The sequence below is a fragment of the Ruegeria sp. BF6 genome, assembly GCF_056538665.1.
This window is the reverse complement of sequence record NZ_JBQFTN010000005.1, coordinates 113,468-169,426: the sequence shown is the minus strand read 5'-3', so window position 1 is coordinate 169,426 and position 55,959 is coordinate 113,468. Positions and strand designations below refer to the sequence as shown.

General features: G+C 59.9%; 45 protein-coding genes (1 of these 45 running past the window's edge). 31 read left to right on the top strand and 14 right to left on the bottom strand.

From position 1 onward, the window contains the following. The first annotated feature begins 500 nt into the window (after window positions 1-500). The 12 genes from ACR0IM_RS14685 (at window position 501) to ACR0IM_RS14630 (ending at window position 18,030) form a co-directional block, all read left to right on the top strand. Window positions 501-1,490: a BMP family protein gene (locus ACR0IM_RS14685; protein ID WP_480682368.1), complete on the top strand. Its 990-nt coding sequence runs from the start codon at window positions 501-503 to the stop codon at window positions 1,488-1,490. A 39-nt stretch (window positions 1,491-1,529) separates the two neighbouring features. Further along, window positions 1,530-3,041: an ABC transporter ATP-binding protein gene (locus ACR0IM_RS14680; protein ID WP_480682367.1), complete on the top strand. Its 1,512-nt coding sequence runs from the start codon at window positions 1,530-1,532 to the stop codon at window positions 3,039-3,041. Then, complete coding sequence (locus ACR0IM_RS14675; protein WP_480682366.1) at window positions 3,038-4,111, top strand: ABC transporter permease; 1,074 nt, start codon at window positions 3,038-3,040, stop codon at window positions 4,109-4,111. Before ACR0IM_RS14680 ends, ACR0IM_RS14675 begins: the two co-directional genes overlap by 4 nt. Next, window positions 4,111-5,052 (top strand): ABC transporter permease, encoded by a 942-nt coding sequence (locus ACR0IM_RS14670; RefSeq protein WP_480682376.1) that lies wholly within the window; start codon window positions 4,111-4,113, stop codon window positions 5,050-5,052. The genes ACR0IM_RS14675 and ACR0IM_RS14670 overlap by 1 nt, the downstream gene beginning before the upstream one ends. Window positions 5,053-5,060: 8 nt before the next feature. Further along, window positions 5,061-6,344: an amidohydrolase family protein gene (locus ACR0IM_RS14665; RefSeq protein WP_480682365.1), complete on the top strand. Its 1,284-nt coding sequence runs from the start codon at window positions 5,061-5,063 to the stop codon at window positions 6,342-6,344. 160 nt (window positions 6,345-6,504) lie between these two features. Beyond that, on the top strand, window positions 6,505-8,085 hold the full coding sequence (locus tag ACR0IM_RS14660; RefSeq protein ID WP_480682364.1) for an ABC transporter substrate-binding protein: 1,581 nt from the start codon (window positions 6,505-6,507) through the stop codon (window positions 8,083-8,085). Window positions 8,086-8,187: 102 nt separating this feature from the next. Further along, entirely contained in the window at window positions 8,188-9,753 is a 1,566-nt protein-coding gene (locus ACR0IM_RS14655) for an ABC transporter substrate-binding protein (RefSeq protein WP_480641885.1), read from the top strand. A gap of 83 nt (window positions 9,754-9,836) precedes the next feature. Continuing rightward, window positions 9,837-10,814: an ABC transporter permease gene (locus tag ACR0IM_RS14650; protein WP_480596557.1), complete on the top strand. Its 978-nt coding sequence runs from the start codon at window positions 9,837-9,839 to the stop codon at window positions 10,812-10,814. Further along, window positions 10,811-11,761, top strand: a complete 951-nt coding sequence (locus ACR0IM_RS14645) for an ABC transporter permease (protein WP_480596559.1) — start codon at window positions 10,811-10,813, stop codon at window positions 11,759-11,761. The genes ACR0IM_RS14650 and ACR0IM_RS14645 overlap by 4 nt, the downstream gene beginning before the upstream one ends. Window positions 11,762-11,765: 4 nt before the next feature. Then, window positions 11,766-13,475 (top strand): ABC transporter ATP-binding protein, encoded by a 1,710-nt coding sequence (locus ACR0IM_RS14640; protein ID WP_480682363.1) that lies wholly within the window; start codon window positions 11,766-11,768, stop codon window positions 13,473-13,475. A 111-nt stretch (window positions 13,476-13,586) separates the two neighbouring features. Then, window positions 13,587-16,856 carry an adenylate/guanylate cyclase domain-containing protein gene (locus ACR0IM_RS14635; RefSeq protein ID WP_480682362.1) on the top strand — a complete coding sequence of 1,090 codons (3,270 nt, stop codon included), beginning with the start codon at window positions 13,587-13,589 and terminating at the stop codon, window positions 16,854-16,856. A gap of 10 nt (window positions 16,857-16,866) precedes the next feature. After that, on the top strand, window positions 16,867-18,030 hold the full coding sequence (locus ACR0IM_RS14630) for a hypothetical protein (protein ID WP_480682361.1): 1,164 nt from the start codon (window positions 16,867-16,869) through the stop codon (window positions 18,028-18,030). On the opposite strand, the gene ACR0IM_RS14625 is transcribed toward ACR0IM_RS14630, so the two are convergent. Further along, window positions 18,027-21,617, bottom strand: coding sequence for a flavoprotein (locus tag ACR0IM_RS14625; RefSeq protein WP_480682360.1), 3,591 nt, complete (start codon window positions 21,615-21,617; stop codon window positions 18,027-18,029). The two genes, ACR0IM_RS14630 and ACR0IM_RS14625, sit on opposite strands and share 4 nt — an antisense overlap. 585 nt (window positions 21,618-22,202) lie before the next feature. On the opposite strand from ACR0IM_RS14625, the gene ACR0IM_RS14620 reads away from it, so the two are divergent. From ACR0IM_RS14620 to amaB, 3 genes are all read left to right on the top strand, one after another. After that, a complete protein-coding gene (locus ACR0IM_RS14620) occupies window positions 22,203-22,493 on the top strand; it encodes a hypothetical protein (RefSeq protein WP_480641890.1) in 291 nt (96 codons plus the stop codon). 119 nt (window positions 22,494-22,612) lie between these two features. Then, the gene (locus ACR0IM_RS14615; RefSeq protein WP_480682358.1) at window positions 22,613-23,719 is read left to right on the top strand and encodes a saccharopine dehydrogenase family protein; all 1,107 of its coding nucleotides are present in this window, start codon (window positions 22,613-22,615) and stop codon (window positions 23,717-23,719) included. An 18-nt stretch (window positions 23,720-23,737) separates the two neighbouring features. Then, the gene (gene amaB / locus ACR0IM_RS14610; RefSeq protein ID WP_480682375.1) at window positions 23,738-25,234 is read left to right on the top strand and encodes an L-piperidine-6-carboxylate dehydrogenase; all 1,497 of its coding nucleotides are present in this window, start codon (window positions 23,738-23,740) and stop codon (window positions 25,232-25,234) included. 36 nt (window positions 25,235-25,270) lie between these two features. On the opposite strand, the gene ACR0IM_RS14605 is transcribed toward amaB, so the two are convergent. Beyond that, window positions 25,271-26,848, bottom strand: coding sequence for a DUF5928 domain-containing protein (locus ACR0IM_RS14605; RefSeq protein ID WP_480682357.1), 1,578 nt, complete (start codon window positions 26,846-26,848; stop codon window positions 25,271-25,273). A gap of 141 nt (window positions 26,849-26,989) precedes the next feature. On the opposite strand from ACR0IM_RS14605, the gene ACR0IM_RS14600 reads away from it, so the two are divergent. Then, window positions 26,990-27,808: a sulfotransferase family protein gene (locus ACR0IM_RS14600; protein WP_480682355.1), complete on the top strand. Its 819-nt coding sequence runs from the start codon at window positions 26,990-26,992 to the stop codon at window positions 27,806-27,808. 196 nt (window positions 27,809-28,004) lie between these two features. Here ACR0IM_RS14600 and ilvD read toward each other — a convergent pair whose 3' ends face one another. After that, window positions 28,005-29,837 (bottom strand): dihydroxy-acid dehydratase, encoded by a 1,833-nt coding sequence (gene ilvD, locus ACR0IM_RS14595; protein WP_480682354.1) that lies wholly within the window; start codon window positions 29,835-29,837, stop codon window positions 28,005-28,007. A 107-nt stretch (window positions 29,838-29,944) separates the two neighbouring features. Between ilvD and ACR0IM_RS14590 the strand changes: the two genes are divergently transcribed. The 4 genes from ACR0IM_RS14590 to ACR0IM_RS14575 all read left to right on the top strand — a co-directional run bounded on the left by ACR0IM_RS14590 (window position 29,945) and on the right by ACR0IM_RS14575 (window position 32,846). Further along, window positions 29,945-30,508, top strand: a complete 564-nt coding sequence (locus ACR0IM_RS14590; protein ID WP_480594387.1) for a helix-turn-helix domain-containing protein — start codon at window positions 29,945-29,947, stop codon at window positions 30,506-30,508. A 56-nt stretch (window positions 30,509-30,564) separates the two neighbouring features. Then, window positions 30,565-30,726 (top strand): CBU_0592 family membrane protein, encoded by a 162-nt coding sequence (locus ACR0IM_RS14585; protein ID WP_480641895.1) that lies wholly within the window; start codon window positions 30,565-30,567, stop codon window positions 30,724-30,726. Window positions 30,727-30,807: 81 nt separating this feature from the next. Next, window positions 30,808-31,662, top strand: a complete 855-nt coding sequence (gene sseA, locus ACR0IM_RS14580; protein ID WP_480594389.1) for a 3-mercaptopyruvate sulfurtransferase — start codon at window positions 30,808-30,810, stop codon at window positions 31,660-31,662. Next, the gene (locus ACR0IM_RS14575) at window positions 31,662-32,846 is read left to right on the top strand and encodes an amino acid aminotransferase (RefSeq protein ID WP_480641896.1); all 1,185 of its coding nucleotides are present in this window, start codon (window positions 31,662-31,664) and stop codon (window positions 32,844-32,846) included. The genes sseA and ACR0IM_RS14575 overlap by 1 nt, the downstream gene beginning before the upstream one ends. A 541-nt stretch (window positions 32,847-33,387) precedes the next feature. Here ACR0IM_RS14575 and amt read toward each other — a convergent pair. Continuing rightward, on the bottom strand, window positions 33,388-34,698 hold the full coding sequence (gene amt / locus ACR0IM_RS14570) for an ammonium transporter (RefSeq protein ID WP_480594391.1): 1,311 nt from the start codon (window positions 34,696-34,698) through the stop codon (window positions 33,388-33,390). Between the two features lie 33 nt (window positions 34,699-34,731). After that, window positions 34,732-35,070 (bottom strand): P-II family nitrogen regulator, encoded by a 339-nt coding sequence (locus tag ACR0IM_RS14565; protein WP_058273036.1) that lies wholly within the window; start codon window positions 35,068-35,070, stop codon window positions 34,732-34,734. Between the two features lie 257 nt (window positions 35,071-35,327). Here ACR0IM_RS14565 and ACR0IM_RS14560 point away from each other — a divergent pair, with 257 nt between their 5' ends. After that, window positions 35,328-37,517 (top strand): transglycosylase domain-containing protein, encoded by a 2,190-nt coding sequence (locus ACR0IM_RS14560; protein WP_480682353.1) that lies wholly within the window; start codon window positions 35,328-35,330, stop codon window positions 37,515-37,517. 56 nt (window positions 37,518-37,573) lie between these two features. Here ACR0IM_RS14560 and leuB read toward each other — a convergent pair whose 3' ends face one another. From leuB to leuC, 7 genes are all read right to left on the bottom strand, one after another. Further along, window positions 37,574-38,677, bottom strand: a complete 1,104-nt coding sequence (gene leuB, locus ACR0IM_RS14555) for a 3-isopropylmalate dehydrogenase (RefSeq protein WP_480594393.1) — start codon at window positions 38,675-38,677, stop codon at window positions 37,574-37,576. A 121-nt stretch (window positions 38,678-38,798) separates the two neighbouring features. Next, window positions 38,799-39,692, bottom strand: a complete 894-nt coding sequence (locus tag ACR0IM_RS14550) for a LysR family transcriptional regulator (RefSeq protein WP_480641900.1) — start codon at window positions 39,690-39,692, stop codon at window positions 38,799-38,801. A gap of 980 nt (window positions 39,693-40,672) precedes the next feature. Then, a complete protein-coding gene (locus ACR0IM_RS14545) occupies window positions 40,673-41,701 on the bottom strand; it encodes an endonuclease/exonuclease/phosphatase family protein (RefSeq protein ID WP_480682352.1) in 1,029 nt (342 codons plus the stop codon). Then, window positions 41,698-42,528: a hypothetical protein gene (locus ACR0IM_RS14540; RefSeq protein WP_480594396.1), complete on the bottom strand. Its 831-nt coding sequence runs from the start codon at window positions 42,526-42,528 to the stop codon at window positions 41,698-41,700. The genes ACR0IM_RS14545 and ACR0IM_RS14540 overlap by 4 nt, the downstream gene beginning before the upstream one ends. Before the next feature lie 359 nt (window positions 42,529-42,887). Beyond that, the gene (gene leuD, locus ACR0IM_RS14535) at window positions 42,888-43,493 is read right to left on the bottom strand and encodes a 3-isopropylmalate dehydratase small subunit (RefSeq protein ID WP_480641902.1); all 606 of its coding nucleotides are present in this window, start codon (window positions 43,491-43,493) and stop codon (window positions 42,888-42,890) included. A gap of 42 nt (window positions 43,494-43,535) precedes the next feature. Further along, on the bottom strand, window positions 43,536-44,081 hold the full coding sequence (locus ACR0IM_RS14530) for an HdeD family acid-resistance protein (protein ID WP_480641903.1): 546 nt from the start codon (window positions 44,079-44,081) through the stop codon (window positions 43,536-43,538). Between the two features lie 37 nt (window positions 44,082-44,118). Then, the gene (gene leuC / locus ACR0IM_RS14525) at window positions 44,119-45,522 is read right to left on the bottom strand and encodes a 3-isopropylmalate dehydratase large subunit (protein ID WP_480682351.1); all 1,404 of its coding nucleotides are present in this window, start codon (window positions 45,520-45,522) and stop codon (window positions 44,119-44,121) included. Between the two features lie 240 nt (window positions 45,523-45,762). Here leuC and ACR0IM_RS14520 point away from each other — a divergent pair, with 240 nt between their 5' ends. The 4 genes from ACR0IM_RS14520 to ACR0IM_RS14505 all read left to right on the top strand — a co-directional run bounded on the left by ACR0IM_RS14520 (window position 45,763) and on the right by ACR0IM_RS14505 (window position 48,641). Then, window positions 45,763-47,115 carry a mechanosensitive ion channel family protein gene (locus tag ACR0IM_RS14520; RefSeq protein WP_480641904.1) on the top strand — a complete coding sequence of 451 codons (1,353 nt, stop codon included), beginning with the start codon at window positions 45,763-45,765 and terminating at the stop codon, window positions 47,113-47,115. Window positions 47,116-47,279: 164 nt separating this feature from the next. Continuing rightward, window positions 47,280-47,639 (top strand): ribosome silencing factor, encoded by a 360-nt coding sequence (gene rsfS, locus ACR0IM_RS14515; RefSeq protein WP_170327847.1) that lies wholly within the window; start codon window positions 47,280-47,282, stop codon window positions 47,637-47,639. A 44-nt stretch (window positions 47,640-47,683) separates the two neighbouring features. Continuing rightward, entirely contained in the window at window positions 47,684-48,154 is a 471-nt protein-coding gene (gene rlmH / locus ACR0IM_RS14510) for a 23S rRNA (pseudouridine(1915)-N(3))-methyltransferase RlmH (RefSeq protein WP_480682350.1), read from the top strand. A 1-nt stretch (window position 48,155) separates the two neighbouring features. Further along, window positions 48,156-48,641, top strand: coding sequence for a flavodoxin family protein (locus tag ACR0IM_RS14505; protein WP_480682349.1), 486 nt, complete (start codon window positions 48,156-48,158; stop codon window positions 48,639-48,641). A gap of 3 nt (window positions 48,642-48,644) precedes the next feature. Here ACR0IM_RS14505 and ACR0IM_RS14500 read toward each other — a convergent pair whose 3' ends face one another. Both ACR0IM_RS14500 and ACR0IM_RS14495 read right to left on the bottom strand, forming a co-directional pair. Next, the gene (locus ACR0IM_RS14500) at window positions 48,645-48,992 is read right to left on the bottom strand and encodes a hypothetical protein (protein WP_480594479.1); all 348 of its coding nucleotides are present in this window, start codon (window positions 48,990-48,992) and stop codon (window positions 48,645-48,647) included. A gap of 35 nt (window positions 48,993-49,027) precedes the next feature. After that, entirely contained in the window at window positions 49,028-49,738 is a 711-nt protein-coding gene (locus ACR0IM_RS14495; protein ID WP_480594403.1) for a DUF599 domain-containing protein, read from the bottom strand. A gap of 81 nt (window positions 49,739-49,819) precedes the next feature. Between ACR0IM_RS14495 and ACR0IM_RS14490 the strand changes: the two genes are divergently transcribed. The 6 genes from ACR0IM_RS14490 to ACR0IM_RS14465 form a co-directional block, all read left to right on the top strand. After that, window positions 49,820-51,268, top strand: a complete 1,449-nt coding sequence (locus ACR0IM_RS14490; protein WP_480594404.1) for an FAD-linked oxidase C-terminal domain-containing protein — start codon at window positions 49,820-49,822, stop codon at window positions 51,266-51,268. Window positions 51,269-51,293: 25 nt separating this feature from the next. Continuing rightward, window positions 51,294-52,394 (top strand): FAD-binding protein, encoded by a 1,101-nt coding sequence (locus ACR0IM_RS14485; protein ID WP_480641907.1) that lies wholly within the window; start codon window positions 51,294-51,296, stop codon window positions 52,392-52,394. A 4-nt stretch (window positions 52,395-52,398) separates the two neighbouring features. Next, window positions 52,399-53,715: a glycolate oxidase subunit GlcF gene (glcF, locus tag ACR0IM_RS14480; RefSeq protein ID WP_480682348.1), complete on the top strand. Its 1,317-nt coding sequence runs from the start codon at window positions 52,399-52,401 to the stop codon at window positions 53,713-53,715. Window positions 53,716-53,833: 118 nt separating this feature from the next. Continuing rightward, window positions 53,834-54,625, top strand: a complete 792-nt coding sequence (locus ACR0IM_RS14475; protein WP_480682346.1) for a trypsin-like serine peptidase — start codon at window positions 53,834-53,836, stop codon at window positions 54,623-54,625. Then, window positions 54,622-55,437, top strand: a complete 816-nt coding sequence (locus ACR0IM_RS14470) for a trypsin-like serine peptidase (protein ID WP_480682345.1) — start codon at window positions 54,622-54,624, stop codon at window positions 55,435-55,437. The genes ACR0IM_RS14475 and ACR0IM_RS14470 overlap by 4 nt, the downstream gene beginning before the upstream one ends. A gap of 122 nt (window positions 55,438-55,559) precedes the next feature. Further along, a protein-coding gene (locus ACR0IM_RS14465) for an Hsp20 family protein (protein WP_170405897.1) crosses the window boundary here: on the top strand, window positions 55,560-55,959 show its 5' portion. Its footprint extends 68 nt past the window's final position; the window shows 400 of its 468 coding nt (coding positions 1-400); its start codon is at window positions 55,560-55,562; its stop codon lies beyond the right edge, outside the window.

Genomic DNA, 55,959 nt, shown 5'->3' with positions numbered 1-55,959 from the left:
TAAATTTATCCTGACTCTATAGAGCAACTGCTAATGCATCAAAGAAGCAATCAAACGGCGCCCCGGATAAACCCGCGACGAAACGTATTTAAGATGTAAAAGGAGTTTTGGGTTAAAAACCCCAAGTGTTTGCACATTTGTTGCGCAGTTGCATCATTCGCTTGCGGGCATAAAACAACCGTCAACCTCACGACAACCAAAAGTTGAAACGCGCTACACAATTCCGTCGCCCAAACCGCAGGGCAGCAGGTAGCCGGGCACAGGACTCCTGCGTCAAAAAAGGCACGGCGTCTTTACCTATCAGGTGCCCGGGCTGCGTATCGGATTTCGTATCAGATGAAGGTTAACCTCGATCACCCGAACATGCGGAAATCGGTAAGTCCGTTTGCCTATTAAACGCTCGAAGAAGTTTTGATTTGTCCGGGGTTCTCGTGGGCGAGGACGAAAAAATTGACTGAACAGTAAAAAAATGCTGCCATCTCGCCACACAGGAGAGAGATATGACCAAAAAAACATTAACGCGCAGAGTGCTGCTGGCCGCGGTCGCGGCGGCATCAACGTTGTATTCCACCGGACTGGCGGCGGCAGAAACAGTCAAGGTGGCGGCGATTTACACGCTGCCTGTGGAACAGCAATGGATCAGCCGTATCCACAAGGCCCTGAATACCGCGGCCGAGCGGGGCGACATCGAATACGTGTTCTCGGAAAACGTAGCGAACACCGATTATGAACGCGTGATGCGCGAATATGCCGAACAAGGTGCACAGCTGATCGTGGGCGAGGTGTTCGGCCTGGAACGCGCCGCGCGCAAAGTGGCCAAGGATTATCCCGATACGGCCTTTCTGATGGGCTCGTCCTTTGGCCCGGTGGCGCCCAACTTTTCGGTTTTCGACAACTGGATTCACGAACCCTCGTACCTGACCGGCATGGTGGCCGGGGCGGCCACTGAATCGAACGTGATCGGCATGGTCGGCGGCTATGCCATCCCCGAGGTTAACCGGCTGATGAACGCGTTCATGGATGGCGCGCGCGAGGTGAACCCGGATGTCACATTCCTCGTGACCTTTATCGATAGCTGGTATGACCCGCCCAAGGCCAAGGAAAGTGCCATCGCGATGATGGATGCGGGGGCGGACATCATGTACGCGGAACGCTTTGGCGTTTCGGATGCAGCAGTTGAACGTGGCGTGAAGGCCGTGGGCAATGTCATCGACACATCGGGCGACTACCCTGGCACGATTATGGCCTCGGCCCTGTGGCACATGGAACCGACCATCGACAAGGCCATCGACAATGTCGCCAACGGTTCGTTCGAGGCTGCGGATTACGGCCAGTACAGCTTTATGGGCTATGGCGGCGGTTCGATGGTTCTGGATGAAGAGCTGGTTCCGCCTGAGGTGATTGAAGCGGTGAACGCGCGTCAGGCCGAGATTCTGGACGGGCTGTTCCGCGTGAACGTCAACGATGACCGCCCGGTCTCGGACAACTGATCGTATTCGGGCCGGTCCCTGCGCCGGCCCGCTTTCCCAATGACCACAGTTTTAAAGCTCAACGGGTTGAGCAAACATTTCGGCCCGGTAATCGCCAATGATGATGTCAGCCTGACCCTGAACCGGGGCGAGGTTCTGGCATTGCTGGGCGAAAATGGCGCGGGCAAAACCACGCTGATGAATATGCTGTTTGGGCATTATCTGCCCGATTCAGGCTCGATCGAAGTGGCGGACAAAACCGGTGCATTGCAGCCGCTGCCGCTGGGCCATCCGCAGGTGGCGCTGGCTGCGGGCGTGGGCATGGTGCACCAGCATTTCACGCTGGCCGAGAATATCTCGGCACTGGACAACATCACCTTGGGGGCTGAACCCCTGTTTGCCCTGCGTCGCAACCGGCGCGCAGCGCGGCGCAGGGTTGAAGAGATCATCGCCCAAAGCGGTCTGACCGCGCCGTTGGATACACAGGTTGGACGGCTGTCGGTGGGGGAGCGTCAGCGGGTTGAAATCCTCAAGGCGCTCTATCGGCAGGCGCGGATTCTGGTGTTGGACGAACCCACCGCCGTTCTGACCCCGCAAGAGGCCGACACGCTGTTCAAAAATATCCGTAAGATGACAGCCGAGGGGCTGTCGGTCATCTTCATCAGCCACAAGCTGCGCGAGGTTCTGGCCTTTTCCGATCGCATCGCCGTTCTGCGCCATGGCCGGAAAGTGGGTGAGATGGCGACGTCCGAGGCCGATGAAAAATCCATCGCCCGGATGATGGTTGGGGCGGATACACCGGAACTGGCGGGCGCTGCAATGGCGCCGGGCGCACCGGTCCTGACCCTGTCGGGCGTGTCGGTCGCGGGCCGGTCCAAGCGCGATACGCTCAGCGGCGTTGATCTGACAGTGCACGCGCATGAAATCCTCGGGATCGCGGGGGTATCGGGCAACGGGCAGAGCGGGCTGGCCAATGTGATTTCAGGCCTGACACGCCCAAATCAGGGTCTAATACGGGTCAATGAGGTCAAAATCGACGCCCCCAGCCCTGCCGCGATGGTGCGAGCGGGCGTTGGTCGCATTCCGGAAGATCGCCATCACGAAGGCATCGTCGGTGCCATGAGCGTGGCTGAGAACATGATCATCGAACGGCTGGACGATGCAGACGTGCAGTCGCGCGGCCTTCTGCGGCGCGAGGCCATTGCAGAAAACGCCGATCGTCTGACCAAAGCGTATGACGTACGCGGACCGGGCGTTGAAGCCCCTGCGCGGCTTCTGTCAGGCGGCAATATCCAGAAACTCATTCTGGCGCGCGTGTTTGACCGCGCGCCGAACCTGATCCTTGCCAACCAACCGACCCGCGGCCTGGACATGGGAGCGGCAGCAGAGGTTGGACGTCGCCTGCTTGAGGCGCGCGAACGGGGCGCGGGTGTGGTGTTGATTTCCGAGGACCTCGACGAAATTCTGGGCCTTGCCGATCGGATCGTTGTGATCCGCGATGGTGAATTGCACGAGGCCCCCAGCCGTGATCGCGAACAGATCGGGCTGATGATGGCAGGAGAACCGGCATGATCCGCATCGAACCAAGGCAATCCCAGTCGCGGGCCTTTACGCTGGGCGTTCCGATCCTGTCCGCTGTCATTGCTCTGGGCTTTGCTGCCATTCCCCTTCTGGCTGCCGGGGCCAACCCGATTGCAGCTTACGCCGAGATGTTTCGTGGCGTGTTTGGCTCTGTTTTCGCCTTTTCCGAGGTCCTGACCCGTGCCACGCCGCTGATTTTCACCGGTCTTGCCGCTGCTTTGGCGTTCCGCGCCAAGCTGTGGAATATCGGTGCTGAGGGGCAGCTCTATCTGGGTGCGATGGCTGCCGTTGCAATCGGCTCGGGGGTGTTGGACGTTTCGGGCATCCTGTTGCTACCCCTGATCGTCTTGCTCGGCGCGGCGGCAGGAGCAGCGGGGATGGTTGCGCCGACCTATCTGAAAACCCGCTTCGGCGCAGATGAGGTGGTGACCACGCTGTTGCTGAACTTCATCATCCTGATCTTTGTGCAGATGATGCTGGAAGGCCCGCTGCAGGACCCGATGAGCCTCGGCTGGCCGCAATCGGCCCCGGTTCTGGATCAGGGAATGCTGCCACCCTTGATGGATCGGATGCGGGTGCATTCCGGGCTGATTGTGGCTCTAATTCTGGCCGGATTGGCGCAATTCATGCTGGCACGCTCGGTTTGGGGGTTCCGGTTACGGGCAGTTGGTGAGAACGCCGACGCTGCGCGCCATGCCGGGATCAACGTGAACCGCTCGCTGTTTGGCGTGGCCATCCTGTCGGGTGGACTGGCCGGCTTGGCCGGCGTCAGCGAGGTTGCGGGTTTGAAAGGTTATCTGACCGCCGATCTGTCGCCCGGCTTTGGTTACACCGGCATTGTGGTGGCGATGCTTGCGGGTCTGTCGCCGGTGGGCGTAGTGATCGCGGCGCTGTTCATTGCGTCCGTCTTCGTGGGCGCCGACAGCATGAGCCGCGCCATGGGCGTATCCTCTTTCCTGGCCGATCTGGTGGTGTCCGTTTCCCTGCTCTGCGTGCTGGTCGGTGGATTCTTTGCCCGCTACCGGATCGTTCGGGCCAGCGCCACGAGGGCGGCGTCATGATGGATATCGTCAACATCCTGCTGTCCGAGAGCTTCTGGGCCGCCTCCCTGCGCATCGCCACACCGCTGATCTTTGGTGTTCTGGGCGCGCTGATCTGCGAACGGGCGGGCGTGCTGAACCTCGGGATCGAGGGGATCTTCGTGGTCGGCGCCATGTGTGGCTGGATGGCGGTCTGGCTGGGCGCGGGCCTGTGGGGCGGGGTACTGGTTGCCGCTTTGGCCGGGGCGTTCTTTGGGCTGCTTCACGCGATCCTGACCGTGCCACTGGGGCTTTCCCAGCATGTCTCGGGGCTGGGGATCACGCTGTTTGCCACGTCGGTCAGTTACTACACCTATCGTACGGCGCTGCCGAACGTGTCTTCTCCGCCCCGGATCGAACCGTTTCAACCCTTGGACCTGCCAGTGTTGTCCGATTTGCCTTTTTTAGGGTCTGTTTTATTCCAGCAAACGGCCCTGACATGGTTGGCGCTGCTGATGGTGGCAGTGGTCTGGTATGTAATGAACCGCACCGCTTTGGGCGTGGCGATCAAGGCCGTCGGAGACAACCCTGACAGCGTCGACGCACAGGGCTTGTCCGTCTACGGGTTGCGGATCGGGGCGATTGTCGCGGGCTCGTCCCTGATGGCGCTGGGTGGGGCCTTCCTGACCATGAGCGCCTTTGACGCCTTTTTCTTCGGCATGGTCAACGGGCGCGGCTGGGTCTGTATCGCTTTGGTGATCTTTGCCAGCTGGCGTCCGGGTAAAGCGTTGCTGGGCGCGTTGTTGTTTGGCGCCTTCGACGCGTTGCAAGTGCGTCTGCAGACCGAAATGGGCGCGCTGGTGCCCGGTCAGGTGTTCCTGATGGCGCCCTATATCCTGTCGATCATCGCGCTTGTTGTCGCTGCGCGGTCGGCGGATTATCCGCGTGCATTGCTCACCCCTTGGTTCAAAGGCCAACGATAGGAGCCTCCATGTTCGATCTGATCGTTAAGAATGCCACACTGCCCGATGGCCAGACCGGGGTGGATATCGCCTGTGCGGATGGCAGGATCGCCGCCATCGAGCCCGGGATCACCGTCGAAGCGGGTGAAGTGATCGACGCGGAAAGACAACTGGTCTCGCCACCTTTTGTTGATCCGCATTTCCATATGGATGCGACCCTTTCGCTGGGTACGCCGCGGATGAACGTTTCGGGCACCCTGCTGGAAGGGATTGCGCTGTGGGGAGAGCTTAAGCCGATCCAGTCGGTCGATGACATCGTCACCCGCGCGCTGCGCTATTGCGAATTGGCCGTGGCCAAAGGGATCGGCGCGATCCGCAGCCACGTGGACACCTGCGACGATGAGCTGAAGGGCGTGCAGGCCCTGTTGCAGGTGCGCGAACAGGTGAAGGGTTACCTTGACCTGCAACTGGTCGCTTTTCCGCAGGACGGCGTGTTGCGTGATCCGACAGCGATGCAGAACACCATCCGCGCACTGGATATGGGAGTGGATGTGGTTGGCGGTATCCCGCATTTCGAACGCACCATGGCCGACGGGGCCGAATCCGTGCGTCTGCTGTGTGAAATCGCTGCAGAGAGGGGGCTGATGGTCGATATGCATTGCGACGAAAGCGATGACCCGCTGAGCCGCCACATCGAGACTTTGGCCTATGAAACCCAACGTTTGGGTCTGAATGGCAGGGTCGCAGGGTCGCATCTGACCTCTATGCACTCAATGGACAACTACTATGTCTCCAAGCTGATCCCGTTGATGGTCGAGGCCGGGGTGCACGCGATTCCGAACCCTTTGATCAACATCATGCTGCAGGGGCGTCACGACACCTACCCCAAACGCCGCGGCCAGACCCGTGTGCGCGAGTTGCGCGATGCCGGGATCACGGTGGGCTTTGGCTCGGATTGCGTCATGGACCCGTGGTATTCACTGGGCAAGGCCGACATGCTGGACGTGGCCTTCATGGGGCTGCATGTGGGACAATTGTCCAGCCGTGCCGACATGGCGTGGTGTTTCGATGCAGTCACCGAAAACTCGGCCCGGATTATGGGGTTGGAGGGGTATGGTGTGGCCAAGGGCTGTGTCGCCAATTTCGTTCTGCTACAGGCGACCGACCGGATCGAGGCGATCCGGCTGCGCGCTCATCGGTTGGCCGTGGTGCGCAAAGGACGCGTGATTTCACGATCAAATCCGGTCACATGTGACCTGAATCTGCCCACGGGGCAAAAAACAATGGACGAGGCGCGGGTGCCGTTTGCCTGATTCTTGTCGGGCGCCCCGGGTTTCCCTTGGGTCGCCGGGTTTATGTTCAATCTATTGTTGCAACGATCAAAATGATCTGGATGATCGGTTGCACCACGGTCGCAAAAAGCGGCTGGCCGTCGCAATGACGGCGCTAACAAAAAAAACCGGGGAGACCAAAATGATCCTAAGAAACCTAATGATTGCTGCCAGCGCCACCGCGTTGATGGCGGTGGGCGCGTCGGCTGATACCCTACGCTGGGCGCGGGCGGGCGACTCGCTGACGCTGGACCCTCATGCGCAGAACGAAGGCCCGACGTCGGCGTTGGCGCACCAGATTATGGAAACGCTGGTGATGCGCGACCATTCCGGCGCGCTGGTACCGTCGCTGGCCACCGAATGGGCACCGTCCGAAGAAAACCCGAATATCTGGGTGTTCAAGCTGCGCGAAGGCGTGACCTTCCATGACGGGGCCGAGTTCGACAGCGAAGACGTCGTGTTCTCGCTGAACCGGGCGATGACGCCGGATTCCGATTACAAGGAACTTCTGGCCTCGGTGAAAGAGGTGCGCGCGCCGGACAAATACACCGTAGAGATTGAAACCGATGGCCCCAACCCGATCATGCCCAACAACCTGACCAACATGTTCATGATGGACAAGGGCTGGGCCGAGGCGAACAACGCCGTCAAGGTGCAGGACTATGAAGGTGGCGAAGACACATTCGCGGCAAAGAACGCCAACGGCACCGGTCCTTATAAGCTGGTCAGCCGCGAACCGGACGTGAAAACCGTTCTGGCCCTCAACGAAAACTACTGGGGCAAGGATGAGTTCCCGCTGGCCGTAACCGAGATCATCTATACCCCGATCCAGAACGCAGCGACCCGTGTTGCGGCCCTGCTGTCGGGTGAGGTTGATTTCATTCAGGACGTCCCCGTACAGGACCTTGAGCGTGTTGCCAGCGCCGACGGTCTGGACGTGCGCACAGCGCCGCAAAACCGGGTGATCTTTTTCGGTCTGAACATGGGTGACGCCGATCTGGCCAATGACAATGTCGACGGCAAGAACCCCCTGTCGGATGTCCGTGTGCGTCAGGCCATGTCCAAGGCGATCAACCGCGATGCGATCAAACAGGTCGTGATGCGCGGCCAGTCAGCCCCGGCCGGCATGATTGCACCGCCCTTCGTCAATGGCTGGGATGAGGGCATGGACAGCTCCTCAACTACCGATATCGAGGGCGCCAAGGCCCTGATGGCCGAGGCCGGTTATCCAGACGGGTTCACCATCCAGCTGGATTGCCCGAATGACCGCTACATCAATGATGAGGCAATCTGTCAGGCCGCGGTCGGTATGCTGGCGCAGATTGGGATCACCGTGAATCTGGATGCCAAGCCCAAGGCGCAACACTTCCCGCTGATCAACAACTTGGAAACCGACTTCTACATGCTGGGCTGGGGTGTTCCGACCTACGACTCGGAATACATCTTCAACTTCCTGGCGCATACCAAGGGTGAAAAATACGGTTCGTGGAACGGCACGCGCTACAGCAACCCGGAATTGGATGCCAGGATTCAAGGTCTGGCCTCGGAAACCAACCTGCCCGAGCGTGACAAGCAGATCGCTGAAATCTGGCAGGTTGTTCAGGACGAACAGCTGTACATCCCGATCCACCACCAAGTGCTGAACTGGGGGATGAAGTCCAACGTTGGTACAGTGGTCGAGCCGGAGGACTCGCCCAAGATCAAGTACTTCACTCTGAACTAAGCTATTCAGACCGGAAACTTGGCAGGGCGTGATCCTCACGCCCTGCCTTTTGCGTTATCCTTCAACACCGCCCCTTTGCGGCAGACACAGGGAGATTTCGCCATGATCCTCAGACACAGCGCCATCGGTCTGGCCATGCTTGCCGCCACCAGCGCGCAGGCGGTCGAGTTCACGTGGGCCTCGACCACCGATCCGCAGACGATGGATCCGCACGCAGTCAACTCGGCCCCGGTTCTGGGGTTTCTCAATAATGTCTACGAAGGGCTTGTGCGCCGCGACAAGGACATGCAGGTCGAACCAGCCCTGGCCATCAGTTGGGAGCCTATCGGCGATGGTGAAGGATGGCGGTTCAAACTGCGTGAGGGCGTGACTTTTCACGATGGCAGCACGTTCGATGCACAGGACGTGCTGTTCAGCTTTCAGCGCGCCTCGGGCGAGGCAGCCGACACCCGCAGCTGGTTTGCGCCGATCAGTGAGGTGATCGTGGTCGACGACTACACCGTTGATTTCATGACCACTGCCGCAAACCCTCTGTTCCCGTCCTCGATCGCCAACTGGATGATCATGGATCAGGGCTGGACCGAGGCCAATGACGCCGCCGTCCCCGACAAGGAAACCGGCAACCATGCGACGCTCAACGCCAATGGCACCGGCCCGTTCAAAGTCACCGCGCGAGAGCCGGGCCTGCGTACGGTGCTGGAACCGTTCGACGGCTGGTGGGGTGAGGTGGAACACAACATCACGAGCGCCGAATTCAACCCGATCCAGAACCCCGCCACCGCCGTTGCAGCGCTGTTGTCCGGCGATGTGGACATGATCAACCCGGTGCCCATTCAGGACGTGGCGCGCCTGCAGGGCAATGACGAGGTGAACGTCATTCAGGGCATCGAGGCGCGCGTGATCATGCTGGGTTTTGATCATCAGGCCGAAACACTGAAATATACCGACGACGCAGGCAAACCGAACCCGTTTCGCGACCCGCGTGTGCGTAAAGCGGTGGCGCAGGCCGTTAATGTCGATGCCATTCTGGCCACCATCATGCGGGGTAATGCTGAAGCGGCCACGCAACTGGTGAGTCCGGCCATGAGCGGCTATTCCGCAGCCAACGCCGACCGCCCCGCCTTTGACGTCGAAGCCGCCAAGGCCCTGCTGGCCGCGGCGGGTTTTGCCGATGGCTTCTCCTTCGGCCTGAAATGCCCAAATGACCGCTATCTGAATGACGAGGCCGTCTGTCAGGCCGTGGTCTCCATGCTGGCCCAGATCGGACTCACCGCGGAACTGGACGCCATGCCTGTCCGAAACTACTGGCCCGAGCTGCGCGAGGACAACTACGACATGTACCTGCTGGGCTGGAGCCCCGGCACCTTTGACGCCGAGCATCCGGTGCGATTCCTTGTGGCGACCCCCAATGAGGAAAAGAAGCTGGGCAGTTGGAACTTCGGCGGCTTTTCGAACGCGCGTGCCGACGAGCTGCTGCCGATGATCCAGTCGGAAATGGACGTAGGCAAACGGCAGGCCATGCTGGACGAGGTAGCTCAGATCGTTCAGGACGAACAGGTCTATGTGCCTCTGTATGTGCAGCCTCTGGTCTGGGGTACGCGCAGCAATGTTGATCTGACGCAGCGACCGGACGATTTCTTTCTGCTGCGTTGGGTGACGGTGAACTAACGGAACGTCGCGTCTTCCTGTTAGCGATACCTTGACCACCAGGTCAGAGGCGGCCTAGGAAGACCGATCAACGAGGGAAACGCATGTTCGCATATATCGTCCGAAGGATGTTCCAATCCGTGATCGTGCTGCTGGTCGTGGGTCTGGTGGCCTTTTCCATGTTCCGTTTTGTCGGTGATCCGATCGACAACATGCTGGGGCAGGAACGCACGCAGGCCGACATAGATCGGCTGCGCACCGAGCTGGGTCTCGATCAGCCCTTTCCGGTTCAATACTTCAAGTTTTTGAAAGGCGCGGTGCAGGGCGATTTTGGCGTCTCGTACCGTCAGGGGCGTCCGGTCTCGACGATCCTGATCGAACGCGCCCCAGCCACGTTGGAACTGGCCTTTGTCTCGGGCTTTCTGGCCATCACCATGGGCATCGCGCTGGGCGTCTTTACGGCGATCCGACGACAAGGCGTGGCCGCGAATATCATCATGACCGTGTCCCTTCTGGGGGTGTCACTGCCGACCTTCCTGATCGGGATATTGCTGATCTATGTCTTTTCGATTGAACTGGGCGTCCTGCCCAGTTTCGGCAGGGGCGAGACGGTGATGATCGGCAGCTGGTCCACCGGGTTCCTGACAGCCTCGGGGCTCAAGGCGCTGATCCTGCCAGCGATTACGCTGGGCCTGTATCAGATGACACTGATCATGCGGCTGGTGCGTTCGGAAATGTTGGAAGTGATGCGTGCAGACTATGTCCGTTTCGCCCGAGCGCGCGGGCTATCGGACCGGGTGATCAACTTTCGTCACGCGCTGAAGAACACGCTGGTGCCGGTGATCACCATCACTGGCCTGCAGTTGGGCTCGATCATCGCCTTCGCAATCATCACCGAGACGGTGTTCCAGTGGCCCGGAGTCGGCCTGCTGTTCATCAACGCAATCCAGTTCGTCGATATCCCTGTCATGGCCGCTTACCTGATGCTGATTTCGGTCATGTTCGTGTCGATCAACCTGATTGTCGATCTTCTCTACTATGCCATTGACCCGCGCCTGCGTGTCGACGCGAGGGCTACATGACCGATACGACCGAAACTCCGTCAACCGCGCCCAAATCGCGTTTCGCCAAATTCTGGGACAGCGATTTCGCGTGGTCGTTCCGGCATTCTCCGGTGGCAATCGTCGCCTCGGTCGTGGTGGCGATTCTTGTGCTCGCGGCCGTCTTCGCGCCGCTGATCGCACCCTATAACCCGTTCGATCCGGCGACGCTGAACCTGATGAACGGGTTCACGCCACCGGGTACACCGAACGCCTTCACTCAGGAGACCTTCCTGCTGGGTACCGACGATCAGGGGCGGGATGTGTTCTCGACCATTCTCTACGGGCTGCGTATATCGTTGTTCGTTGGGGCCTCGGCGGTGGTGCTGGCGATGGTCATCGGCGTGATCCTGGGGCTGATGGCGGCCTATTATGGCGGTTGGGTCGAGACCATCATCATGCGGATCGCCGATGTGCAGCTGACCTTCCCGGCCATTCTGGTGGCGATGTTGATTTTCGGCATCGCAAAGGGGGTGACACCGCCCGAGTACCGCAACGCGATGGCAATCTACGTGCTGATTGTCGCGATTGCCCTGTCGGACTGGGTGCAGTTTGCTCGCGTAGTGCGGGGCGCAGCACTGGTCGAGAAAAACAAGGAATATGTTCAGGCCGCCCGGCTGATTGGCCGCGGTTCGATCCCGATCATGTTCCGCCACATCCTGCCGAATGTCCTCAGTCCGGTTCTGGTGATCGCCACGATTTCCTTGGCGCTGGCGATCATTGCCGAGGCAACGCTGAGCTTTCTGGGTGTGGGCGCTCCGCCGACCCAGCCGTCGCTGGGTACGCTGATCCGCATCGGGCAGGGTTTCCTGTTTTCGGGTGAGTGGTGGATCCTGTTCTTCCCGGCCTGCACCCTTTTGGCGCTGGCCCTGTCTGTGAACCTGCTGGGCGACTGGCTGCGCGATGCGCTGAACCCCAAGCTGCGGTGACTTCATGAGCCTTCTGACGATCAATGACCTGACGGTCGAATTCCCGACCCGCCGCAAGCTGTTCACCGCCGTAGACCATGTGGATCTGTCGGTGGAGCCCGGTGAGATTCACGGCCTCGTTGGCGAATCCGGCGCGGGTAAATCCACGATCGGTGCCGCCATTATGGGGTTGCTGGACCGCCCCGGACGGATTGCCAGCGGCACCATCCGGCTGAGCGGCGATCAGATCAGCGGTCTGGACGCTGAGGCCATGCGCGGGCTGCGCGGCAAGAAGATCTCGATGATCTTTCAGGACCCGCTGACCTCGCTGAACCCTCTGTTTACCGTGCGCGAGCAATTGGTCGAAACCATTCAGGCCCATCTGGGTGGCTCGGACGCCGAGGCGAACAAGCGCGCCCGCGACCTGATCGATCGTGTCGGCATTCCCGATCCCGATACGCGGCTGGACCAGTACCCGCACCAGTTCTCTGGCGGGATGCGGCAGCGGGTGGTTATTGCGCTGGCGCTGTGTACCGAGCCGGACGTGATCATCGCGGATGAGCCGACAACGGCGCTGGATGTCTCGGTTCAGGCGCAGATTCTGGACCTGATCAAGGAACTGGCGCGCGAACGTCAGGTGGGCGTCATCCTGATCACCCATGATATGGGCGTAATCGCTGACACCACCGACAAGGTGACGGTGATGTATGCGGGCAAAGTGGTCGAATCCGGCCCGACCGCGCAGGTCATGGGTCGGCCCAGCCACGAATACACCAAATCACTGATCGCCGCTGTGCCGCGTCCGACGCTGAAGCTGCACCGCTTCCCGCAGATCAGCTATGGCGGGCGCGAGACCCGCTTTGCCATCGAGGATATGGCCCGCCACTGGCCGAAGGTGGATAATGACACCTCCAAACCGGTGTTCGAGATTCGCAACCTGACCAAGAAATTCCTGCAGCGCAAAGGCCTGATGCCGTGGGATCGCACCTATTTCACCGCTGTGGATGATGTCAGCTTTGACATTCGCGCGGGTGAGGTGTTCGGGGTCGTGGGCGAGTCTGGTTCGGGCAAATCCACTGTCGCCCGGATGATCGCGGGGCTTTACCCGGTCGATGGCGGCACCATCACGTTCGAGGGGCAGGTGGTCAGCGACCTGACCAACAAAGCCGCGCTGGATGCCTATCGCAAGAACATCCAGATGATCTTTCAGGACCCGTATTCGTCTCTGAACCCCCGGATGCGGGTCGACGACATTGTGGCCGAGCCAATCCGCCATCACCGGTTGATGGACGGGGCCGATATCAAGCGCCGTGTGGATGAACTGCTGGATCAGGTGGGGCTGGGCCATGAGGCTGGGCTGAAATATCCGCACGAATTCTCGGGCGGGCAGCGTCAGCGGATATCCATCGCCCGCGCGTTGGCGACACAGCCGCGTTTCCTTATCTGTGATGAACCCACCAGCGCATTGGATGTGTCCATCCAGGCGCAGATCCTGAACATCCTGAAGGACCTGCAAGAGCATTTGGGGCTGACCCTGCTGTTCATCAGCCACGATCTGCCGGTGGTACGCCAGATGTGCGACCGGGTTGCGGTGATGAAGCAGGGTAAGGTGGTCGAGCTGCAAGAGACCAACGCGTTGTTCGCCAACCCTCAGACCGATTATGCCAGCGAATTGCTGCGGCTGATGCCCAGACTGGACGATCTGTCGACCGAAGGGCTGAGCGCTGAAGTCTGATTTTCAGGCATATGGGCGTACATAAACATTAATTTCGTCAAGCATTGCAGACTCAAGCGGCTCTGCTGTGCTAGGTCTGACTCTGAAGTAAGGGGGCTTCAGAGGGGCGACATGTCTCAGGACTTGAGGGACTGGCTGGGCGCGCTTGGACTTTCTGAATACGCGCAAGCCTTTTTGGATAACAAAATTGATTTCGCAATTCTGCCCGACCTGACGGGCGAAGACCTGATCGAAATCGGAGTGACCGCTGTCGGAGACCGCCGCAGGCTACTGCGCGCGATTGCCCAGCTTGAGACGGTGGAAACCGTTCAGCCCTATGCGCCCGACACCCCGCCCGAGCCCGCCAAACGGCAGGTCACGGTGATGTTTGCCGACCTCACCGGCTTTACCCGCCTGACCAGCGAGTTGGACGCCGAGGACATGCACGCGCTGTTGAACGCTTTTTTCGCCAAGGTCGATCATGTGGTCGAGAAATTCGGTGGCCGGATCGACAAGCATATCGGCGACGCGGTCATGGCCGTTTTCGGCGCGCCGATCTCGCACACCAATGATACCGAACGCGCGGCGCGGGCGGCGTTGGAAATCCACGCGGTGCTGCCCAGCCTGAACCCGCCTCTCTCTTGCCATATCGGCATCGCCTCGGGTCAGGTGATCGCTAGCACAACCGGCAGCCAGGCGCACACGGAATACACGGTGACCGGCGATGGCGTGAACCTGGCCTCGCGCATCACCGACATGGCCGTGCCGGGCGAAACCTTCGTGTCGCATGACATTCAGCGCGCGTTAGGGCCGCTTTTTGTCGGTGAGTCTATGGGTGAGAAGGAGATCAAGGGTCTGAATGAGCCGGTTGAGCTGTGGCGGTTGGACCGGCTGGCGCGCAACATCCGCTCGCGCCGTCACCGCTTTGTCGGGCGCGAGCGCGAGATGTCACTGTTCTCGGCCACATTCGACCGCTGCCAGCAACACGGCAAGGGCGAGGTTCATATCGTTCTGGGCGAGCCGGGGATCGGCAAGACGCACCTGTCCGAACAGGTTGCCGAGATGGCCGCTGGCCTCAACTACTCGATCCACAACGGTGTCGTGATGGATTTCGGCACGCGCGAGGGGCACTCGGCCATTCAATCCGTTGCCCGCAGCATTCTGGGGCTTGAGGCTGGGGATGACGCCGCCACCTGCGCGGCGATGGCGCAGGATGCGGTGGTCAAGGGCTGGGTTTCGCCCTCAAACGCCACCCATCTGAGCGCGCTGTTGGAGCTGGAGCAAGACCCCGGACTGGCCGAGGTCTATGCGGTGATGGATAACGCCACCCGATTGCGCGGGCGGCGGCAGGTGATCGACGAGTTGATTGCCGCGCGCAGCCGGGAAGCACCCATGCTGATCCAGATCGAGGATATCCACTGGGCCGGGCCCGATATTCTGACCGCCTGCGCCCATATCGCCGCCACCACGCGCGACTTGCCCTGTGTGTTGCTGATGACCAGCCGCGTTGAGGGTGACCCGATCAACCGCGAATGGCAGATGAGCACGGACGGCGCACTGATCTCGAAACTGGAACTGGCACCGATGGGCGAGGATCAGGCCCGGCAACTGGTTGAGGAGTTCACCGGCATCGACCCCGAACTTCTGGACGCCTGTGTGCAGCGTGCCGGAGGTAATCCGCTGTTTCTGGAACAGCTCTTGCGCAACATCGACGTTTTGAAACGCGAATCCGTTCCCGGCAGCATTCAGGGCATCGTGCAGTCACGGCTGGATGCGCTGGACCGGTCCAGCCGGGCAGCGATTCAGGCGGCCTCGGTATTGGGGCAGCGGTTCTCGCCCGAGGTGCTGAACTTTATCTTGGGCGAAGGGCATCTGGACACCTCGACCCTGATCCGCTCGGCCCTGATCCGCGAGGCGGGGACCGATCTGATGTTTGCTCATGCGCTGATCCGGGACGGGTCATATGCGACTCTGGTCAAATCGGAACGCGCGCGGCTGCATCGTCAGGCTGCGAAATGGTTCGAGGATCGCGATGCCACCTTGCGGGCACAGCATCTGGACCGGGCGGGGGCGACCAACGCAGCGCAGGCCTATCTGGACGCCGCTGAGAACCTGATTCAGGCCTTCCAGTTCGACGATGCCAGCCCGCTGATCGAACGGGCGCTGGAACTGCCCGCTCCTTCCGGGGTGCGGTTCGATCTGTTTTGCGCCCGGGGAGAGACGCACCGGTTGCAAGGTTTGTCGGATGACGCTCTGCGCGAATTCAAAGAGGCTGCCGATTTGGCCGAAACCGATGAACAGGTCAGCCGTGCCCATATCGGGCTGGCGCAGGCAGCGCGGCAGGCCAGCCTGTACACGGATGCCCTGCAAAGCCTTGATACTGCTGAAGAGGCGGCGGAGCGGTGCGGGTCCGAGCGCGACATCGCTCAGATCAACTATGTGCGCGGCAATGTCTATTTCCCACTGGGCCGCGTCGAGGATGCGCTGCAAAGCAATGAAAAGGCTCTAACACTGGCCAGAAAGCTGGAATCGGCCCGGTTGGAGGTGGGTGCGCTCAGCGGGTTCGGCGACGCCAATTTCATGAACGCGACGATGCAGACCGCCGCCGGGTTCTATACCCAAGCGGTCGAGCGGGCGCGTGAGAAAGGGCTGGTGCGGGATCTGGCGGCGAACCTGCATAACCTCAGCGTGGCGCGCAGTTATACCGGTGATGTGGCGCAGGGAAAGCGGGACGCGCAGGAGGCTATCGAAGTTTCCCAGAAATACTTCGCCTTTGTGCCGGAATGCGTGGCGCAGACCTGCCTGGGCGTGGCGCACACCTTTCTGGGTGAACTGGATCAGGCGCTGGACACCTTTTCGGTGTCCGCTGAAATTGCCAGCCGTGTCGGGGCCAAACGGCTTGAGGCGCAGGCGTTGGAGCATCTGGCCCGAACGCAGGTTTACGCAGGGCAGTTGGAGGAAGCGCGCAAAACAGGAGCGCGCGCCGTGGAAATCGCCTTGGAACACGGTCGGAACTTTGTCGGGCCAAAGGCGCTGTCAGCACTGGCCATGGCAGAAACAGACCCTAACAAACAGGATCAGCACCTGAAACTGGGCGCTCAGATCATTGCTGAGGGCTGCGTGGGGCATAGCCATCTGCATTTCTACCCTGATGCCAGCGCTGTCATGCTGGCGCGGCAGGAATGGGACAGGGCCACGGAATACATCGAGGCTCTGGGTAAGTTCACCGCTGCCGAACCCCTGCCGATGGTCGATCTTTCGATTCAACACGCGCGGGTACTTGCCGCGTGCGGCGGCTGGGGCATTCCCATGAGCGCGCATGAAGATTTCGAGGCGCTGGGCGCACGGTTTACGGAGATGGGCATCACACAGTCCCTGGTTGGGCGGCTTGACCACGCATGAGAGGGTCTGGATGAGCATCGAAAAGAAGGTTTGGTGGATTTCCGGCGCCCTGACGTTTGGTCTGGCGGTGCTGCTGTTCAAATTTTTGGTCGCGCTAAACCATTTCGAAGGCGATCCAACGCAGCTGCCGGATCAGGCCTCGGTTGATGACTACCTGCAAAAACTGGGGAATGCGCCGGACTATCGCGTCAGAACCGGCATCTTCATCAAATCCTTCAGCTTTACCGGCGCCAGCGACGTGCATGTCAGCGGCTATATCTGGCAGCACTACGAAGATGGCACCCATGACGCAATCAAACCGCCCGAAGGCGAGGTGGGGTTCATTCTGCCCGAGGCCACCGATGCAGCGAATGGCCTGATCGAAGAGGTCTATCGCATGGACCAGGACGGGTCGGAACTGATTGGTTGGTATTTCGAACAGACGCTGCGGCAAAGCTTTGACTACACCAGCTACCCGTTCGACCACAAAACTGTCTGGGTCCGGTTCTGGCCCGGTGAGTTTGACGTAGGTGTGGCTCTAATACCGGACTTTTCGGCCTATCCCGCCACTGGACCAGATGATATCTTTGGCATCGACAACCGCATCGTCATGGGCACGTGGGAGCGGGAGAACACCTATTTCGACTATCGCCTGTCCGATCTGGATACCACGTTGGGCATTGGCGATAACGAGTTTCAGACCAACCTGCCGGAACTGCACTATAACTTCGTTATCAAGCGCAATTTCGGCAATGCCTTCATCGTCCACATGATCCCCCTGATCGTGGTGACGATGCTGCTGTTCGGCGCGGTGATGACCGTCACCCGCCGCCCCGATCTGGTGGAACGGCACGATTTCAGCACCTCCAGCGTGATTGGCACCTGTTCGGTCCTGTTCTTCGTGATCCTGCTGGCCCATGTACAACTGCGTGAGGGCTTTGCCGGGTCGCCGGTGATCTACATGGAATCGTTCTTTTTCCTGATGTATTTCCTGCTGCTGGCGGTCTCGATCAACACCTACCTTTTCGCGTCCGAGGCGGTGCCCTCGCTGCGGGTCATCCATTACAAGGACAACCTGATCCCAAAGGCCGCGTTCTGGCCCTTTGTCCTGCTGTGCATGGTGGCGATCACGGCCTACAACCTCAGCCTCAAGTCCGACCCGGAGGATGAGGCCGTGATCGAATTGCAAAATTAGGTGGGTGGCTTATATCCCGGCTTGGGCGTTCCCGTTGCCATATCCAAGGTGTATTCCGCGACAATTCCGGATGTGCCCTGTTCCCATTGATCCAGATACTTGGTGGGCTGTGCGATCACATAGGTATAGGCGGGCTTTTTCACACCGTTGATCAGCACATTGATCCGCTTGCGCACATAGACATTCTCGGGCGAGTTGGGGCCGTGATAGCCTTCCAGCTTGTCCAGTTCTTTCATCCCGGAAGATGAGACGCGATAGACCTCGCCCATAACAGGTTTGCCGAGGCCCTTTTGATCCACCAGCGTGGCCATGCGGTGCAGGAAGCCGCAATTGGGATTGTCGCAATGCGGCTCGTGCGGGACGATCAGGGGCATCCGCTGTCGGGTCACCGCCTCGCCCACGAAATCATCCAGCACCTCGGTATGGGCATCGTGGTTCGGGAACCCCTTCTTGAGCGAGCCGTAAGTGAAGTAGAGATACGTCTTTTCCCGATCCTCGATCAGATCGCTTTCGTTTTCTTCCTCCAACTCGGTCAGGGTGTGGGTGTTGGCCCAATTGTCCAGCATCTCGACGATTTCTCCCGCCAGTTTGATGTCCTTGGTGTTGTTCGGGTTTTGCAGGAACTGAATACAGGAACTGGCATCGATGCCGTCGGCCCCCAGCAGGACTTCCACCATTTCGACCGAGTTGTTCATCACCGCCACATGCAGGCTGGTAAATCCGTGATCGTTGGTGGCGTTGACGTTGATGCCTCGGTCGATCAGCGACTGCGCGGCCTCAAGGTCTGGTTTGCCCAGATCAATGCCTTCATCGTTCAGCTCGCCTTCACCGCCCGCCGCGTAATGCAGCAGCGTGTCGCCATTGCTGTCATCGACGATGTCGATTCCGGCCATGCCGGTGTCGATGGCCTGGAACACCCGGCCCCATTGCGCGATATCATCCGAGGCGGCGGCCTCCTGTGCCCATTTGCAGATATTGTGTTCCTGATCGGCCAGTTCTTCGAAGGCTTCGTCCAGCACCTCCATGATCTGGTCCGGGGTGGCCATCATGCCGATCCCCATCATGCCGTTGGACAGGCGACCCTTGCGCGGGCCGACCAGATCAATGCCCAGATCGCGCAGCTTTTCCACGTTTCTCTGCGTGGTGACGTTGTTCCACATGTTCGTGTTGCAGGCAGGGCAGAGGATCGCCGGCTTGTTCCGGTACTGCCATGCCACAAAAACCGAGGTCAGCAGGTTATCGGCAATCCCGTTGGCGATCTTGCCCATCGTGTTGCAGGTCACCGGTGCCACGACCACGCAATCGGCCCAGTCGCACAGCGCCAGATGTGAGGCGCGCAGGGGCATGCCGAACTCGATATAGCGGAAGTTCCATTCGTCATCATCGCGGTAATAGTCGTTGTGGGTGATGCATTTCTCGATCCGTTCGGTGCCGAAATCGCGAAAGAACTTCTCGGCCGAAACCGACGGGATCAGTTTCACGTTGTGCCCGGCTGCTGTGATCCGTTCCACCAGTTCCGGCACCTTGTCGGCTGCCGACGATCCGCAGGCGCATAGCAGCACGTTGCGCTTTTCTGTCGGTGCATCGGTCAAGCCGCCCTTGGGGTAGCCAAAGATGTTCTTGTCCAGACTGGGGGATTCATGGCGCAGCAGAACCGGCAGCCCGGCTTCGTGCACCCGTTCCTGCAAGTGACCTTTCAGGATCATGTCGACAATATCCGAGCGCCGACCCAGACATTCGCCCTGAAAGAACAGATACGGCGCCTTTTCCTTGCCCGTCAGCACGTTTAGCTGCCGCCGCATTTTCATCACGTTGGCCCCGTGGCCTTCGACATCGATCAGCTTGACGCTGGTGATGCCGATATTGGCCAGAATACTGCGCAGCATATAGGACCAGGGGTCTTCATCCGCAAAGAACAGAACGATCGGGTTGTTCGCCACGACACGGGCAACGTCGGTGGGGTCTTCGGGCGGCTCATGTTCCTCGATCACCAGCATCGCCGGATTTTTCAGGTCGCGCAGGCCGCGGAAGATGTGTCCGCGCGGCGCCTGCCAGACCTGCGAGGTTGCGGGGCTCATGTCCACCACGGTCACCAGGTCTTTTTCTTCGTCATAGGCGATGCAAAGGCACCAGAACTCTTCAAGCAATGCGGTTTCGCGATACACATTCTCGGGCGGGCGGATGACCTCGAACCCCAATACGCGGTTAAAGTCGATATTGATCATCAGGTGCCGGTCCTGTTCTTCGTTCAGGCTGCGCAGCTTGTCGCGGAACCAATCCTCGGGCGCTTTTTCCTCGCCGCCCTTACGGGTGGCATAACCGTGGAAGGTGCTGCCCAGATTCACGTCCGGTGACTGGCTGAGATAGCGCTGTGCCAGAGCGTGCATCTCTTTCGCGGTGGACACCCGGCTTAGCGCGTCCGTGAAATTGGTTTGCGTTGCGATCAGCAGCTTGTCTTCATCGACCTGCGCATCGCCCAAAATCGCAAGGCTTTCAGCCAGCACGCCCAGCGAGTTCATGTTCGGGCTGGCGCGCCGGAACAGATTTCGCCGCTTCTTGGGGTCCTTTGCCAGATACTGCGTGCTGTCGACATAGTTGCAGTCCTGCTGCAGCGTCTGAAGGTTGGTTTTTACCGCCTCGCGGGCTGAGAACCGCAGGATGCCCCGCGACCGCATAGAGGTTCCGTCACGGTCCGACATCCCGGCCCAGATGCGATCCACGGTGGTGACCCAAAGCTTGCCGTACTTTTCGGGGTGAACGTCCATCATGTGCACCAATCCGGTGCTGGGGTTGCACTTGGCGATGATGGCAAAATGCCCGCCCGGCATATTTGGCTTGCCATGGGCAACGCCGACCTGGAAATTCGCCACTAGGATGTCGTTATCACCGCCCAGCCGGTTGGATTCATCAATCGCTTCCAACAAAAGCTCGACCGAGGTGGTGGCCTCATCCATGAAATAGGCCTGAACCTGTACCCTATCGCGCAGGCCCTGCGAGTGGATGAAGGTACAGGCGACGTCATATAGCTCGCCCAGCGAAATACCGTCATTCACCACGAATGAGGTCGGCAGGGCGCACTCGCGGAAGATGTCGTTGACTTCGCAGCTGAACCCCAGCGCCGACATGCTCAGCGCTGCCGCCGTGACGCTGCAGCAGTTGATCGGTTGTTGGAAATTCTGCAGATGCACGCTGACCAGATCGCCGAACAGTGTGGCGTAACAGGCCTCACGCACCTTGGTCGGTATTTCGAACCAGTGGTTGCTGGACAGGTAGGCCAACTTGGTGCCGGGTGTGGCCAGTGCCTCGAGGCTGACGGGAATGTCGAAAATCTCAAGATGCTCTTCGTAGAAATAATCACCGGTATCGGCGGTGGCCAATATTGCCCCGTCCTGGCGCAGATGTACTTCGCCGCCAAGCACCACATACATGCCCTGCGAGGGCAGAACCGTTTCCTCAGCCACTTCGAAACACTCGAAATGTGGTCGGATGGCGGTTGGTTCATCCGCGGGCAGAATTTCCTGTATCAGTGCCCATTCGGGTTCGGTTGGAGTGAAGGAAATAGTGTTTTCAATCGGATCCTTAGGCACGTCTGTTCCCCCCTGAACTTAGCCGTGAAACGCATAAAGGAACCAACGCTGTGTCTTGTGCCTACGTCAGGCTGCTGTGGTCATACGGAATCTCATGACCGGCCCGACGGGGCTTTCTGCGTTGGCCGGGCCACGCGGTCGCAGTAAATTTTGCGAACAAAATGGCCCAATTGGCTGTACCGTAGCTTATTTGGGTACAAAAATCACGGATGTTCCTGATTTGACTGCACGAATTAACAAAGACGAAACATCACCGTTTTTCTGAGCTTTGATGTCAGATTCTGACAACCCTGTCTTCACAGTGAGAAGCTATAGTGTCTGGTGAAAACAGGAACATGCGAATAGCTGTTCGCCATGTCACTTCCATGAGCAAGGTCGTCTGACATGTCTTCCTTCCCCCGCCCCGAACTCGGACAGCCCTACCTGCTGACGCTGAGGCCACCGACGATTTCTTATTCCGGGAAACAGGCGATGCTGCGCGATTGATGCAACTGGAACGGCGATTTTCGCGCCACTACAGTCGAACTGCGCGCCCGGCTTCTGAACCTTCAGGGTGACGGCAAAGAAGCCTATGATTGTGTGTCCGTGCAGGGATCTGGCTTCTTCGCGATCGCGGCGATGTTGACCTCGATGATCTCATTTAACGGCAAGGCGCTTGTTCTGGCCGACGACCTGGCGATCACCTTTGTGGTTGCGGCCTTCTTGCAGGCGCTGACCGAAGCGGAGAGCTTCCGGGTTGGCTGCGTCGGTCGCATGGATGCGGACGTGATGCACGCCGTGGTTGCCGCCTGGAAACAGGCGCTGGTCGAGATGAACGCCGCCAGCACCACGCCCCCGGTCGAGGCGGTTGCGTCGTGCATGACGCAGATCGCTTGAGGCAAAGTGACGAAAGTATCGTCATAATGACGTAACTTTCGGCATTTTCGTCAAGATACCCTCTGCGGATTGAACAGCCCGCGCCTCATACTTTCAATAAACGAAAGAGGAGGCGCGTTTTGAGCTGGAACATTTGTGTCATAGGGGCTGGCAAGATCGGGCAGATGATCGCCAGCCTGCTGCAATCATCATCCAACTATTCGGTCACCGTGGCGGACCGGGATCTGGCCGCTTTGTCGGGGCTCAACAAGCAGGGGATTGCGACCCGGCAGATTGATGTGGCGGATGAGGCGCAACTGTCGCAGGGTCTGGCCGGGTTCGATGCCGTGATTTCGGCGGCGCCGTTTTTTCTGACCCCAAAGATTGCCCAAGCTGCCAAGGCCGCAGGCGCGCATTACTTTGATCTGACCGAAGATGTTGCCGCGACCAACGCCGTGCGTGAACTAGCCGGGAACAGCGCCACCGCCTTCATGCCGCAATGTGGGCTGGCTCCGGGATTTGTCGGCGTCGCCGGGGCGGCACTGGCGTCGGAATTCGACGAACTGGACAGCCTGCACATGCGGGTCGGGGCCTTGCCGCTCTATCCGACCAATGCGTTGAAATACAATCTGACATGGTCCACCGACGGGCTGATCAACGAATATTGCAACCCCTGCGATGCCGTCGTGAATGGTGAGCGTGTGAAAACCGCGCCGCTGGAAGACTATGAGATGCTGGGCCACGACGGGGTGGAATACGAATGCTTCAACACCTCGGGTGGGCTGGGCACCTTGCCGGAAACGCTTGATGGCAAGGCGCGGGCTGTCTCTTATCGCTCGATCCGGTACCCGGGCCATTGCGATATCCTGAAACTGCTGCTCAAGGATCTGGGGCTGGAACGCCGCCGGGATCTGCTGAAGGACATTTTTGAAACGGCGCTGCCACGCACTGATCAGGATGTGGTTCTGGTCTATTGCACCGCCAAGGGCCTGATCGACGGCTCTCTTCGCGAGAAATCCCTGATCAACAAGAGCTTTGCCCGCACGATCAACGGACAGGTCTGGAGCGCCATTCAGGTCACCACCGCCGCAGGTGTTCTGGGCGTGGTCGATCTGATGCGGGCGGGGTCGCTGCCCAGCACAGGCTTCGTCCGGCAGGAACAGGTGAACCTGTCCGATTTCCTCAACACTGAATTTGGCCGGCTCTATCGCGCTGGCGACGTAACCGAACAGAACAAGGCGGCCTGAGATATGAAAGACATCGTTATGACTGCGCAAACCACCCTTGCCAATCTGGACCTGACCGAGGCTGAACTGACCGGCGGAACTCTCAAGGTGACCTCGCCCATCGACGGGTCGATTCTGGCCGAAGTGCATGAGACACAGGCCGCCGAAATGGACACGGTGTTCGCCAATGCCAAAGCGGCGTTCAAAGCCTGGCGCACGGTCCCGGCTCCCCGTCGGGGTGAGTTAATCCGCCTGCTGGGCGAAGAATTGCGGGCCGCCAAGGAGGATCTGGGTGCGCTGGTCAGTTGGGAGGCGGGCAAGATCACCTCGGAAGGGCTAGGCGAAGTGCAGGAGATGATCGACATCTGCGACTTTGCTGTCGGCCTGTCGCGGCAGCTATACGGCCTGACCATCGCCTCAGAACGTCCCGGCCACCGGATGATGGAGACCTGGCACCCGGCGGGTCCTGTCGGTGTGATCTCGGCCTTCAATTTCCCGGTTGCGGTCTGGTCGTGGAACGCGGCGATTGCGCTGGTTTGTGGGGACACGGTGATCTGGAAACCGTCTGAAAAGACCCCGCTGACCGCGATGGCCTGCCAGAAGATTTTCGAACGTGCGCTGGCCCGGTTTGGCGATGCGCCCGACCACCTGCTGCAAACCCTGATCGGCGGTGCCGCGCTGGGCGAGGCGCTGGTGGCCAGCGAGGATGTGCCGGTCATCTCGGCGACGGGCTCGACCCGCATGGGCCGCGCTGTCGCGCCCATCGTGGCGCAGCGGTTCGGCAAGTGCATTCTGGAGCTTGGCGGCAACAATGCGATGATTGTTGGCCCCTCGGCCGATCTGGAAATGGCGGTGCGGGCGATCGTGTTCTCGGCTGTGGGTACTGCCGGTCAGCGCTGCACCACGCTGCGGCGGCTGATCGTGCACAAATCGATCCGCGCCGAACTGGTGAGCCGTCTGAAAAAGGCCTATGCCGGTCTGCCCATCGGCAACCCTCTGGTCGAGGGCACACTGATCGGCCCGCTGGTGGACGAGGCTTCGGGCGCGGCGATGACCACCGCGTTGGAGGCTGCAAAGGCCGAAGGCGGCACCGTGTTCGGCGGCGACCGGGTGACCGAAGACGTGCCCAACGGCGTCTATATGCAACCCGCCATCGTCGAGATGCCCGGCCAGACGGCTACGGTGAAGACCGAGACCTTTGCCCCCATCCTCTACGTTTTGGAGTATGATGACTTCGACGATGCCATCGAGATACAGAACGACGTGCCGCAGGGCCTGTCGTCCTGCGTGTTCACGCTGAACATGCGCGAGGCCGAGCAGTTTCTGACCGCGGCCGGGTCCGACTGTGGGATCGCCAATATCAATATTGGCCCCTCGGGTGCCGAGATCGGCGGCGCCTTTGGCGGTGAAAAGGAAACCGGCGGCGGGCGCGAAAGCGGTTCGGACGCTTGGAAAGCCTATATGCGGCGTCAGACCAACACCGTGAACTACTCGTCCGAACTGCCACTGGCACAAGGCGTCAAATTCGACATCTGATCGAAGGACTCGGCGGTGCAAGAAGGCCCCGCCGGGTCAATCCGCAAACAGGTAATCCAGCCGCATCACGGCCTGTGCCTTGTCTTGTGACACGCCCAGAAACTCGGCCACGGCTGCCTCGTTTTCGGCGCGCGGGCTGGTTTCCCGGATACGCAAATACCCGTCAAACCCGGCCCCGCGGATCAGTTCGGATTCATAGCTGAGTGAATTGCGCAACGTTGGCACAAGCCGTGCGACCGTTTCAGTGGGGCTGTTTTCGCCAGCCAGTCCGACCCGGCGGGCGTGACCGATCAGGTAGTCGTCTGAATACCTACATTCGATTTCCAAAACATGTGTCTTGGCCTGATCGGCGCAGAAATCCTGAATGATATCCAGGTTGGCCGGGTCCACGCAGAATACCAGCTTGTCGGTGCCGAAATGGTCGAACAACATCCGCACCACCGCGCGTCGGTGTCGAGAACGTTTGAGCAGAGTCGTTTCGATTCCGCCCATATCAGGCAGCGGGGTGTTTTCCTCGTTGAACAGGTATTCGACGCAAGGAACATCCGTCTCAGAACTAATCTGATCGACCAGCCGCTTGGCAACATGCCATTTTTTGCAGGCAATCAGATAAATTTCGCGTTCGGGACCCAACGTATTGCCGGCCTCCCAAAACCGCTGTCCGAACCGGCGGCCAACCCGCCCGCGCCCGGTCAGGAAACCAAAGAGGTTGCGACCTTCGTCCGAGATTTTGAACTCGATACCTTCGCTGGCGTAGAGCTTGCCCAAACGCTCTTTCAGCTCATGCGCCTCGGGGCTGATTTTGCGGGCGAACAGGTAGTCCTGACCAAGCAACATGTCATAGTGGTCGTTGTAGAAGGTCACCGGCATCCCATAATCTGAGAACATCAGGAAAGTGGGGGTTCGGTTTTCAATCTCTTCCTTCGGGATCAGGTGGCGGACGAGGGTCTGGAAAAAGGTTTCATCCGGGATCCAGGTGGTCGAGAAAAAGCGTTTCACATCCGGGCGCTGCTGCAGGAAGTCGAGGATCATCTCGACCGTGCGGCGGCGCAGACACCACCATTGGCTGCCGATCATGACCTGAATATCCGCCGGTATGTCGCGGGTCAGGCCAAAGCGTTTCTGCAAGTCGTATGAGGTGTAGAACAGTTTGCTCTGGGTGCGTTCGTTGAAGAAATGGCGATAGATCAGCCGGTCGTCCTTCATGCCGGTCTTGATCCAGTTGCTGGCAAAGAAATCGTGGCTTTCGACATAGTCCTTGTCGTTTTCGTCCAGAAACCAATGGGCATATTCGGCCGTTTTGATCGCCATGCAATCGCCGGACAACATGTAGAAATGCGTGGCGCGGGGAAAGGCGTCGACGGCGGCCTGAAGGGCATTCAGCGTTGCCTGAACCAAAGACCATTCGCCCCAACCACACTTGATGCGTTTTGCTGCGAAAGCAACGTTCGGATTGTCTTTAAGCGCGGCGCGGATACTGTCATAGGCCGCAGCGTTGGCCCGCGCATCAAAGTGAATGGCCATACAGTCCCCGGCGGCGGTCAATTGCTCGGCCTGTGCAATAATTGCCTCTGGGTCTTTGTGGCACAAAAGAATATAGGCAATCTTTGCCATATCGAATCTATGATATCCGTTTTAGGCTGTTTGTTCCCTGATACTGAGGATGGGCGATTGAATAAACAGAATATTTTTGGTTTTTTGGGTGCAAAAGCAGGCAAGTTTAACGAGTTCTGATCTTTTAAGGAGGCGCAGTAAATGGGTTTTCCCGGTACATGGATGACCGAAAGTGAAAGCATGGTGTACCGTGTTGTGCCGAAATGCGCCTGTTCGACCATCGGGCAGATCATGTATTATTCGGACCATGGCCGGTTCTTTGATGGCGATATCCACGACGCAAAGGACGGGATGCACAAATGGGCATTCGACCATAGCCAGAACCGAATCTCGGGCAATATACGCAACCACGCGTCCTATTCCTTTACTTGCGTGCGCAATCCCTACACGCGAATTCTAAGTTCGTTCTTTGACAAGATCTGCGGCATTCAGCGGAACGGAAAACGTTACCGGGGCAATCTGGTCCCGACGCTGATTTACAATTACGGGATCGAAGTGGGGGGCGATGACGGCAAGGGAGAGTTCGACCAAATCGCCAGCTTCCGTCGCTTTCTTCTGTTCGCGCGGGATACGATCCGCTGGCGTAGGCCGATGGATCCCGACATCCATTGGTCGGCGATGTCAGGGCATGTCTCGACCTTCATCGCAAATGGTGGGCGGTATGACCGGATATTCTGGACCGAGAAGTTCAACGATGGGATGCAGGGTGTTCTGGACAATCTCGAAACACCGCACGCGGTGAACCTGTCAGACATCCCTCGGTTCAATGAATCCGAAGGCCACGGACCAAAACGCGGCCACCCGGTTGAAGATTATTTCGACGATCTGTCGATGCATCTGGTGTATGAAATCTACAAACAGGATTTCGACCTGTTCAAATACGATTTCGAAAACCCGTCGAACAAGATGCCGATTGGTGAAATTGACCTGGATGAGGTCCACGCCAAACTCGGCGACTGACGCTGCCTCAGAGCGCTCCCGCCCGTCGTCAATGTCTCTGATGAGACATCTCCTCTGGTGGGGCCCGGCGCCGCGCTTTGCGCGGCGCCGGGCCCAAGGCCGAACGTGGCATCGGCATAGCCGATGGTGCGCTTCGGGCGCGGGAGCCTTTTGAGGTTGGAAGGAACCGGCCCAATCAGGGGCCGGTTCTTATCGATCAGACCTGACGTACGGCGCCTTTGGCAGCGCTGGTGGTCAGCTTGGCATAGGCCTTGAGCGCCGTGGACACCTTGCGCTTGCGCGGCTCGGCTGGTTGCCAGCCTTTTTCGTCCTGCTCTTCCCGGCGCGCCGCCAGTTCTTCGTCGGACACGTCCAGATGGATTGAACGGTTGGGGATATCGATTTCGATCTTGTCACCCTGGTGCACCAGCCCGATCTCACCGCCCTCGGCGGCCTCTGGCGAAACGTGACCGATCGACAGACCCGAAGTGCCGCCCGAGAAACGGCCGTCTGTCAGCAGGGCGCAGGCTTTGCCCAGCCCTTTGGATTTCAGATACGAGGTCGGGTACAGCATCTCTTGCATTCCCGGGCCCCCACGCGGACCTTCGTATCGGATGACCACAACGTCACCCGCTTCGACTTTGCCGGTCAGGATGTCGTTCACCGCCTGATCCTGGCTTTCGCAGACATAGGCCGTGCCGGTGAAGGTCAGGCTGGCCGGATCGACGCCTGCGGTTTTCACGATGCAGCCGTCACGTGCGATATTGCCGAACAGAACCGCCAGACCGCCGTCCTGACTGAAGGCGTGCTCTTTGCTGCGGATCACGCCGCCCTCGCGGTCGGTGTCCAGTTCCTTGTACCGGTTGGACTGGCTGAACGCTTGCGTGGTGCGGACGCCGCCGGGGGCGGCCTTGAACAACTCCTGCGCCTTCGGGTTGTTGGCGACCTTGATGTCCCAATTGGCAATCGCCTCACCCATGGTGCCGGAATGAACGGTGCTGCAATCTTCGTGCAGCAGGCCTGCCCGGCCAAGCTCACCGAGGATCGAGAAGATACCACCGGCACGGTGGACGTCCTCCATATGCACGTTCTCAGTATTGGGCGCGACCTTGCACAGGCACGGCACCTTGCGGCTGAGGCGATCCATGTCGGACATGGTGAAATGCACCTCGCCTTCATGCGCGATGGCCAGCAGGTGCAGCACCGTGTTGGTCGATCCACCCATGGCGATATCCAGGCTCATTGCGTTCTCGAACGCCTCGAACGTTGCGATTTCGCGCGGCAGAAAGCCCTTTTCGTTCAGGTCATAGTGGCGCTTGGTGATCTCGACGATGCGGCGACCGGCCTCAAGGAACAGCTCTTTGCGGTCGGCGTGCGTGGCCAGGGTCGAACCGTTGCCCGGCAGCGCCAAACCCAGCGCCTCGGCCAGACAGTTCATCGAGTTTGCCGTGAACATGCCCGAGCACGACCCACAGGTGGGGCAGGCGTTTTCTTCGATGTGCTGAACCTGCTCATCGGTGAACTTGTCATCAGCGGCGGCGACCATCGCGTCGACGAGGTCGATTTTCTTGACGTCCAGATCCTCGATGTCGATCTTTCCGGCCTCCATCGGCCCGCCCGAGACAAAGATTGCCGGGATGTTCAGGCGCATTGCCGCCATCAGCATACCCGGAGTGATCTTGTCGCAGTTCGAGATGCAGACCATCGCGTCGGCACAATGGGCGTTGACCATGTATTCAACCGAATCCGCGATCACCTCGCGCGAGGGCAGCGAGTACAGCATCCCGTCATGGCCCATGGCGATACCGTCATCCACCGCGATGGTGTTGAATTCTTTGGCGACGCCGCCTGCGGCCTCAACTTCGCGCGCAACCATCTGGCCCAGATCCTTCAGGTGCACGTGGCCTGGAACGAACTGGGTGAACGAGTTGACGATGGCGACGATCGGCTTGCCGAAATCGCTCTCGGTCATGCCGGTGGCGCGCCACAGGCCACGGGCACCGGCCATGTTGCGGCCATGAGTGGAGGTTCTGGATCGGTACATTGGCATGATGCTGTTTCCCTTTTGCCCCGGTTGCGATATGCGGGATATGTGCGTTATAGCGCACGTACCACATGTGCGCTATAACGCACAAGGGGATTCGAAAGACGATTGATATGGCACCGGACGAAATAACGCTGAAACTACGGGATGTGCGGGCGGCCTCGGGGTTGAGCCTGTCCAAGGTGGCCGAAATGACCGGCGTCAGCAAAGCCATGCTGGGCCAGATCGAGCGCGGCGAATCCAGTCCGACCATCGCGACGCTGTGGAAAATTGCCAAAGGGTTCCAACTGCCCCTCAGCGCTCTGATCGGCCCGGCGGCGTTGCGCGATACAGCCACACCGGACGTGTTTCGAACTGTGACTTTTCCCGGCAGCATCGAGGTCAAGATCGTCTTTCCCTTTGATCCTGCTTTGCGGGCTGAAACCTTTCACGTCGACCTCGCGCCGAACCAGAGCCACGAATCCGCCGCCCACGCTACAGGCGTAACCGAAGAGGTCTTTGTCCTGAACGGCTCGCTTGAGATTCTGCGGGATGGTGAGTGGGTGCCGCTGCAGGCCGGGCAGGGCCTTCGGTTTGCTGCAGACCTGCCGCATGGTTACCGAGCAGGCGATCAGGGGGCCGCGTTTCTGAACATGCACCACTACGCACAGCTCGATGCGCTGGCCGCAATCGGCTGAAACTGAACCCGCTAAGTTCGAGGGCAATCCATGGCCAGTATTCTGAATCTCTAACCTTGGCGGATGCAGTAGGTTCATTCGGTGCATTGGTCGTTGTGTCTGCGTACTTTGCCACGCAGATGCGAATGATGAATTCCAATGATCTGGCTTTTCCGGTGCTGAATCTGGCGGGGTCGATCCTGATCGTACAGTTTTTCCGCCTCAGGCGCCTGCGTTAGACAGACAACACCCCATCCAGCCTTGAACCCAAATGCGAGCGCGTATAGGGAAAAACCAAGCGCGCTTTTGGGGAGGCTTTGATGCAGGACGATCCGAAAACCCTCGTTTCAACCGAATGGCTTGCCGCCCATCTCAAGGACCCTGACCTGCGGGTTCTTGACGGGTCATGGTACCTGCCGCAGCATGGGCGCGACGCCAAGGCTGAATATGACGCGGGCCATATTCCCGGTGCCCGTTTCTTTGATATCGATGATATCGCTGATCACCGGTCGGACCTGCCGCATATGGCACCGCCGGTCGAGAAATTCATGTCGCGTCTGCGGGCGATGGGCGTGGGAGATGGCCATCAGGTGGTGGTCTATGATGGCTCGGGCCTGTCTTCGGCCGCGCGGGTGTGGTGGATGTTCCGCCTGATGGGGCAGGACAACATTGCCGTGCTCGACGGTGGATTCCCGAAATGGCAGGCCGAAGGGCGTGAAATCGAGGATCTGCCCCCCGTGATCCGTGATCGCCATATGACCGTGCGGGTTCAGAACCACCTTGTGCGTGATGTTACGCAGGTCTCTGCCGCCGCCAAGCTGGGCGATCATGAAATCATCGACGCCCGCGCGGCGGGCCGGTTCACCGGGACAGACCCTGAGCCGCGCGAAGGGCTGCGATCAGGTCGCATCCCCGGATCACGCAACGTGCCATTTGGTGCATTGCTGAACAAGAACCACACGATGAAGTCGCCCGACGAGTGCCGCGCCGTGTTCGAGGCCGCAGGTGTAGACCTGTCGAAACCGGCCATCACATCCTGTGGGTCGGGCGTGACCGCCGCCATCCTCAGCCTGGCGCTCGAGCGCTTGGGCAAGAAAGACCATTCGCTTTATGACGGCTCCTGGGCTGAATGGGGTGCCTTCCCGACCCTGCCCGTCGCAACCGGAGAGAACTGATGTTCGAGAACCTCAAACCGCAGCCCGCCGACAAGATTCTGGCGCTGATGCAGATGTACCGCGAAGACCCGCGCGATCAGAAGATCGACCTGGGTGTTGGCGTTTACAAGAATGCCGAGGGCATCACCCCGGTTATGCGCGCGGTCAAGGCCGCGGAAAAGCGCATCTGGGAAGAGCAGGAGACCAAGGCTTATACCGGTCTGGCCGGTGATCCCGCCTATGCCGATGCGATGATTGGCCTGATCCTTGATACGTCTGTGCCGCGCAGCAACATCGCCGCCGTGGCGACCCCGGGCGGCACCGGCGCCTGTCGGCAAGCGTTCGAGATGATCCGCATGGCCAACCCTTCGGCGCGTGTTTTCGTGTCGAACCCGACCTGGCCGAACCACCTGTCGATCCTGAACTATCTGGGCATGGAAACGGTCCAGTACCGTTACTTCGATGGCGAGACCCGTGGCGTTGATTTCGACGGCATGGTCGAGGACCTGAAAACCGCCAAGGCGGGCGACGTGGTTCTGCTGCACGGTTGCTGCCACAACCCCACCGGCGCCAACCTGAACATGGTGCAGTGGCAAGAGGTCGTGAACATCATCAACGAGCTTGGCCTCTTGGCGATGATCGACATTGCCTATCAGGGCTTTGGTGACGGTCTGGAGGAGGACGCGCAGGCGACCCGTCTGGTGGCCTCGTCGGTCAAGCGTTGCCTGATCGCGGCGTCCTGTTCGAAGAATTTCGGCGTTTACCGTGAACGCACCGGCCTGCTGATGGCGATCAGCGATGATGCGGCGCAAACGGCTCTGAATCAGGCGACTCTGGCGTTTCTGAACCGCCAGAACTACTCCTTCCCACCCGATCACGGCGCGCGGGTGGTGACCACGATCCTGACCGACGACGACCTGCGCGCCGATTGGGCCGCCGAGTTGGAAGAGGTCCGCCTGTCCATGCTGGGCCTGCGCCAGCAACTGGCCGACGAGCTGCAGCGCCTGAGCGGGTCTGACCGGTTTGGGTTCATCGCCCAGCACCGCGGCATGTTCTCGCGCCTGGGTGCTGCACCGGAACTGGTCGAACAACTGCGCAACGATCACGGCATCTACATGGTCGGCGACAGCCGCCTGAACATCGCCGGTCTGAACGCAATCACCGTGCCGATTCTGGCGAAGGCAATTGTCGACGTTGGCGTCTAAGCCACCCACCATAGAATGACAAAGGCCGCGCTGCACAGCGCGGCTTTTTTATTTCAGCGAAATCGGCCATTTTTGTCGGGCCACGTCCATATATTCGGGTCGCTGGAGATTGCATCGACAACCTGCAAAGCGCGCGCGTGTACTTGGTCGTTCCTCCAAGCTCATGTGTTCAGTTTCTATTCTAACAAGGTAGTTCACGACTTCTTCTTGGGGGATTCCTCTTCTGATTTGGCTAGCAGCTTGAACCAGATAGGAATCGTATTCGTCGGCGAAGGGCAAGCAATCCTCTTCGTTCCAATTCTCATCAGGACGCAAAAGACCAATAGGGTCCCAAAGCCTCCACCCTATGTCGCGTAGGCGGGAAAGTTTGATGCGAGGTTGCGGAGTCAGCTTCATCTTTGGTGCCGTAATAAAGTGATTTGCCCGACAATCTCACAACGATCTGACTAAGGTAAGCCGTTTCATGCAAGTTGTAACTACTTAAAGTAAAAAGAAAAAGCCGGGCGCGAACGCCCGGCCTTCGAGTGGTTAACTCAGGTTTTCAGCCCTTCGAGAACTCAGGATATGCTTCCATACCCAGTTCCGCCATGTCGAGGCCGTTGATCTCGTCTTCTTCGCTGACGCGGATGCCAACCGTCGTCTTCAGAATTGTCCACAGGACCAACGCACCAACAAATGTGAACACGCCATAAGCTACAATACCGGTCAGTTGGGTGATCAGGTTTGCCTCGCCGTAGAAAATCACGGCGATGGTGCCCCAGATGCCTGCGAACAGGTGAACCGGGATGGCACCGACAACGTCGTCGATTTTGAACTTGTCCAGCATCGGAACCGCGAAGACCACGATGATGCCGCCAACTGCACCGATCCACAGCGCTCCGAACAGGGTCGGGGCAAGCGGCTCTGCGGTGATCGAGACCAGACCGGCCAGCGCGCCGTTCAGCACCATGGTCAGGTCAGGTTTCTTGTACAACACCTGCGTCATGATCAGGGCTGCGATAGCACCAGATGCGGCGGCCATGTTGGTGTTGGCGAAGATGCGGGACACGTCGGATATGTCACCCACGGTGCCCATCGCCAGTTGCGAGCCGCCGTTGAAGCCAAACCAGCCCAGCCAAAGGATGAACGTACCCAGAGTTGCCAGCGCCAGATTAGAGCCGGGCATCGGGTGAACTTTGCCGTCTTTGTACTTACCAATGCGGGGGCCAAGGATCAGGCAGCCCGCCAGAGCGGCCCAGCCGCCGACCGAATGCACAACGGTCGAACCGGCGAAGTCGGAAAAGCCCATGGCATCCAGCCAGCCGCCGCCCCATTTCCACGACCCCGAGATCGGGTAGAGGATACCAGTCAGCACGATGACGAAGACCAGGAAGGGCCACAGCTTTATGCGCTCGGCCACGGCACCGGACACGATGGACGCGGTTGCCGCCACAAAGACCAGCTGGAAGAAGAAGTCCGAACCGATAGACGCGTAATCTAACGCCGCGTCCGCGGGTGCAACACCCACGGCATCAAGCACGGTCGGGCCGCCAAGGGCAAAGAAACCATTGAAGTCGCCCGGGTACATCGTGTTGAAGCCGATCAGCCAGTACATGATCGCGGCAATCGAAAACAGCGCGATGTTCTTGATCATCTGCATGGCAACGTTCTTTGAACGTACCAGACCGCCCTCGAGCATGGCAAATCCTGCAGCCATGAAGAAGACAAGAAAGCCTGCCATCAGGAACAGCAGGGTGGTAAAAATATACTGGGTGTGCAGCGCAGCTTCGCCCTCGGCGGCCTCTTGCGCCAGACCCATCTGCGGCAGCACGACAAGCGCGGCGGCAGGGATGAGAGATTTCATCAGGTTCATGTGACTTCCTCGAATGTATGTGAGTGGCGACGCTTACAGCGCCTCTTCGTTCGTTTCCCCGGTCCGCACGCGCAGGGCCTGCTCGACATCGAGGACGAAAATCTTGCCGTCACCGATCTTGCCGGTTTTGGCGGTTTTGGTGATGGTTTCGACGATCTGGTCCGCCATCGTGGCGGGAACCACGATTTCCAGTTTGATCTTGGGTACGAAATTCACGGCGTATTCGGCGCCGCGATAGATTTCCGTGTGACCGGATTGCGAGCCGAAGCCCTTGATTTCGGTCACCATCATGCCGCGTACGCCCGCCTCGGTCAGTGCTTCGCGCACCTCCTCAAGCTTGAACGGCTTGATTGTCGCAATGATCAGTTTCACGTTTTTCCCCTCTGCTTCCCGGTCTGTCCGGTTTGTTTGCACCTGCAGAAAAAAGCGCACCTTCGCGTGGTAAGGAACGGTCTGGGTGATGAAGTGTTGGGGAAATTGGCGGCAAGTTGCACAATTTTTGCACATAAAGCGGTGAATGCTTAAAAAATAGGCAAATTTGGGAGGGCGGCTTCCTGAATTTCCGCCCTCTACTTCACCGGTGTGTCAGGGTATGGTGCGTCAAAATGATAACCGGGCAGAGTTTGAGCATGACTGAGTCCAGGCGCCGAAAGGCTCCGCTTGTCGCGGACAAGAGATACCCGTCGAAAGGGCGTAAGCCCACGGCGACCAAGCGGGCTGCGAAGCCCGCGGGAAAGAAGGCGACCGCGCGCAAGACGACGACCCGCAAGACCACCCGGAAGAAGACGCGCCGGAAATCCGGTGGCGGCGGTGGCGGCGGGTTTTTCCGTCGGCTGTTCCGCTGGATTTGGCGGTTGATCTGGGGGGTTACGTGGCGCGTGGGTGCTGTGGCCGCCTTGCTGCTGGCGGTGGCCGTTGGGGTTGTCTACACCTCGCTGCCTGATGTGGATGCCTTGCTGGATGGCCGGGCACGGGGCTCGGTCACGTTGCTGGACCGCGATGGCAAGGTCTTTGCCTGGCGCGGGGATCAGTTTGGCGGGGTGATCACCGCCGACACTGTCTCGCCGCATCTGAAAAACGCCGTGGTCGCGACCGAGGACAAACGATTCTATCGCCATTTCGGCGTCAGCCCGCGGGGTGTCGCCAGCGCGGTTCGAATCAACCTCAGCGAAGGGCGCGGGCCGTTGTCCGGCCATGGTGGCTCGACCATAACGCAACAAACCGCCAAGCTGTTGTGCCTGGGTGTGCCGTATGTGCCCAGCGAGTGGGAGTCCGAGGCCGCCTATGAGGCCGATTGCCGTCAGGGCTCGCTGTGGCGCAAGGCCAAGGAAGCGGTCTATGCGATGGCGATGGAGGTGAAATATTCCAAGGATGAAATCCTCACCATCTATCTGAACCGCGCCTTCCTTGGCGCCGGTGCCCGCGGGTTCGAGGCGGCAAGCCAGCGGTATTTCGGTATTTCGGCTGCCGAGGTGAACCCGGCGCAAGCGGCAATGCTTGCCGGTTTGCTGGTGGCGCCCTCACGCTATGCGCCCACCAATAACCTGCAGCGCTCGCAGGATCGGGCGCAGCTGGTGATCGGGTTGATGGAGGCGCAGGGTTTTCTGACAACCGCGCAAGCCAGCAATGCACGCAACAATCCAGCGGAACTGTCCGAGGCCGCAGCAGCGCGGGCGGGCGGCTATTTCGCCGATTGGGTGATCACCGAACTACCCAGCTATTTTGGCACAGACACCACCGATGATGTGGTGATCCGCACCACACTGGACCAGCGGCTGCAGAAATCGGCCGAAGAGGCGCTGAAATACATCTTCCAGGAAAAGGTGCGAGAAGGCTCCAAGGCGCAGGCCGCGATTGTGGTGATGTCGGCGGATGGCGCCGTGCGGGCCATGGTCGGTGGACGCAAGACGCGGGTATCCGGCGCGTTCAACCGCGCCACGCAGGCATTGCGTCAGACCGGGTCTTCGTTCAAGCCGTTTGTTTATGCCACAGCGCTTGAACTTGGCTATTCACCGCTGGATACGGTCGTGGATGAACCCTATTGCGTCAACATCCCCGGATCAGGCCAGTGGTGCCCCAAGAACTATACCCACAAGTATTATGGTCGGGTGACGCTGGCGGATGCGCTGAAGAACTCTCTGAACATCCCGGCCGTGAAAGTGGCCGAGGTAGCCGGGCTGGACAATGTGCGTACCGTGGCCAGCGAGTTCGGCATCGAAAGCAACCTCGCCGAAGGTCCGGCGCTGGCACTGGGCGCATCGGAAAGCACTCTGATCGAGATGACCGGGGCCTATGCCGGTATCCTGAACGGCGGCTCGGCTGTGGAACCTTTCGGTCTGTCCGAACTGAAACTGCTGGGTGATAACACGCCCTTGATCCAGACCAGCACGGGCATTGGTGAGCGGGTGATCAACGATAAGGCCGCCAAGCAGCTGACATGGATGATGGAGCGCGTGGTGTCCGAAGGCACTGGCGGGCGCGCCAAGCTGCCCGGATGGCAGGTGGCGGGCAAGACCGGCACCACCCAGGCTGCACGGGACGCTTGGTTCATCGGCTTCACCGCAGACTACGTGGCGGGTGTCTGGATGGGCTATGACGACAACACGCCGCTGTCCGGTGTGACCGGCGGTGGATTGCCTGCGGAAATCTGGAAAGAAACCATGCTGCGTGTGACCGAAGGGATGACCCCCACGCCGCTGCCGATGTTGGCCCCCGATCCGCCCGTGCGGACGGCGCAGCCCCGGCAGCAGCGTCGCAAGCAACAGACCGGTCTGGACAGGGCCATCAACAATCTGCTGAACAATATCTTCGGCAACTGAGGTGAAAAAAAGGCGGTGCATCATGCACCGCCTTTCTGTTGAAACCTGAAACCGGATCAGAGGCTTTCGTCCAGCGCCGCCAGAATCGCGTCGCCCATTTCCGTGGTCGAGACCGGCTGAACGCCTTCATCGGCGAGCAGATCGCCGGTGCGGACACCATCGGCCAGAACTTTCTCGATCGCGGCTTCCAGACGGTCGGCCTCGGCGCCTTGGTCAAAGCTGTAACGCAGTGCCATGGCAAAGCTGAGGATACAGGCAATCGGATTGGCCTTGCCCTGACCCGCGATGTCCGGGGCTGAGCCGTGGACCGGTTCGTACATCGCCTTGGGGCGGCCATTGGCCATCGGTGCGCCCAGAGATGCCGATGGCAGCATGCCCAGCGAACCGGTCAGCATCGCGGCACAGTCCGACAAGATATCGCCGAACAGGTTGTCTGTGACGATGACGTCGAACTGCTTGGGTGCGCGCACCAACTGCATCGCGCCGTTGTCGGCATACATGTGGGTCACTTCAACCTCGGGGTACTCCTTGGCCACTCGGTCCACGACCTCGCGCCACAGGATACCGGCCTCCATAACGTTGGCCTTTTCCATCGAGCACAGTTTCTTGTTCCGGCGCATCGCCAGTTCAAAGGCCGAGCGCGCGGCGCGTTCGATCTCGGATTCGGTGTAGCGCTGGGTGTTGATGCCGACGCGTTCGTTGCCTTCTTCGAAAATACCGCGCGGCTCGCCGAAATAGACGCCCGAGGTCAGTTCGCGCACGATCATGAGGTCGAGGCCCGCGACGATGTCCTTTTTCAGCGACGAGAAATCGGCCAGCGCGTCAAAGCACTGCGCCGGTCGCAGGTTCGAATACAGGTCCATTTCCTTGCGCAGGCGCAGCAGACCGCGCTCAGGCTTCAGGCTGAAATCCAGATCGTCGTATTTTGGGCCGCCCACGGCACCCAGCAGAACCGCGTCGACCTCTTGCGCCTTGGCCATGGTTTCATCCGACAGCGGCTTGCCATGCGCGTCGTAGGCGGCACCGCCGACCAGATCCTCGCTCACGTCGAATTCCAGGCCGCGGTTCGCACCGAACCAGTCGATTACGCGGCGCACTTCGGCCATGACTTCGGGGCCAATTCCGTCTCCGGGCAGGATGAGGAGCGAGGGTTTGGACATGAAGGATCTCCTTGCGTTTCGTCGCAATGGCCCTAGCGCCTGCGCCGCATCGGGTCAATGAGACGAACCGGTCTTTGTGTGCCGGAAATCCGGTTTCCGGGTCGAAACAACCGCAATTCGGTCAAAGTCCGGCCTTCAACCCCTCGGCCAGCAAGTCCCAGACGCGCCGGATTCGGGGCGTCTGGCGCATCGCTTGCGGTGCGGCCAGCCAGACGGGCAGCGGTTCAATCTCGACATCCAGATCCAGTACCTCGACGTCCGGATCAGCCTCGGCCACCTGAATCTGCGAAAACCCGATACCGCACCCGGCCCGGATCAGTTGCCAATAGGCGCTTTGCAGGTCGCATCTGGTGGCAAAACTGTTTTTGCTGGCGGGCCAGCCCCGTTGCTGCATCTTTTTGATAATCTGCTCGTTGGCGTCAAAGCCGACCAGATCGTGATTGAACAGGTCCTTGGGATTTTGGGGTCGCCCGGCCCGATCCAGATAGGCCCGGGAGGCGCAAAAACACAGGTTCACATCCCCCAGATAGCGCGAAATGATGTCCATCTGCGCGGGGCGGTACATGCGTACTGCGATATCGGCTTCGCGATACAGCAGATTCTCGGTGGTGTCCGTGGCCACCAGTTCAAGCTGGATCGCCGGTTCCAAAGCGCGGATCTGCGCCAGAATCGGCGGCAGCAGGTGGTGCGAGGCAAAGACCGAAGCGGTGATGCGCACCGACCCCTCCAACTGCTGCGACTGACCCGCAGCTGCCAGGCTGAACGATGTCATGGCGCTATGCATCTGCTGCGCCATCGGCAACAGTTGCGTGCCCACCTCGCTGAGTTTCAGTCCGCGCGCGTGGCGGTCGAACAGGGACACACCCAGCTCATCCTCAAGCGCATGGATCTGGCGTCCCAGCGTGGGCTGGCTGCGGTCCAGCTGCCGCGCCGCCGCCGACAGAGAGCCGGTTTCGGCCACCGCCAGAAAGCTTTGAATCAGGGACCAGTCGGCATGGGTGAGTGATTTGTCCATTCAAATATGAATACACGTTCTGCATTTCCCGGCAATTGCTCGTTTGATTTGAATTGGTAGTTTCGATTTGAAAGGAGCTTCTCATGACGCAAACCGCTCTTATCCTTGGTGCAACCGGCCGTTTTGGACGAAACGCCATGGCCGCCTTTCGAAACGCGGGGTGGGTCGTTCGCACCTTTGACCGCACAACCGACAGGCTGGGGCAGGCCGCGCAAGGCGCGGATGTGATCGTAAACGCCTGGAACCCGCCCTATCCGGATTGGCAGGCACAAGTGCCACAGCTGACCCGGCAGGTCATTTCGGTTGCGCGGGACACAGGAGCGACGGTCATCATCCCGGGCAATGTCTATGTCTTCGGGGCCGACCTGCCGGGGCCGTGGTCAGCGGGTACGCCACATCTGGCCCAAAACCCTCTGGGCCGGCTTCGGATCGAGATGGAGGAAGCCTATCGCGCGTCGTCCGTGCGCACGATCGTCCTGCGCTCGGGAGACTATCTTGACACATGTGCGTCAGGGAACTGGTTTGACCGGGTGATGACCAAATCCTTGTCGCGGGGGCGTTTCATCTATCCCGGAAATCCCAACATCGCCCATGCCTGGGCTTATTTGCCTGATCTTGCGCGTGCGGCGGTTGTCCTCGCCGAGATGCGCAAGAGACTGCCCCGTTTTTGCGATGTTCCTTACGAGGGGTATACGGTGACCGGTTCCGAAATGGCACAGGCGCTGTCTCGAGTCACGGGTCGGCACGTGTCTGTGCGCCGGATGAACTGGCTGCCGATCCAGCTAGCCCGTCCCGTCTGGCGGTTGGCGCCCCATCTGCTTGAGATGCGGTATCTTTGGAACACTCCGCACAGTCTTGAGGGTTTGTTTTTCCGAGAATTGGTCGGGGATTTTCCGCGTACGGACCTGGCCGATGCGCTCAAACAGGCGATTCCCGGTCCGTTGGGATCGGATGCGGTTCTGGTCCATGCCTCACCGCCGCTAGGGCGCGTTTATGTCAACCCAGACCAGCCGGTGCCTGCTGGCCTGACCAGCGGCAGTGCGCAAAGGCGAACCCGAAGCAGGCCAGAACACGCCCGCGCCTGTCACCTTCAAGTCGATTGAGGGCAGCACGTAATCCACCCGCATCTCTCCCACCGCTTTCCATTCCACGGTGGTCAGTTTGCCCGACACGTCAGTGGGGCGCGGGTCTTGCAGGCGGGGGTTCGCCAAAAGCGTCTGGATCGCTTCCCTTCGGCCTTCGCCCCGTTCGGGGTCCAGATTGGCGTCCCCGGCGATGACAAACGAGCCTTCAGGCTTGCGCCCCAGCTGACCGTCCAGTACCGCGGACCAGAGGCGAATTTCATCGCGGTTGCGCAGCCCGTTGCGGTCTTCGGGGCCGTCAAACACCGGCGGCGCGGCGTGAAAGGTCAACAGGTCCAGTGCGCCGATAGGCGTGTCCACCGGCACGATCCAATGAGCCACGGAGGACAGGCGCTGGATGTACTGCGCCTCTTCCGAGGGGAAAGGGCCGTCGACCGTAGCCGGCATCTGCGCGCCGGGCAGGTCGCGCCATAGCAGATCGGTGAACACCTGTGCGCTGTCGGAGTGAATCGGATATCGCGACAGCACCGCAAGCCCGCCCTGTCCGGTGAACCGGCCCCAGCCCTGCGCGTCTGCCGGCCCATGAGCGCGGCCATCTCCGTTCAGGTCCAATGGGGTTTCGAGCCCGGCATTGGGCTGCGCGGCAAAGTGATAAGGGTAGTCCAGCCCGGCGGCGCGCAAGTTTTCGGCCAGCGCGATCAGAGTCTCTGCGTTGAGGTCCCAGTCGATACCCTGCAGGGCGATGATATCCGGTTGCGCGGCCACCAGAACCTCAACCACCGCCTGCACCTGCGGATCACCGCGCCTTATGTCCCGCAACAGCAGGCCCGGTCCGTCGCGGCTGAGTTCCGTGTTGTAAGAGGCGATACGTACCGTCTGTGCCTGTGCCATCACCGGTAACAGCAGCAGCAGCAGGATTCGGATCATGCGGCCTGCGTGGACTCGGCGGTGGAATAGGCGCGGCGCTTTTCGACGATCAGATTGGCGATACGCAGAGTTGCCATACCGCGCATGATCATGCTGGCGGGCAGAAAGGCCCAGGCGCTCATGGTCCAGATCAGGGTCTGTGGGTTGCTCAGCGAGATTGGGCTGGCATAGTCAGTCAGCAACTTGATCAGAGCCGGGATCAGAAAGGGCAGCAGTACCCCGATCGAGATGTTCAGCCGTCCGTCCCGTTGCAGGCGGGTGACGACGTCCCCGCCCTTGGTCGGATCGAACAGCGGCAGGTTGGTCCAAACGTTGAAGGCGCCGTTGCCTGTCGGCCAGCCGCGCATTTTCACCGCGTAGGCAAAGCTGCCGATGGTCACCAGCGCGGCGACATAGGCCACACTGGCCGCGATGCGCACCAGCTCGATCAGCGGTGCACTGGCGTCTGCGGGCAGCATCAGAACCACCAGCCGGACCGGAGAATAGGGGAAGTCGACCACATTCGCGATGCCCAGTCCCAGTGAATAGAAAACTGTGGTCAGGCTGCTGGGCGCGTAGGCGTTCTTACAGATCAGCGTCAGGAACATGATCATCGACATCAGCCCGACAAACCGCAGTCGGTTCACCGGCGGCGCGTCGCGGAATTCGATAAAGCTGGGAAAGGCCGAGTTGTATTCGGCAAAGGTCAGAAAGAATGCGAGAATGGCGAGAAAGACGACAATCTCGGTCCCATTCGTTGACGATACGGGCAGGTACAACGCGGGGGTCAGCACCATCAGTGCGACCAATATTCCCCGAATCGCCGCCCCTGTTGTGCGCGCAATCACTATCCGAACCCTTTCAAACTGGATTAGTCGATTCTTCGCCGACTTCACTTCCAACTTGTGCCCGCCACTTTAAGTTGTGGCGGATGTCTTAAGTCACCAATGTTCAACTGGTGGGTGCCTGTCCCCGCCACATTGGCGATAAGCGACATTTCGCTCAAGCCAAGGCGCAGAAAACACGTGATTTCGGGCAAAATGATGGCGCAACTGGTGCGGGATTGCATCATTTTGGACGCAAATCCGACGTGTGTATCATTATGATACCTAGATGTTGTGGTCTTGTGACTTTCAACCCCAAGAATGCGAACGGGGCCGCCTTGGCGACCCCATAAAGTTGTGCATTCACAGATTCGTTTACAGAATCACACCCAGGGGCGCGCCTGGCTTGCATGATCCTCGAACTTGTCGATGTGATGATCTTTCTCCATCGTCAGGCCAATATCGTCCAGACCGTTCAGCAGGCAGTGCTTACGGTGCGGGTCGACATCGAATTCGATCACGACCCCATCCGAGGTGGTGATCTGCTGATCTTCCAGATGCACGGTCATGCGGGCGTTTTCACCCTTGTGTGCATCTTCCATCAGAATGGCGTGATGCTCCTCCCCGACCACGATGGGCAGGATGCCGTTCTTGAAGCAGTTGTTGAAGAAGATGTCGGCAAAGCTGGTTGAGATCACAACCTTGATGCCGAAATCCTTGATCGCCCATGGTGCGTGTTCCCGCGACGAGCCGCAGCCAAAGTTGTCGCCTGCGACCAGAATCTCGGTCTGGCGATAGGCGGGCTTGTTCAGGACGAACTCTTCGTTCTCCTGCCCGTCATCGTGATAGCGCATCTCGTCGAACAGCACGACGCCAAGGCCGGACCGTTTGATGGTCTTCAGGTGCACTTTGGGGATGATCATATCGGTGTCGATATTGATCAACGGCATTGGGGCGGCCACCCCGTGGACTTTTTCAAACTTTTCCATGTTCACACTCCTGCGGGAGAGGGCCGCGCCCATGCCCCGCGTTTAAGCTTCCTTCGTTTCGCCTTTGGGTGCTTTCCTGACAAAGAACGCCATGAAGACCAATCCGAACCCGTTGAACAGCATCTCGATGCCCAGGAAGATCCCCAGAATGCTCAGCAGCACCTGAGGGTCGCTTCCGACGTAGGTCCAGATGATCCCTGCGAGGATGATCGACAAGATGCCCGAGATCATCGTGGGCCAGAAAAACTGCGTTCCGCGCATCTGGAACGACAGAAAGACCCGCGCAATGCCGCCTGCCATGAACAGAATCAGCATCACCGTCGCAAGGGTCAGGGTTCCCTGCAGCGGGTGGTCCAGGAAGGACCAGCCCAGAAACAGCATCACCGCACCCATGATGAGTGACAGAATCTTGTTGCCAGTGCCTTCAACCGTGAAGCCACCCACAAGTTGCAGCGCGCCCGAAATCAGCAGCAACACGCCGGTTACCACTGTCACGGCGACAGACGCCACAACTGGCGCGCCCAGTACAAAGATACCGAACGCGATAGACAGAAGCCCCAGCAGGAGCCATTTGACCCAGTCACTCATGTTTTCAATCCCTCAAATATCTAGATATGAGGGGACCTTACATCAAATCCCGGACGTCTGTCAGCCGTCCTGTGATTGCCGCTGCGGCAGCCATTGCCGGGCTCAGCAAGTGGGTCCGTCCGCCGCGGCCCTGACGGCCTTCGAAGTTGCGGTTCGAAGTCGCGGCACAACGCTCGCCCGGTTGCAGCTGGTCGGGGTTCATCGCCAGACACATCGAACATCCAGCCAGACGCCATTCGAACCCTGCGTCTTTGAAGATGTCTGCCAGACCTTCTTCCTCGGCTTGGGCACGAACCAGTCCTGAACCCGGCACGACCATGGCGCGCAGACCGTCCTTGATCTTTTTGCCCTTCAGAATCTCGGCTGCGGCGCGCAGGTCCTCGATACGGCCATTGGTGCAGGACCCGATGAAGACGGTGTCGATTTCCACATCGCTCAGCTTTTGACCGGCTTCCAGACCCATGTATTCGATAGACCGGCGGGCAGCGTCAACCTTGCCGCCTTCGAAATCCTCGGGGTTCGGTACGGTTGCGGTGATCGGCAGCACGTCTTCGGGACTGGTGCCCCAGGTAACGACCGGCGCAATGTCTTCGCCGCGCAGGGTGATGACCTTGTCGAAATGTGCGTCTTCGTCGGTGAACAGCGTCTTCCACCAGTCCATCGCGGCTTCCCACTGGGCGCCTTTTGGTGCGTGCGGGCGGCCTTTGACATATTCAAAGGTGGTTTCGTCCGGCGCGATCAGGCCCGCGCGGGCGCCGCCTTCGATGGCCATGTTGCAGACGGTCATGCGGCCTTCCATCGAGAGGTCACGAATCGCTTCACCGCAATACTCGATAACATAACCGGTGCCGCCGGCGGTACCGGTCTCACCGATCACAGCCAGCGTGATGTCTTTGGCAGTCACGCCCGGCTGCAGTTTGCCGGTGATCTCGACCTTCATGTTCTTGGATTTCTTCTGGATCAGCGTCTGCGTGGCCAGAACATGCTCGACCTCGGAGGTACCGATGCCGTGGGCCAATGCGCCGAATGCACCGTGAGTGGCAGTGTGGCTATCACCGCAGACCACGGTCATGCCCGGCAGGGTCCAGCCCTGTTCCGGGCCAACGATGTGGACGATGCCCTGACGGACGTCATGCACCGGGTAATAGTGAATGCCGAAATCCTTGGCGTTCTTGTCCAGCGCTTCGACCTGAATGCGTGATTCCGGGTTTTCGATCCCGTTCACACGATCCGGCGTGGTGGGAACGTTGTGATCCGGCACGGCGATGGTCTTTTCCGGTGCGCGCACCTTGCGGCCTGCCATACGCAGGCCCTCGAACGCCTGCGGGCTGGTCACTTCGTGCACCAGATGGCGGTCGATATACAGCAGGCAGGTGCCATCATCGGCTTCGTGCGCGACATGGGCGTCCCAGATCTTGTCATAGAGTGTTTTGGGGGACATCGGTCCTCTCCCGTATTTAATGAGAAATAGCTGGCGAGTGGCTGGACGACTTTATAGGCGCGCCAGAACCGTGCGGGCGGCCCCAAAGAACCGTTCACGCAGACGCGTGCGGTCTTGCAACGTAGGTGCTGGGGTCAGTGTGAGTCTCATGCGCACCAGATATATCGCGTCAGGCCGTCAATCAAGGTTCAATCCCCGGACAGGCTTGCATCGCGCGGAAACGCTGTCCAAGCTGGGGGCATGAACCAGGACCTGATCCCCAGCTCGCTGTCGGACCTCTATGATAACATGGTCGCGGGCTTTTCCGTGCAATACGAAAACCTTGTCGAGTTGATCGTAACGCCAGGCTGGCGCCAGCACCAGTTGGTCATCATTCTGGGCCTGTGGGCGCTGGCCTATGTCCTGAAACTGGCGACACAAGGCCGATGGGAGGCCTGGGCCCGCGCCCGCGAAGGTTGGCCGAAATGGCGACTGCGGATTCTGGTGCAGCTGATGCAGCGCCTGACGCTGGTCTATTTCGTGCTGCTGTCATGGGCCCTGTATTTGTTGATGCAGCAGATCACATGGCCCTCGCGCAGTTACATCATCGGGGTTGTGGCAACTTTGGCCCTGGCATGGCTGGCGATTGCTTTGGTGGCGCGTTTGGTACGCAACCGGACGCTACGGCGCATCTTCAAATGGGCGATGTGGGTCTATGCAACGCTGGTTGCCCTGAATCTGACTGATGATGTGGCCGAATTTCTGGACGGGGTGGCGATTTCCATCGGTGATCTGCACATCTCGGCGCTGGGGATTCTCAAGGCGACCCTGCTGATCGGTATCCTGCTGACGCTCGCGCGGATCGGCACCCGCGCCGCCGAACGGGGGCTGAAGAGCAATGACGACATAACCCCGTCGATGCAGGTGCTGCTGGCCAAGGGCATTCAGGTACTTTTGTATGGCGCGGTTTTTCTGGCCGCCATCCGTACGCTGGGGTTCGATCTGACCGGTATTGCGCTGCTGTCCGGTGCAATCGGTGTGGGGATCGGGTTCGGTCTGCAAAAGGTGGTGTCGAACCTGATCTCGGGGATCATCATCCTGATGGACCGATCGATCAAGCCGGGCGACGTGATCTCGCTGGGGGATACGTTCGGATGGATCAACGCGCTGGGCGCGCGTTATGTCTCGGTGGTCACGCGGGACGGGCGCGAATACCTGATCCCGAACGAGGACTTGATCACCAATCAGGTGGTGAACTGGTCGCATTCGGACAAGTTCGTGCGGCTGGATCTGGAGTTTGGCACCAGCTATGATGACGACCCGCATCTTGTGCGCGCAACGGCCATAAAAGCAGTTAAAACCGTGACCCGAGTGCTCAGCGGTGGCAGCCATGAACCGGTCTGTCACATCACCGGGTTTGGCGACAGCAGCGTGGACTACGTGCTGCGGTTCTGGATCAGCGATCCGACCAAGGGGCTGACCAATATACGCGGCAATGTCTACCTTGCGCTGTGGGACGCCTTTAAGGTGGAAAACATCTCGATCCCCTTCCCGCAGCGCGAGGTTCGGCTGTTGTCAGACAGCGCAGACACGCAACAGATCGCCAAGGAGTGACCGCCCATGCGCCCGGCCCGGCGGCCATTCATTGAAATGTTGCATTCCACTTGTTACCTTATTAGTACCCCTGCGCCGGGGTTTGGCGGCGCGCAGCAAAGGAGGACTATGTCCTGTCTCTACATACCCAGGCGGGTTTGCCCGCCGATGACGGGGCCGGTTTAATGGCCCACTCTCAGTCAATCAGCGACAAGCTGCTTGAACGTATCCTTTCCTCACTTTCCGATGACAAGGCCGAAGACGTCGTGCAGATCAACCTGCAGGGCAAATCCTCGGTTGCGGATCACATGGTGATTGCCTCGGGTCGCTCGACCCGTCAGGTCGCAGCCATGGCGGAAAAGCTGACGGATCGCATCAAGCAGGAATTCGGTTTCACTTCGAAGGTCGAAGGCAAGGATGCCGGCGACTGGGTGCTGATCGATACGGGCGACGTTATCGTCCATATCTTCCGCCCAGAAGTGCGTGAATTCTACCAGCTGGAAAAGATGTGGCTGCCTCAGGGTGGCAGCGCCTCGGCGAACTGAGGCGCCATCCCGGCCTGCATTAACAGGTCGGCGGCGAGAGAAATATGCGTATAAGCATTTGTGCGGTCGGGCGATTGCGTGCCGGACCGGAGAAGACCCTGCTTGACGACTATCTGACAAGATTTGACCGGACCGGCCGCAGCTTGGGCCTTGGTCCCGTGCGCGTGGTCGAGGTCGAAGACAAGAAAAACGCAGGCATGGGCGCCGAGGCCGCGTTGCTGCGCAAGGCGCTGCCCAAGGGTGCGGTGATCTGCACACTGGACGAGCGTGGGCGGGTGATGTCGTCACCCGATTTTGCTGAAAAACTGGGTGGTTGGCGTGACGCTGGGCGGCAAGAACTGGCGTTAGTTATAGGCGGCGCGGGCGGAATAGACCCCAATCTGCGGACCGAGGCCGATTTTTCCATCTCATTCGGGTCGATGGTCTGGCCCCATATGCTGGTCCGTGTGATGCTGGCCGAGCAACTCTATCGGGCCGCAACCATCCTGTCGGGCGGTCCTTATCATCGGGTCTGACATGGCGCAGCTTCTGATCGTTTACCATTCGCGGACCGGCGGCGCCCGGCAAATGGCCGAAGCCGCCGCCGAGGCTGCGCGGGCTGAGGCCGAAACTGTTCTGAAATTCGCCGATCAGGCGGGGCCAGAGGATTTGCTGGCCGCTGACGGCTATCTCTTCTGCGCCCCCGAGAATCTGGCCGCGATATCGGGTCTGATGAAAGAGTTTTTCGATCGCAGCTACTATCCGGTACTCGGCCGGATCGAAGGGCGCCCCTATGCGCAGATGGTCTGCGCCGGGTCCGACGGAGAGAATGCGGCGCGACAGATGGCGCGAATTGCGACGGGCTGGAGGTTGAAAGAGGTGCAGCCGCCGCTGATCCTGTGCACCCACGCCCAGTCACCCGAGGCAATTCTGGCCAAAAAGACCATCCCCGATGATCAGCTTGATCACTGTCGCGAAATAGGAGCTGCCTTGGCCGCAGGGTTGAGCCTTGGCGTTTTCTGATCCTCAGTTCAGATCAACAACCGTGGTGCCGTCGTTCCAACCATCGACATTGCAGCGCGCCTGAACCTGCACTTGCTTAACCCCTTCTGGGATCACCACACCACTCAAAGAGCGGGTAAAAGGCTGTTCATTCTCATGTGGATGGTGCAGGACGCGCATCCCCAGCTCTTTGCCGTCCATGTCCAGCACGCGCCACCCGTCGGCGTAGTGGTCCCAACCGGTGTCCGGGTGCCGGATTGTCACGTCGAATCGCCAGGTATCGCCACTCTGACTGGCCGAAACATTCTCGATCACTGCAGGGTCGGCGAATGCGGGTGCTGCCAGAACGGCGCTGAGAATCAGGTATCGCATAAGGCGACCATACGGGGTGATGTGCGGCTGCGTCATCACGACTCCGTGTTAGGTGGCAAGGTCAGCAGAACTGACCGGGAATGGGATGCGAATTCGCGTCGATACAGAACGCCCAGAGTGATGACGGTCCCGAGGATCAGGGTAATAGGGCCTAATATCCACGCCAGCGAGGCCAGCGCAAAATAGGTGCCGCGCAGGCCGCGATTGAAGCTGCGAGCAGCGGTGACGCAGATTTCCGCCGCTTGCGCCGCGCGCGGATAGGCATGCGAGTCTTCCGGATCGTTCGGAACGGCGGCCATAAGCACCGCGCAATAGCCAAACAGCCGATGCGCCCAGACATATTTCAGGAAAGCGTTAGCCAGAAACAAGATCACCACCAGAATCTTGATCTCCCACACCAGCGCCGGGGCGCTGCCGATGGCCAGATCGCTGGCCACGCCGGCCAACCGTTCGGTGTTACCCAGCAGGGCCAGCCCGCCGCCGATGGCAATCATCGTTGTGGACGCAAAGAACGTGCTGCCCTGCCGCATCGCCGCCACGATCTGAGCATCAAACATACGGGGCTGCCGCGTGACCATCTCGTGCATCCAGACGCGCCGGAAGTCATCCATAATCATCGTGACCGATTGTTTGTCTGGTGCGGTATGCTCGATCCGCCAGCCGATCCACTGCCACGTGCCCAGCAACAGCAGCACGGCAGCATAATCCAGTGATGAGAACAAAAGGGCGCGGTCGATCCATGTCATGTCGGTGACAGTAGGGTCAGAGATAGGAACTTGCCAGATGGATAAATTGGTAATATTATTTTACCAAACGGAGGATCAGCGATGGAAATGCCCTTGCCAAACCCCGAAATCCTGGCGCGCAAGCAGGCTGTTCTGACGCGCCTGTTGCGGGTGGTGTCTGCGGATGCCGTGATCCATGACCCGGCTGAGACCCGCGCCTATGAATGTGACGCGCTGACCGCTTATCGCTGTCCCCCGATGCTGGCGGTCCTGCCGTCGACCACGCAACAGGTCTCGGACGTGCTGCGTATCTGCCATGAAGAGGGCGTTCCAGTGGTGCCGCGCGGTTCGGGCACGTCTCTGGCGGGTGGGGCGTTGCCGACTGCAGATAGCGTCATTCTGGGCGTTGCCCGCATGAATGAGGTGCTGGAAACGGACTATGACAACCGCTTCATCCGCGTGCAGACCGGCCGCACCAACCTGAGCGTGACCGGTGCGGTCGAGGAAGAAGACTTTTTCTACGCGCCCGATCCGTCCTCGCAACTGGCATGCGCGATTGCGGGCAACATCGCGATGAACTCGGGCGGGGCGCATTGCCTGAAATACGGCGTGACCACCAACAACCTGCTGGGCGTGAAAATGGTGATGATGGATGGCAGCGTGGTCGAGATCGGCGGCGCACATCTGGACGCGGGCGGGCTGGACCTGCTGGGTGTCATCTGTGGGTCCGAGGGGCAGTTGGGCGTGGTGACCGAAGCCACGCTGCGCATCCTGCGCAAACCCGAGGGCGCACGGCCGGTGCTGATGGGGTTCGATGATAATGAGGTTGCGGGTCAATGCGTGTCCGACATCATCAAGTCGGGCATCCTGCCGGTGGCGATCGAGTTCATGGACACGCTCTGCATCAAGGCTTGTGAGAACTTTGCTCATGCGGGGTATCCGGATTGCCACGCGCTGTTGATTGTCGAGGTCGAAGGTTCCGAGGCCGAGATCGACCATCAACTGTCGAAAATCATCGAGATTGCCAAGCGCCACAACCCGGTGGAACTGCGCGAAAGCCAGTCGGCCGAGGAAAGCGCCAAAATCTGGCTTGGGCGGAAATCGGCCTTTGGTGCGATGGGCCAGATGAACGACTATATGTGTCTGGACGGCACAATCCCCGTGTCTTCGCTGCCCGAAGTCCTGCGCCGGATCGGAGAACTGAGCGGGGAATATGGTCTGCCTGTGGGCAACGTGTTCCACGCGGGAGACGGCAACATGCATCCGCTGATCCTGTTCGATGCCAACAAGCCCGGTGATCTGGAAAAGTGTGAGGCGTTCGGTGCCGATATCCTGAAACTCTGCGTCGATGTCGGCGGTTGTCTGACCGGCGAGCACGGCGTGGGCATCGAGAAGCGGGACTTGATGTCCCATCAATACGCGCCCGCGGACCTTGAGGCGCAGATGGCCGTCAAGGATGTGTTCGATCCCAAATGGCTGCTGAACCCCGCCAAGGTGTTCCCTCTGGATGTATCCGAATCCCGTCGGGAAGTTCGGGTGGCTGCAGAATAACAGGCTCTAACAAAGAAGTTTTGCGATGAAACCTGAGACAGAGGCCGAACTGGCCGAAATGGTGGCCGGGCTGACGGAGCCGGTGCGGATTGTCGGCGGCGGTACACGCGGGGTGGACGGACCGGAGGCGGTGCTTGAGACCTCGGGGCTGAGCGGGATTACCCTCTATGAGCCCGGAGCGCTGACGCTGGTGGCGCAAGCGGGCACGCCGGTGGCCGAGATCGAGGCCGCCCTGAAGGCAGAAGGGCAGCAACTTGCCTTTGAGCCAATGGACCATCGGGGATTGCTGGGCACCAGCGGGACACCGACCATTGGCGGCGTTGTGGCGGCCAATATCTCCGGCCCGCGCCGTATTCAGGCCGGGGCGTGCCGCGATTTCCTGTTGGGCGTACGCTATGTCGATGGCATGGGGCAGGTGATCAAGAATGGCGGCCGGGTGATGAAAAACGTGACCGGCTACGATCTGGTCAAGCTGATGGCCGGATCGTGGGGCACGCTTGGGGTTCTGACCGACGTGTCGCTGAAGGTGCTGCCCAAGCCCGAGGCCGTTGCGACCCTTGCTGTTCACGTTGCCGACGCCGGGGATGCGATTCTGACCCTGTCTGCCGCGCTGAAATCCCCGTTCGAGGTCAGCGGTGCCGCCTATGATCCACAAGACGGGCGGGCATTGTTGCGGGTCGAGGGGTTCTCGGATTCCGTGACCTACCGGACAGAAAAGTTGAAATCCACGCTGTCATTGTTTGGTGAGATCACCGAGATACCGGACTCAGCCGAGCTCTGGCAGGGTCTGCGCGACGTCAGGCCGTTTCACGGGCAAAAGGGTGATGTCTGGCGGATTTCGGTCAAACCAACCGATGCGCCTGATGTCGCAACCCGTCTTGAGGCTGACCAGACATTTTTCGACTGGGGCGGAGGTCTGATTTGGGCGCGGGTCCCCCATGGCACTGATCTGCGCGCCCGGTTGGGCGCATTCGAAGGCCACGCGACGCTGGTGCGGGCGGATGCAAAAACTGCCGAGGCCTTGGGTCGGTTTCAACCCGAGTCCGCTGAAATTCAGGCTCTAACGAGGGGATTGCGACAGCGTTTCGATCCCCGCACTATTTTCAATCCGGGTCTGATGGAGTAGGCGGATGCAGACGACATTCACGGAAAAGCAGCTGCAGGACCCGGCAATCCAGCGTTCGAACGAAATCCTGCGCAACTGCGTGCATTGCGGATTCTGCACTGCCACCTGCCCGACCTATCAGGTGCTGGGCGATGAGTTGGACAGCCCGCGTGGGCGTATCTACCTGATCAAGGATATGCTGGAAAACGAGCGTGTCCCGGACGAGAAAACGGTTAAGCATATCGACCGTTGCCTATCCTGTCTGGCCTGCATGACGACCTGTCCCTCGGGCGTGCATTACATGCATCTGGTCGACCATGCGCGGGAATATATCGAGGCCAATTACAAGCGCCCCTTCACCGATCGCGCCTTGCGCTGGGTGTTGGCGCAGGTTCTGCCCTATCCGATGCGATTCCGCTGGGCGCTGATCGGGGCCAAGCTGGGTCGCCCGTTTCGCTTCCTGATGCCGGATGCCCGGCTGCGGGCGATGCTGGAGATGGCGCCGAAACATATCCCGCCGGTCAGTCGCAACGACGACCCGCAGAGCTTCGCGCCCAAGGGGCCGCGTATCAAACGGGTGGCGCTGATGACGGGATGTGCGCAAAAGGCGCTGAACACCGATATCAACGACGCGACGATCCGCCTGCTGACGCGGCTGGGATGCGAGGTCGTGGTGGCCGAAGGCGCCGGGTGCTGTGGCGCGCTGACCCATCACATGGGGAAAGTGCAGGACAGTCACAAGGCGGCAGAGGCCAATATCAGAGCCTGGGTTGCCGAGATGGACAAAAGCGGTCTGGACGCGATCGTCATCAATACCTCGGGCTGCGGCACCACCGTCAAGGATTATGGGTATATGTTCCGCGATGGTCCTCTGGCCGAGGATGCGGTCCGGGTGTCGGGCATCGCGATGGATATCAGCGAGCTGCTGATGCAGCTGGATATGCCCAAAGGCGCCCGCAAGGACATGGTTGTCGCCTATCACGCGGCCTGTTCCCTGCAGCACGGGCAGAAGATCAAAACCCATCCCAAGGATCTGCTGAAAAGGGCCGGCTTTTCAGTGTTAGAGCCTGTTGACAGTCATCTGTGCTGCGGCAGCGCGGGAACATACAACCTTATGCAGCCTGAAATCTCTGGCCAGTTGAAGCAGCGCAAGGTCAGAACGCTCGAGGCGAAAAACCCCGATGTGATCGCCGCGGGTAATATCGGCTGCATGATGCAGATCGGATCGGGCACGGATGTTCCGGTTCTGCACACGGTTGAGCTGTTGGACTGGGCGACCGGAGGTCCCAAGCCGCAAGCCCTGCAAGCGGCCACCGTGCCAGAGGTCCCGATCCTCAGGTAAGCGCGGATGATGCAGCGGTGCATCAGGTTCCGGAGGAATCCGCGCCCGGCGCTACCGCCCTATTTTCGCCCCACCCGGGCCGTAGGAAGGTAAGCCAACAGCAACGCCGGAGAACCGCTTGCGAAACTGGATCAGGGCAATCGCGCTGGCATTGACACCGATGGCCGCCATGGCGCAGGACAGCGGGCTGAAAAGCCTGGACACCACCGATGCCGGGCGGGCGTGGATGGCTGTGGGCCGTCTGGACATCAGCGGTGCGGGCTTCTGCACCGGAACGCTGATTTCACCGACTTTGGTCCTGACCGCCGCCCATTGCCTGTTTGACAAGTCGACGGGCCGACGGATCGATCTGTCCGAGGTCGAGTTTCTGGCCGCGTGGCGTCTGGGTCGGGCCTCGGCCTACCGAGCGGCCCGGCAGGCGGTGATTCATCCGGAATACCGTTACAGCCACGAAACTCCGACGGCCCGGCTGGGCAATGACATCGCCCTGATCGAGCTATGGCAACCCATACGCAATACCACCGTGATTCCATTTGAAACTGGCGACCGGCCGCGCCGGGGCGCCGAGGTGGGCGTGGTGTCCTATGCGCGGGACCGGGCCGAGGCCCCGTCCCTGCAAGAGGTCTGCTCGGTCATGATCCGCCGGTCCGATGTGCTGGTGATGTCCTGCGATGTCGAGTTCGGCTCATCCGGTGCGCCGGTCTTTTCCTTCGAAGGCGACCGCCCACGCATCGTGTCGGTGGTGGCCGCCAAGGCAGAACTCAATGGTCAGCGGGTCTCGGTCGGCACCGCGGTCGAGGGATCGTTGCCGCTGTTGCAGGCTGAATTGTCGGCCGGTCGCGGATTTCTTGCCGCCACACCCAATGGTACGGGCAACAGGAACATAGGCGCGAGGTTCATCAAGCCATGACACGATACCTGCTGAGAGCCCTTTTGTGCCTGTCAATCCTGTCGACCGCGTCCCATGCACAAAGCAGCAAGCGCGAACTGACTGACCGCGAGGACTTGTTTGGCTGGGAAGCCATCGGTCGGCTGGACATCGGCAAGCACGGATTCTGTACGGGCACGCTGATTGCGCAGGATCTGGTCCTGACCGCCGCCCATTGCGCGATCGACGAGGATACGGGCAAGACCTATGCCCCGGGCGAGGTGACATTCCGGGCCGGGCTGAGCTATGGCAAATCGCTGGCCGACCGCAAGGTTGTTCAGATCGTGGCGCATCCGGATTACCTCAACCACCCCGAACTTTCCGCGGCGGCCGTGCGGGCAGATGTCGCCCTGATGCGTTTGGAACAGCCTATTCCCTATACCGTGGCCGATCCATTTGTGCTCTACAACGGCGGCGTGGCAGGAAATGAGGTCAGTATTGCCTCATATGGGCGCGGCCGGTCCGAGGCGATCACGCGGGAACGGTCCTGTCAAATTCTGCAGCGGCGGCAGGGGCTGATCACGTTCAACTGTGACATTACCTTCGGGTCATCCGGTTCGGCGTTGCTGGCGCGAAAAGGTCCGCGCTGGCAAATTCTATCGGTTGTTTCCGCGGTTGGAACCGACGGGCGACAGAAGGTCGGTTTCGGGATGGAACTGACTGGAATCGTTTCGGAACTCAAGGCCGACATGCGCCGGGATGCGCCAAAACCCAAAGCCACGATCCGTCGGTTGCAGGTGGGATCGGGCAAATCCAGTTCGGGCGCGAAATTCATCTCCTCCGGCGGGTCTTGAACTCGGTCAAAATGCTCCCCATGTGAACTGTACCGGGTCGCCACAAACGGGGCCCGGCATTCTGAACCGCCCGTCCGAACGGAGGGCAAAACACAGATCGCTCAGACATGAGGATATGACACATGCGTACGTTTGATTTTGCACCGCTGCACCGCGCCACCATTGGGTTCGACCAGATCGCCGACATGATGGACCGCGTTCTGACCAATGACGTGGCTCAGCCCAGCTATCCGCCATACAACATCGAAAAAACAGATGCCGACACCTATCGCATCTCGGTTGCTGTCGCCGGTTTTTCGGAAGATGACCTGTCGGTCGAAATGAAGGAAAACGCGCTGATCGTCGCCGGCAAAAAGGCCGCCGAAGACAAAGAGCGCAGCTACCTGCACCGCGGCATCGCCACCCGCGCGTTCGAGCGCCGCTTTGCGCTGGCCGATCACGTGCGCGTCACCGGCGCGAGCCATGAGAACGGTATGCTGAACATCGACCTGAAGCGCGAAGTGCCCGAGGCTCTGAAACCGC

What these genes read in the sequence shown, in the direction of transcription:
- ACR0IM_RS14685 (WP_480682368.1), top strand. Translation starts at nt 501, where the DNA reads ATGACCAAAAAAACATTAACGCGCAGAGTGCTGCTGGCCGCGGTCGCG.
- ACR0IM_RS14680 (WP_480682367.1), top strand. Translation starts at nt 1,530, where the DNA reads ATGACCACAGTTTTAAAGCTCAACGGGTTGAGCAAACATTTCGGCCCG.
- ACR0IM_RS14675 (WP_480682366.1), top strand. Translation starts at nt 3,038, where the DNA reads ATGATCCGCATCGAACCAAGGCAATCCCAGTCGCGGGCCTTTACGCTG.
- ACR0IM_RS14670 (WP_480682376.1), top strand. Translation starts at nt 4,111, where the DNA reads ATGGATATCGTCAACATCCTGCTGTCCGAGAGCTTCTGGGCCGCCTCC.
- ACR0IM_RS14665 (WP_480682365.1), top strand. Translation starts at nt 5,061, where the DNA reads ATGTTCGATCTGATCGTTAAGAATGCCACACTGCCCGATGGCCAGACC.
- ACR0IM_RS14660 (WP_480682364.1), top strand. Translation starts at nt 6,505, where the DNA reads ATGATCCTAAGAAACCTAATGATTGCTGCCAGCGCCACCGCGTTGATG.
- ACR0IM_RS14655 (WP_480641885.1), top strand. Translation starts at nt 8,188, where the DNA reads ATGATCCTCAGACACAGCGCCATCGGTCTGGCCATGCTTGCCGCCACC.
- ACR0IM_RS14650 (WP_480596557.1), top strand. Translation starts at nt 9,837, where the DNA reads ATGTTCGCATATATCGTCCGAAGGATGTTCCAATCCGTGATCGTGCTG.
- ACR0IM_RS14645 (WP_480596559.1), top strand. Translation starts at nt 10,811, where the DNA reads ATGACCGATACGACCGAAACTCCGTCAACCGCGCCCAAATCGCGTTTC.
- ACR0IM_RS14640 (WP_480682363.1), top strand. Translation starts at nt 11,766, where the DNA reads ATGAGCCTTCTGACGATCAATGACCTGACGGTCGAATTCCCGACCCGC.
- ACR0IM_RS14635 (WP_480682362.1), top strand. Translation starts at nt 13,587, where the DNA reads ATGTCTCAGGACTTGAGGGACTGGCTGGGCGCGCTTGGACTTTCTGAA.
- ACR0IM_RS14630 (WP_480682361.1), top strand. Translation starts at nt 16,867, where the DNA reads ATGAGCATCGAAAAGAAGGTTTGGTGGATTTCCGGCGCCCTGACGTTT.
- amaB (WP_480682375.1), top strand. Translation starts at nt 23,738, where the DNA reads ATGACTGCGCAAACCACCCTTGCCAATCTGGACCTGACCGAGGCTGAA.
- ACR0IM_RS14605 (WP_480682357.1), bottom strand. Translation starts at nt 26,848, where the DNA reads ATGGCAAAGATTGCCTATATTCTTTTGTGCCACAAAGACCCAGAGGCA.
- ACR0IM_RS14600 (WP_480682355.1), top strand. Translation starts at nt 26,990, where the DNA reads ATGGGTTTTCCCGGTACATGGATGACCGAAAGTGAAAGCATGGTGTAC.
- ilvD (WP_480682354.1), bottom strand. Translation starts at nt 29,837, where the DNA reads ATGCCAATGTACCGATCCAGAACCTCCACTCATGGCCGCAACATGGCC.
- ACR0IM_RS14590 (WP_480594387.1), top strand. Translation starts at nt 29,945, where the DNA reads ATGGCACCGGACGAAATAACGCTGAAACTACGGGATGTGCGGGCGGCC.
- sseA (WP_480594389.1), top strand. Translation starts at nt 30,808, where the DNA reads ATGCAGGACGATCCGAAAACCCTCGTTTCAACCGAATGGCTTGCCGCC.
- ACR0IM_RS14575 (WP_480641896.1), top strand. Translation starts at nt 31,662, where the DNA reads ATGTTCGAGAACCTCAAACCGCAGCCCGCCGACAAGATTCTGGCGCTG.
- amt (WP_480594391.1), bottom strand. Translation starts at nt 34,698, where the DNA reads ATGAACCTGATGAAATCTCTCATCCCTGCCGCCGCGCTTGTCGTGCTG.
- ACR0IM_RS14560 (WP_480682353.1), top strand. Translation starts at nt 35,328, where the DNA reads ATGACTGAGTCCAGGCGCCGAAAGGCTCCGCTTGTCGCGGACAAGAGA.
- leuB (WP_480594393.1), bottom strand. Translation starts at nt 38,677, where the DNA reads ATGTCCAAACCCTCGCTCCTCATCCTGCCCGGAGACGGAATTGGCCCC.
- ACR0IM_RS14550 (WP_480641900.1), bottom strand. Translation starts at nt 39,692, where the DNA reads ATGGACAAATCACTCACCCATGCCGACTGGTCCCTGATTCAAAGCTTT.
- ACR0IM_RS14545 (WP_480682352.1), bottom strand. Translation starts at nt 41,701, where the DNA reads ATGATCCGAATCCTGCTGCTGCTGCTGTTACCGGTGATGGCACAGGCA.
- leuD (WP_480641902.1), bottom strand. Translation starts at nt 43,493, where the DNA reads ATGGAAAAGTTTGAAAAAGTCCACGGGGTGGCCGCCCCAATGCCGTTG.
- ACR0IM_RS14530 (WP_480641903.1), bottom strand. Translation starts at nt 44,081, where the DNA reads ATGAGTGACTGGGTCAAATGGCTCCTGCTGGGGCTTCTGTCTATCGCG.
- leuC (WP_480682351.1), bottom strand. Translation starts at nt 45,522, where the DNA reads ATGTCCCCCAAAACACTCTATGACAAGATCTGGGACGCCCATGTCGCG.
- ACR0IM_RS14520 (WP_480641904.1), top strand. Translation starts at nt 45,763, where the DNA reads ATGAACCAGGACCTGATCCCCAGCTCGCTGTCGGACCTCTATGATAAC.
- rsfS (WP_170327847.1), top strand. Translation starts at nt 47,280, where the DNA reads ATGGCCCACTCTCAGTCAATCAGCGACAAGCTGCTTGAACGTATCCTT.
- rlmH (WP_480682350.1), top strand. Translation starts at nt 47,684, where the DNA reads ATGCGTATAAGCATTTGTGCGGTCGGGCGATTGCGTGCCGGACCGGAG.
- ACR0IM_RS14505 (WP_480682349.1), top strand. Translation starts at nt 48,156, where the DNA reads ATGGCGCAGCTTCTGATCGTTTACCATTCGCGGACCGGCGGCGCCCGG.
- ACR0IM_RS14500 (WP_480594479.1), bottom strand. Translation starts at nt 48,992, where the DNA reads ATGCGATACCTGATTCTCAGCGCCGTTCTGGCAGCACCCGCATTCGCC.
- ACR0IM_RS14495 (WP_480594403.1), bottom strand. Translation starts at nt 49,738, where the DNA reads ATGACATGGATCGACCGCGCCCTTTTGTTCTCATCACTGGATTATGCT.
- ACR0IM_RS14490 (WP_480594404.1), top strand. Translation starts at nt 49,820, where the DNA reads ATGGAAATGCCCTTGCCAAACCCCGAAATCCTGGCGCGCAAGCAGGCT.
- ACR0IM_RS14485 (WP_480641907.1), top strand. Translation starts at nt 51,294, where the DNA reads ATGAAACCTGAGACAGAGGCCGAACTGGCCGAAATGGTGGCCGGGCTG.
- glcF (WP_480682348.1), top strand. Translation starts at nt 52,399, where the DNA reads ATGCAGACGACATTCACGGAAAAGCAGCTGCAGGACCCGGCAATCCAG.
- ACR0IM_RS14470 (WP_480682345.1), top strand. Translation starts at nt 54,622, where the DNA reads ATGACACGATACCTGCTGAGAGCCCTTTTGTGCCTGTCAATCCTGTCG.